General features: G+C 41.2%; 46 protein-coding genes (2 of these 46 running past the window's edge). 29 read left to right on the forward strand and 17 right to left on the reverse strand.

Annotated elements, in window-relative coordinates; genetic code table 11:
* Window positions 1–320: the 3' portion of a nicotinamide riboside transporter PnuC gene (gene pnuC / locus BMW86_RS20735; protein WP_089783860.1), read on the forward strand. The gene continues 310 nt to the left of window position 1, outside the view; only the last 320 of its 630 coding nucleotides appear in the window; the start codon falls outside the window, past its left edge; its stop codon occupies window positions 318–320.
* A complete protein-coding gene (locus BMW86_RS20740) occupies window positions 313–1,293 on the forward strand; it encodes an AAA family ATPase (protein ID WP_089783861.1) in 981 nt (326 codons plus the stop codon). The genes pnuC and BMW86_RS20740 overlap by 8 nt, the downstream gene beginning before the upstream one ends.
* A 211-nt stretch (window positions 1,294–1,504) precedes the next feature.
* On the opposite strand, the gene BMW86_RS20750 is transcribed toward BMW86_RS20740, so the two are convergent.
* Window positions 1,505–2,830 carry an alpha-L-fucosidase gene (locus BMW86_RS20750; RefSeq protein ID WP_089783863.1) on the reverse strand — a complete coding sequence of 442 codons (1,326 nt, stop codon included), beginning with the start codon at window positions 2,828–2,830 and terminating at the stop codon, window positions 1,505–1,507.
* A 276-nt stretch (window positions 2,831–3,106) separates the two neighbouring features.
* On the opposite strand from BMW86_RS20750, the gene BMW86_RS20755 reads away from it, so the two are divergent.
* The 6 genes from BMW86_RS20755 to BMW86_RS20780 are packed head-to-tail and all read left to right on the forward strand — an operon-like array spanning window position 3,107 to window position 12,477.
* Window positions 3,107–6,187, forward strand: coding sequence for a SusC/RagA family TonB-linked outer membrane protein (locus BMW86_RS20755; protein WP_089783864.1), 3,081 nt, complete (start codon window positions 3,107–3,109; stop codon window positions 6,185–6,187).
* 12 nt (window positions 6,188–6,199) lie between these two features.
* The gene (locus BMW86_RS20760; protein WP_089783865.1) at window positions 6,200–8,020 is read left to right on the forward strand and encodes a RagB/SusD family nutrient uptake outer membrane protein; all 1,821 of its coding nucleotides are present in this window, start codon (window positions 6,200–6,202) and stop codon (window positions 8,018–8,020) included.
* 12 nt (window positions 8,021–8,032) lie between these two features.
* The gene (locus BMW86_RS20765) at window positions 8,033–8,422 is read left to right on the forward strand and encodes a hypothetical protein (RefSeq protein WP_089783866.1); all 390 of its coding nucleotides are present in this window, start codon (window positions 8,033–8,035) and stop codon (window positions 8,420–8,422) included.
* A 1-nt stretch (window position 8,423) separates the two neighbouring features.
* Window positions 8,424–9,386: a DUF4466 family protein gene (locus BMW86_RS20770; RefSeq protein ID WP_089783867.1), complete on the forward strand. Its 963-nt coding sequence runs from the start codon at window positions 8,424–8,426 to the stop codon at window positions 9,384–9,386.
* Window positions 9,387–9,397: 11 nt separating this feature from the next.
* On the forward strand, window positions 9,398–10,555 hold the full coding sequence (locus tag BMW86_RS20775) for an alginate lyase family protein (RefSeq protein ID WP_089783868.1): 1,158 nt from the start codon (window positions 9,398–9,400) through the stop codon (window positions 10,553–10,555).
* Between the two features lie 2 nt (window positions 10,556–10,557).
* Window positions 10,558–12,477 (forward strand): heparinase II/III domain-containing protein, encoded by a 1,920-nt coding sequence (locus BMW86_RS20780; protein ID WP_089783869.1) that lies wholly within the window; start codon window positions 10,558–10,560, stop codon window positions 12,475–12,477.
* A gap of 19 nt (window positions 12,478–12,496) precedes the next feature.
* Here BMW86_RS20780 and BMW86_RS20785 read toward each other — a convergent pair whose 3' ends face one another.
* From BMW86_RS20785 to BMW86_RS20790, 3 genes are all read right to left on the reverse strand, one after another.
* Window positions 12,497–13,690: a flavin monoamine oxidase family protein gene (locus tag BMW86_RS20785; RefSeq protein WP_089783870.1), complete on the reverse strand. Its 1,194-nt coding sequence runs from the start codon at window positions 13,688–13,690 to the stop codon at window positions 12,497–12,499.
* Between the two features lie 66 nt (window positions 13,691–13,756).
* A complete protein-coding gene (locus BMW86_RS32880) occupies window positions 13,757–13,912 on the reverse strand; it encodes a hypothetical protein (protein WP_157300058.1) in 156 nt (51 codons plus the stop codon).
* Between the two features lie 160 nt (window positions 13,913–14,072).
* Window positions 14,073–14,582 carry a DinB family protein gene (locus BMW86_RS20790; RefSeq protein ID WP_089783871.1) on the reverse strand — a complete coding sequence of 170 codons (510 nt, stop codon included), beginning with the start codon at window positions 14,580–14,582 and terminating at the stop codon, window positions 14,073–14,075.
* Window positions 14,583–14,725: 143 nt separating this feature from the next.
* Here BMW86_RS20790 and BMW86_RS20795 point away from each other — a divergent pair, with 143 nt between their 5' ends.
* Window positions 14,726–16,852 carry a rhamnogalacturonan lyase family protein gene (locus BMW86_RS20795; RefSeq protein WP_177189338.1) on the forward strand — a complete coding sequence of 709 codons (2,127 nt, stop codon included), beginning with the start codon at window positions 14,726–14,728 and terminating at the stop codon, window positions 16,850–16,852.
* 34 nt (window positions 16,853–16,886) lie between these two features.
* Here the strand turns inward: BMW86_RS20795 and glk are convergent, their stop codons facing one another.
* Complete coding sequence (gene glk, locus BMW86_RS20800) at window positions 16,887–17,900, reverse strand: glucokinase (RefSeq protein ID WP_089783873.1); 1,014 nt, start codon at window positions 17,898–17,900, stop codon at window positions 16,887–16,889.
* 127 nt (window positions 17,901–18,027) lie between these two features.
* On the opposite strand from glk, the gene BMW86_RS20805 reads away from it, so the two are divergent.
* From BMW86_RS20805 to BMW86_RS20830, 6 genes are all read left to right on the forward strand, one after another.
* Complete coding sequence (locus BMW86_RS20805; protein ID WP_089783874.1) at window positions 18,028–18,474, forward strand: VOC family protein; 447 nt, start codon at window positions 18,028–18,030, stop codon at window positions 18,472–18,474.
* Window positions 18,471–18,830, forward strand: coding sequence for an iron chaperone (locus tag BMW86_RS20810; protein ID WP_089783875.1), 360 nt, complete (start codon window positions 18,471–18,473; stop codon window positions 18,828–18,830). The genes BMW86_RS20805 and BMW86_RS20810 overlap by 4 nt, the downstream gene beginning before the upstream one ends.
* Before the next feature lie 176 nt (window positions 18,831–19,006).
* Window positions 19,007–19,573 (forward strand): YceI family protein, encoded by a 567-nt coding sequence (locus tag BMW86_RS20815; protein ID WP_177189339.1) that lies wholly within the window; start codon window positions 19,007–19,009, stop codon window positions 19,571–19,573.
* Between the two features lie 10 nt (window positions 19,574–19,583).
* Window positions 19,584–20,969 carry a hypothetical protein gene (locus tag BMW86_RS20820; protein WP_089783877.1) on the forward strand — a complete coding sequence of 462 codons (1,386 nt, stop codon included), beginning with the start codon at window positions 19,584–19,586 and terminating at the stop codon, window positions 20,967–20,969.
* A gap of 8 nt (window positions 20,970–20,977) precedes the next feature.
* A complete protein-coding gene (locus tag BMW86_RS20825) occupies window positions 20,978–21,553 on the forward strand; it encodes a YceI family protein (protein ID WP_089783878.1) in 576 nt (191 codons plus the stop codon).
* A gap of 115 nt (window positions 21,554–21,668) precedes the next feature.
* Entirely contained in the window at window positions 21,669–23,558 is a 1,890-nt protein-coding gene (locus BMW86_RS20830; protein ID WP_089783879.1) for an amylo-alpha-1,6-glucosidase, read from the forward strand.
* 33 nt (window positions 23,559–23,591) lie between these two features.
* Here the strand turns inward: BMW86_RS20830 and BMW86_RS20835 are convergent, their stop codons facing one another.
* Entirely contained in the window at window positions 23,592–24,452 is an 861-nt protein-coding gene (locus BMW86_RS20835; protein ID WP_143056644.1) for a hypothetical protein, read from the reverse strand.
* A gap of 155 nt (window positions 24,453–24,607) precedes the next feature.
* Between BMW86_RS20835 and BMW86_RS20840 the strand changes: the two genes are divergently transcribed.
* Both BMW86_RS20840 and BMW86_RS20845 read left to right on the forward strand, forming a co-directional pair.
* Window positions 24,608–26,233, forward strand: coding sequence for a cellulase family glycosylhydrolase (locus BMW86_RS20840; RefSeq protein ID WP_089783881.1), 1,626 nt, complete (start codon window positions 24,608–24,610; stop codon window positions 26,231–26,233).
* A gap of 452 nt (window positions 26,234–26,685) precedes the next feature.
* Window positions 26,686–26,961, forward strand: a complete 276-nt coding sequence (locus BMW86_RS20845; protein WP_089783882.1) for a hypothetical protein — start codon at window positions 26,686–26,688, stop codon at window positions 26,959–26,961.
* A gap of 56 nt (window positions 26,962–27,017) precedes the next feature.
* On the opposite strand, the gene BMW86_RS20850 is transcribed toward BMW86_RS20845, so the two are convergent.
* The 4 genes from BMW86_RS20850 to BMW86_RS20865 form a co-directional block, all read right to left on the reverse strand.
* Window positions 27,018–29,456: an alpha/beta hydrolase family protein gene (locus BMW86_RS20850; protein ID WP_177189340.1), complete on the reverse strand. Its 2,439-nt coding sequence runs from the start codon at window positions 29,454–29,456 to the stop codon at window positions 27,018–27,020.
* A gap of 201 nt (window positions 29,457–29,657) precedes the next feature.
* Window positions 29,658–30,365: a hypothetical protein gene (locus BMW86_RS20855; RefSeq protein ID WP_143056645.1), complete on the reverse strand. Its 708-nt coding sequence runs from the start codon at window positions 30,363–30,365 to the stop codon at window positions 29,658–29,660.
* Between the two features lie 20 nt (window positions 30,366–30,385).
* Window positions 30,386–31,744: a RagB/SusD family nutrient uptake outer membrane protein gene (locus tag BMW86_RS20860; protein WP_177189341.1), complete on the reverse strand. Its 1,359-nt coding sequence runs from the start codon at window positions 31,742–31,744 to the stop codon at window positions 30,386–30,388.
* A 67-nt stretch (window positions 31,745–31,811) separates the two neighbouring features.
* Entirely contained in the window at window positions 31,812–35,081 is a 3,270-nt protein-coding gene (locus tag BMW86_RS20865) for a SusC/RagA family TonB-linked outer membrane protein (protein WP_177189342.1), read from the reverse strand.
* A gap of 224 nt (window positions 35,082–35,305) precedes the next feature.
* Here BMW86_RS20865 and BMW86_RS20870 point away from each other — a divergent pair, with 224 nt between their 5' ends.
* Together BMW86_RS20870 and BMW86_RS20875 are read left to right on the forward strand one after the other, a co-directional pair.
* A complete protein-coding gene (locus BMW86_RS20870; RefSeq protein ID WP_177189343.1) occupies window positions 35,306–35,827 on the forward strand; it encodes an RNA polymerase sigma factor in 522 nt (173 codons plus the stop codon).
* Between the two features lie 56 nt (window positions 35,828–35,883).
* Entirely contained in the window at window positions 35,884–36,975 is a 1,092-nt protein-coding gene (locus BMW86_RS20875) for a FecR family protein (RefSeq protein WP_089783888.1), read from the forward strand.
* Window positions 36,976–36,984: 9 nt separating this feature from the next.
* On the opposite strand, the gene BMW86_RS20880 is transcribed toward BMW86_RS20875, so the two are convergent.
* Complete coding sequence (locus BMW86_RS20880; protein ID WP_089783889.1) at window positions 36,985–37,461, reverse strand: Lrp/AsnC family transcriptional regulator; 477 nt, start codon at window positions 37,459–37,461, stop codon at window positions 36,985–36,987.
* A 103-nt stretch (window positions 37,462–37,564) separates the two neighbouring features.
* On the opposite strand from BMW86_RS20880, the gene BMW86_RS20885 reads away from it, so the two are divergent.
* The 7 genes from BMW86_RS20885 to preA are packed head-to-tail and all read left to right on the forward strand — an operon-like array spanning window position 37,565 to window position 46,721.
* Window positions 37,565–39,022: a CoA-acylating methylmalonate-semialdehyde dehydrogenase gene (locus BMW86_RS20885; RefSeq protein ID WP_089783890.1), complete on the forward strand. Its 1,458-nt coding sequence runs from the start codon at window positions 37,565–37,567 to the stop codon at window positions 39,020–39,022.
* 30 nt (window positions 39,023–39,052) lie between these two features.
* Window positions 39,053–40,405 carry an aminotransferase class III-fold pyridoxal phosphate-dependent enzyme gene (locus BMW86_RS20890; protein ID WP_089783891.1) on the forward strand — a complete coding sequence of 451 codons (1,353 nt, stop codon included), beginning with the start codon at window positions 39,053–39,055 and terminating at the stop codon, window positions 40,403–40,405.
* Window positions 40,406–40,414: 9 nt separating this feature from the next.
* Complete coding sequence (locus BMW86_RS20895; RefSeq protein WP_089783892.1) at window positions 40,415–41,884, forward strand: NCS1 family nucleobase:cation symporter-1; 1,470 nt, start codon at window positions 40,415–40,417, stop codon at window positions 41,882–41,884.
* Window positions 41,868–43,238, forward strand: coding sequence for a dihydropyrimidinase (gene hydA / locus BMW86_RS20900; RefSeq protein ID WP_089783893.1), 1,371 nt, complete (start codon window positions 41,868–41,870; stop codon window positions 43,236–43,238). Before BMW86_RS20895 ends, hydA begins: the two co-directional genes overlap by 17 nt.
* 6 nt (window positions 43,239–43,244) lie before the next feature.
* Window positions 43,245–44,111 carry a nitrilase-related carbon-nitrogen hydrolase gene (locus tag BMW86_RS20905; protein ID WP_177189344.1) on the forward strand — a complete coding sequence of 289 codons (867 nt, stop codon included), beginning with the start codon at window positions 43,245–43,247 and terminating at the stop codon, window positions 44,109–44,111.
* A gap of 9 nt (window positions 44,112–44,120) precedes the next feature.
* Window positions 44,121–45,443 carry an NAD(P)-dependent oxidoreductase gene (locus tag BMW86_RS20910; RefSeq protein WP_089783895.1) on the forward strand — a complete coding sequence of 441 codons (1,323 nt, stop codon included), beginning with the start codon at window positions 44,121–44,123 and terminating at the stop codon, window positions 45,441–45,443.
* A 9-nt stretch (window positions 45,444–45,452) separates the two neighbouring features.
* Window positions 45,453–46,721, forward strand: a complete 1,269-nt coding sequence (gene preA / locus BMW86_RS20915) for an NAD-dependent dihydropyrimidine dehydrogenase subunit PreA (protein WP_089783896.1) — start codon at window positions 45,453–45,455, stop codon at window positions 46,719–46,721.
* Here the strand turns inward: preA and BMW86_RS20920 are convergent, their stop codons facing one another.
* The 3 genes from BMW86_RS20920 to BMW86_RS20930 form a co-directional block, all read right to left on the reverse strand.
* Entirely contained in the window at window positions 46,722–47,291 is a 570-nt protein-coding gene (locus BMW86_RS20920; protein WP_089783897.1) for a hypothetical protein, read from the reverse strand. It lies immediately after the preceding gene.
* 163 nt (window positions 47,292–47,454) lie between these two features.
* A complete protein-coding gene (locus BMW86_RS20925; RefSeq protein ID WP_089783898.1) occupies window positions 47,455–48,558 on the reverse strand; it encodes a FecR family protein in 1,104 nt (367 codons plus the stop codon).
* A 53-nt stretch (window positions 48,559–48,611) separates the two neighbouring features.
* Complete coding sequence (locus BMW86_RS20930) at window positions 48,612–49,160, reverse strand: RNA polymerase sigma factor (RefSeq protein WP_089783899.1); 549 nt, start codon at window positions 49,158–49,160, stop codon at window positions 48,612–48,614.
* Window positions 49,161–49,497: 337 nt separating this feature from the next.
* Between BMW86_RS20930 and BMW86_RS20935 the strand changes: the two genes are divergently transcribed.
* On the forward strand, window positions 49,498–52,830 hold the full coding sequence (locus tag BMW86_RS20935; protein WP_089783900.1) for a SusC/RagA family TonB-linked outer membrane protein: 3,333 nt from the start codon (window positions 49,498–49,500) through the stop codon (window positions 52,828–52,830).
* A gap of 37 nt (window positions 52,831–52,867) precedes the next feature.
* Window positions 52,868–54,253 carry a RagB/SusD family nutrient uptake outer membrane protein gene (locus BMW86_RS20940; protein ID WP_089783901.1) on the forward strand — a complete coding sequence of 462 codons (1,386 nt, stop codon included), beginning with the start codon at window positions 52,868–52,870 and terminating at the stop codon, window positions 54,251–54,253.
* Between the two features lie 49 nt (window positions 54,254–54,302).
* Here the strand turns inward: BMW86_RS20940 and BMW86_RS20945 are convergent, their stop codons facing one another.
* From BMW86_RS20945 to BMW86_RS20955, 3 genes are all read right to left on the reverse strand, one after another.
* Window positions 54,303–54,536 (reverse strand): hypothetical protein, encoded by a 234-nt coding sequence (locus BMW86_RS20945; RefSeq protein ID WP_089783902.1) that lies wholly within the window; start codon window positions 54,534–54,536, stop codon window positions 54,303–54,305.
* Between the two features lie 65 nt (window positions 54,537–54,601).
* On the reverse strand, window positions 54,602–55,030 hold the full coding sequence (locus BMW86_RS20950; protein ID WP_089783903.1) for a MauE/DoxX family redox-associated membrane protein: 429 nt from the start codon (window positions 55,028–55,030) through the stop codon (window positions 54,602–54,604).
* 12 nt (window positions 55,031–55,042) lie between these two features.
* On the reverse strand, window positions 55,043–56,335 hold the full coding sequence (locus BMW86_RS20955; protein WP_089783904.1) for a protein kinase domain-containing protein: 1,293 nt from the start codon (window positions 56,333–56,335) through the stop codon (window positions 55,043–55,045).
* Between the two features lie 369 nt (window positions 56,336–56,704).
* On the opposite strand from BMW86_RS20955, the gene BMW86_RS20960 reads away from it, so the two are divergent.
* Window positions 56,705–57,671, forward strand: the 5' portion of a protein-coding gene (locus tag BMW86_RS20960) for an RICIN domain-containing protein (RefSeq protein ID WP_089783905.1). 725 nt of this gene lie beyond the right edge of the window; 967 of the gene's 1,692 nt are visible here — the first part of the coding sequence; its start codon is at window positions 56,705–56,707; its stop codon lies beyond the right edge, outside the window.

Below are 57,671 nucleotides of genomic sequence, written 5' to 3' on the forward strand. Positions count from 1 at the left end.
TAGCACTGATCATGGTGCTGGGTACCGTGTTTGTTGGTTATATCATGATGCATCTGCATGAATGGTTACCGTTTTATTTCAAGTTGCCTGCCGCTTACCCCTTTGCAGATTCATTTGTAATGATGGGCAGTATTCTGGCAACGGTATTACTGGCCAGGAAGCAGGTAGAGAACTGGTATCTGTGGATCATTATAGATGTGGTATGTGTGGTATTATATGCAATAAAAGGTGTTTATTTTTTATCCCTGGAGTATTTGATCTTTTTAGTAATATCCACTTTTGGATTACTCAGGTGGCAAAAGCAGTTACGACATGTCTAAAGCATTTGTATTCGGAAAATTTATGCCTTTTCATAGCGGGCATGAGGCAATGATCAACTTTGCCTTAACAAAGTGTGATTTCCTGTCGGTATTGATCTGTTGCAGTGATAAAGAGCTGTTACCTGCTTCTGTAAGACAGAAATGGATGGCAACAACCTTTGAACATGTACCGAATATTGAGATTATTACTTTTGATTATAATGAGGATGAATTGCCCAACACTTCTGTAACTTCTCATGAAGTATCCGCAGTATGGTCTGAGACGTTTAAACAGTTATTTCCTGATCATTCCCTGCTGATTACTTCAGAGCCTTACGGAGATTTAGTAGCAGGATTTATGGGAATAAAACATATTCCTTTTGATCCGGATAAAAAACTATATCCTGTTTCTGCCACTAAGATCAGGGCAGATGCTTATGGCAACTGGGATTACCTGCCGGAAAGTGTAAAGGAGGATTTCATTACGAAAGTAGTAATACTGGGAACGGAATCAACGGGAAAGACTACACTAACGGATAAGTTATCAAAGCATTTTCAGAGTGCGTATGTATTAGAAGCAGGAAGAGATGTGGTGGCAGATTCCAATGATTTCAGTATGGAAGATCTGGAACTGATAGCCAGTATGCATGCAGAACGCATTGCCGATGCCTCTGTAGGTAAAAGCCCCTTATTGATCATCGATACTGATATCCATATTACATTGTCATATGCGCAGTTTGCTTTTGATAAACTTCCCGAAGTAGATGAAGTAATTTATAAGCGCAACAAAGCAGATCTCTATCTTTATCTGAATAATGATGTGGAGTATGTACAGGATGGAACGAGGATGAGTGAAGAAGACCGCAACCTGCTGGATGATTCACACCGGGAAACATTAGCACGCTATAAAGTAAAGTATGAGGAAATAACCGGCAACTGGGAAGAACGCTTTAGTAAATCCGTCGCATTAATTGAAAAACTGATCAGCAAGTGATACAGGTTTTCGTTTTGAATGTGATGATGGTATATACTAAAGCGATCCCCAGCAGAATAAATCCGGCAATCTTTATATTCTTTCTTTTTCTTTTATAACTACCGATGTTAGGATGAATAAATATCCCTCCTTTAAAAATCAGTAATAAGCCTAATGCCAGAGGAACTATAACGTCTCGGTATCCCATGGCGGCAAAAGTAGTTATATTAATTTATCTTTTTATCTGTACTTTAATTACAGCAGCAATGCCATCAGGCGTTTTTGCGGGTAAATTGATAGTCATGTCATTTGTTATCAATTTCTTACCGTCAGCCAATAATTGAGCAGAGATTATTTTTGTTCCCGGAATCTCCAGTTTCCCATTCTGTGGCCAGTCGAACACAGAGAGATAGAGGTAATTACCTTTGGCTGTAATACGTCCCCAGGTTGGCGGTGCTAATTCGCTTTCATGGGTACCATAGATGGCTTCTCCGTTTACTTTCATCCAGTTGCCAATAGCTTTAAGGCTGTGGACACTTTGTTCCGGGAAAGTACCATCAGGTTTAGGGCCTACGTTTAACAGATAATTACCACCTTTAGAAACAATGTCTATAAGATTACGGATAAGCGTGGTATCGCTTTTCCATTTATTATCATTGCGTTTAAAACCCCAGGTACCGTTCATGGTCATACAGGTCTCCCAGTCGGCCCCTTCCATTTCTCCTTTTTTAGGGATCCTTTGTTCGGGTGTTTTAGTATCTCCCGGGAAGTTGGGACGTTTGAGACGATCATTGGTAATGATGTTGGGCTGGAGTTTTAACAACGCCTGTAATTTCTGTGCAGCGTCGTCTGTCATGTTGGTAGGAGTATCCCACCAGAGAACGGCTACATCACCATAATTGGAGAGTATTTCTCTCACCTGTGGTACTGCTACCTTATCAATGTACTGGGCGAAGGTGGCTGTTTCCTGTGCCGGGTCCCAATGGCCGTCATGCTCTTTGGTATAGGCATCGATTTTGGCGCTGTCCGGGTTAGGCCACCCTTCTGAAGTTACTTTCCGGCTGACTGCCCCGCCAGGGTTATTCCAGTCCTGTGCCTGTGAATAATAGAAGCCCAGTTTGATATTGTATTTCTTACAGGCCGCAGCGAGCGGCAGTAACAAATCCTTACCATAAGGAGTAGCATCTACAATATTCCACTTGCTGGCATTGGAATGAAACAGTGCAAATCCATCGTGATGTTTAGCAGTGATCACAATGTATTTCATGCCTGCATCTTTGGCCATACGCACCCATTCGTCCGGATTGTATTTTACAGGGTTGAAATGTGCAGCTGCCTGTTCTCTATAGGCAGCTACAGGGATCTTGCCTCTGTTCATAATCCATTCGCCGGCCTTGTTGATTTCGTGTCCGTCATAAACACCGGCCAGTTGTGCATAAACACCCCAGTGGATAAACATACCGAAGCGGGCTTCACGCCACCATTGCATACGGTTGTTGTCCTGTGCAGAAAGAGTGTGGCAATAACATAGTAACAGAATAAATGCTAGTTTTTTCATAACAGTGGGTTAATTCACGGCAATTTAATAATTTAATTGCAATCGATTGTTTTTATCTATATTTTTGTTTAAAGGACAACAGCCCGAAGTTTTAAGCGTAACAACTGATAATTCCACGAACCTTAATCAACTAAAATCCATTCCACGTATGGCAACAACAATTTACCTAATATCTAATTACATGACTTAGTACGCAAACGTTTGCATAACTGTACTATAGTTTGCCGGTTTACCACCGGCACAGACCCCTTATTGTCCACACTTAAATGAAACGTTATGATTAATTTTCTACCTCGCAGGTGGGGAATACTCCTCGTATTCCTACCCCTGTTCTCTACCGCTGTAGCAAGCGAATTACCCGATACACTGATAACCGGCCGCGTTACCGATGCCAGCCAGCAGCCTTTGCCGGGTGTAAGTGTATCATTAAAAGGTAGCCAGACCGGCACCGTTACCAATACCAGCGGCCACTATTCCCTGCGCGTGCATACCTCAAAAGGAACACTGGTGTTTTCATTCATAGGCTCCACTAAAAAGGAAGTTGCTTTTAACGGGCCGGCGACTATCAACGTACAAATGGAATCCGATCAGAAAGCATTGGGAGAAGTAATAGTAGTAGGATATGGCACTCAGAAAAAAATAAACCTGGTAGGTGCTGTATCTGCTATTAAAGTAGATGAGAAAATTACCGGCAGGGCATTGCCAAATGCCTCTTCGGCTTTATCTGGTCTGGTGCCGGGATTATCCGCAACACAATCTACCGGTATGGCGGGTAACAACGGCGCCAGCCTGATGATCCGCGGATTAGGCACGGTGAATAACAGCAGTCCGCTCGTAGTCGTAGACGGTATGCCCGATGTGGACATCAACCGTGTGAACATGAATGATGTGGAGAGTATTTCTGTATTAAAAGATGCTACCTCTGCTTCTGTATATGGTTCCAGGGCAGCTAACGGCGTTATTCTTATTACAACGAAATCAGGGAAAGGACAGAAGAAAACAGTCATCAATTTCAGCGGCTCTCTGGCTACAGAAGTACCTACACGCTCCTATGAATTTATGTCTGACTATGCACGTGCATTAACCATTCATCAGCGTGCGGCAGCAGTAAATACACTACGTTCGAATTATAATTTTAAAGATGGGACAATAGATCAGTGGATGGCCATGAGCATGGTAGATCCCTTACGTTATCCTGATACCGACTGGTGGGATGTAATTATGCGCAAAGGACAGATGCAGAACTATAATCTGTCTGCTTCCGGCGGTACAGAAAATTCCAATTTCTTTATCTCGCTGGGTGTGATGAATGAAAAAGGATTACAGATCAATAATGACTACAAACGTTACAATGCCCGCTTTAATTATGATAATAAGTTGCGGAAAAATATGAATGTGGGACTGAAGTTTAACGGTAACTGGTCCAAGTATGTATATGCCCTGGCAGATGGTTATACAGATGATGATGCAACAAACACCGCGGGTTTTGATATGCAGTATGCTATTTCAGGTATTACTCCTTATGATCCTGCTATCGGATATTATGGCGGGGTAATGGCCTATAACGAAGACCCGCAGGCATACAATCCTTACACCGTATATATGAATACGCTGAACCGTCAGAACCGGCAGGAAGCAACAGCAGCGGTATACTGGGACTGGCAGCCTATAAAAGGATTAACAGGTCGTGTAGACTATACACTGAATTATTATAACCAGTTTCGATGGAATGCCAATACACCCAACCGGTCTTTTAATTTCCAGACGAATGATTTTGGTAGTCGTGTGTACGTGGGCGATAATGCCGGTGTAGGTAACTATACTAATACTGGGTATAAAACCATGTTAAACGGGCGACTGAATTATCATACCTCTATCGGTGAAAATCATGATATAAATGTAGTAGGCGTATACAGTGAGGAATACTGGTACGACCGCTACCAGGGTACTTTTCGAAATGATCGTCTGTATCCTACATTACATGAAGTAGATGCAGCATTGACAGATATACAAAGCACCGGTGGTAACTCCGGTACAGAAGGATTACGATCCTATATTGGCCGTGTAAACTACACTGCTTTCGACCGCTATCTTTTTGAAGCAAATTTCCGTTATGATGGTTCTTCTAAATTCCTGCCGGGGAGCCAGTATGGTTTCTTTCCTTCTGTAGCTGTAGGATGGCGTTTCACGGAAGAAGGATTCATACATGCATTCACAAAACACATACTAAGCAATGGTAAGTTCCGCATTTCTTATGGCGGTTTAGGGAACAACAGCGGTGTGGGCAGATATGAACAACAGGAAACATTAGCAGCCAGCAACTACATGATAAATGGTGGTATCGTAAAAGGTTTTGTGAACGAGAAGATGGTGAACAAGGATTTATCCTGGGAGTCTACTAAAATAATGAATCTGGGGCTTGATCTTGGTTTCTTTAATAACAGGCTGACAACAGAACTGGATTATTACAACCGGTTAACGTCTGGTATGAATCGTCCATCTGAAATGTCTAACCTGCTTACCGGTGCTTATGATGCTCCAAGAAAGAATATCGGTAATCTGCGCAATAAAGGAGTAGAAGCAAATATTACCTGGTCTGATAAAATAAATAAATTCAATTATGGTATCAACCTCAATGCTTCGTATAATAGAACCACTTTAGAAAAATGGAATGAGTTTTTAGGAAGAGGATGGACCTTCCTGAATATGCCTTACCATTTCCTGTATACTTATGAGGATATAGGTATTGCGCAAACATGGCAGGACGTATACAATGCTACTCCACAGGGAGCTTCTCCCGGAGATATCTTACGGAAAGACTTAAATGGGGACGGACGTATAGATGGCAATGATATGAAAGCAGATCCTTCTGTACAACGCGACCGGCCTACTACCAACTTTGCACTGAGCGCCAATTTCGGATGGAAAGGAATTGATGTGGCTTTTCTCATACAGGGTGCCACCGGCCGCAAGGATTACTGGTTGAATAATTACAACAAAACCAACCTTCCTTTACAACGTTATGCTTCTACCTGGGACCACTGGAATAACACCTGGTCTGTAGAGAACCGCGATGGTCCATGGCCTCGTTTGAATGGCAGTAATAATGCTGTAGAGACTACCTTCTGGCTGGATGATATGAGTTATATCCGTTTCAAGAATATCCAGATTGGTTATACATTGCCTGTTACATTATTGAAAAGGGCAGGAGTGAACAGCTTCCGGATTTATTGCTCCACAGAGAATATTGCCACTATTACTTCTTTCCGCGGCCTTGATCCTGAAATGACAGGCAACAAGAGCAATGCTTATCCATTGAATAGATCTTATTCAGTAGGGATTAATATAAGCCTATAAAAACTGATCATCATGAAAATAGCTATATATCTTACCTGTATACTTCTTTTCGCAGGCGCTTGCACAAAAGACCTGCTGAAACAACAGCCTACCACTGAGCTAAGCACTAATTCCTTCTGGAAAACAAACGCCGACGCTACTTATGCCCTGATGGGTGCCTATGCCGATATCAGGCCCCTGTTTGACCGTGACTATTACTTCGATGGCCAGGGAGAATATTTCCGCACCCGTGGTACCAGTACCACCAGCGGCAATCTGCAAAAAGGAGATGCCTATAACGGTGGAGACTATAACCCTTCCGGTTACGGTGACAACTTCGATAAAATGTACCAGTATCTGTACGGTGGTGTAAACCGTGCCAACTACGTTATTGAGAACGTCACTAAAATGTTACCCTACGCCAGTGCTACCTCTTTACCAGAACTGGAAAGGATCATTGGTGAAGCAAAGTTACTTCGTGGCATGGTCTATTTCCGGTTGATATCTATGTGGGGTGATGTGCCCTACATAGGACATGTCATTTACAACAATTCAGAAGTCGCCGGTCTTACCCGTACACCCATAGGGCAGGTGAAAGACTCCGCACTGGCCGATTTCACCTATGCCTTTGAGAAGCTGCCTGTAAAAGCTGCTGAAGTGGGTCGTGCTTCGAAAGCCGCTGCACTGTCTTTCCGTGGCAAATTGCAATTATACTGGGCCTGCTGGAACCAGTTCGGCTGGCCGGAGCTGGACAAATTCGTACCGGACGGTAGTGCTGCTACTCTTGCTTACAGGGCTGCTGCCGAAGACTTCGGGCATGTCATCAATGACTATGGGCTGGTACTCTTCCGGAATGGTGAACCGGGCGATTGTGATGCGCTGGGTAAAGCAGATATACTGCCCAACTACTACTACCTCTTCACCCCCGTGGCCAATGGAGACCCCGAAATGATCATGGCATTTACCCATGGTGGAACGGGTACCAACCAGGGAGAAGAACTGATGCGTGATGTGGCAGGACGTTCTCATGAAGGTTCTCAATGCTGGGTGTCTCCACGATATGAGATAGCAGACCGCTACCAATCGATTACAACGGGCGATTTTGCGCCTAAACTCATTCCAATGAGTCCTACTACTGCCGGAGCAAGAACAGCGCTTAATTCGGCTATAAATCCCCAGAGTTATGCAAATCGTGACTACCGGATGAAATCTTCCATTATGTGGGACTATGAAATGAGTGTAGGCATGATCTCATTGAAATCCACCGGCTGGGTGCCTTTCATTTATAAAACCTGGAACCAGGCGGTTACCCTGGAAGGAGTTAATTATACGACTTACAACACAGATGGCTGTAACTCCGGTTATGTATTGCGTAAGTTCCTGCGCAACTATGCAGGGCAGGGACGTAGTGATGGTAACTACAACTACCCGGTCATGCGCCTGGCAGATGTATACCTGATGTATGCAGAAGCTACCAATGCGGTGAATGGCCCGCAGGCGGATGCTATCCTGTTGTTAAACAAGATAAGGCACAGGGGAAATCTGCCTCCGCTGAATGCAGATAAAACTGCCAGCAGGGAGGCATTCTTCAGCGCAATAGAACAGGAGCGTATCGTAGAACTGTTCGGGGAAGGGCAACGCTCCTTTGATCTTCGCCGCTGGAGGGCGATAGAGCGTGTATGGAATCCGCCTTATGGAAATGGGGTATGGCGTATAGATACTTATGGTGCGCAGATGTCCCGCTATTTCCAGAATTCTTCTGAAAGGGAATACCAGCAGTGTTACATCTTTAGAATTCCCCCCGGAGAACGTGACCGCAATCCAAACCTTACTCAAAATACTCCCTGGTTATAAAAATATTCACCCATGAAAAAGATACTTTTTTTATTGTTTATCGCCTTTACCAGTTGCTCCAAAGATCATCCTGTTGATGAAGACGGATTACTGATTACTTCCCGCGCAGAATGTTATGTCAGCAATTTTGAATTACTTGGAGTAGATTTTCAGACTGTAAGAACAAAGAACGCTGTAATAGATACTACTGCCTGCACTATAGACGTAACCGTGTTTTATGGTACTGATTTAAAGAACCTATATCCTCAGTTCACTTTAGTTACCGATGCTAAACTGGATCCTAAAATCACCGGAAAAGTTGATTTCTCTGATCTCGCCAATCCTAAATCCTATACAGTGATATCAGGTAACAGGAAAGTAAGGAAAACATATAAGGTACTCATCACCGTACAATCTAAATAAAATGAGAAATATAGTAATCATATTATTATTGCTGGTAACAGCCTGTAAAGATAAAGACTACACCGTTCCTGTTCCTAAAGATGCACTACAGAACGATTGTATCAAAAGAACGTTAGGGCCTAATGTAGCCGGACTGAACATAGAATTCGCCTATGCCATGGCTTTACCTTTAAACAAAGGAAAAATAGTCTCCGCTCAGGTAGAAGCATCTATCGCAGGCGCAACCGGTACTTACCTGGAGAATAAATCCTATTATACGAACGGTAGTGGGGTAGATGTAGGTATACAGATCGGAGACCCTTCTGTAAATGAAAACAACTTCACAAAAGTTAATTTCACAAAAGATACAAACGCTGTCACACTCCGTTACTATTACATCATTCCAAAAGAAGCACAGGGGAAATCTGTCACCTTTACTTTTTCCGCTAAGAGCAGCGATGGAGAAGCGGTCTCTTACAAAATGGGCCCCTATGTAATCTCTAAAATGGATATGGTACTTGATTTACCAGTAAAAGATGGGGATTTTATTTCTATTGCAAATATGGCCGTATACAACTTAGCCGATGCTGCTACCAAAACTGATAAGCTGGACCTTGTCTATCTTTTTAGGTCCATCCCCAATATCTCCTTTGGTCATGCGTTAGTATCACCAGGAGGGGAGCCGGATTATTTACCCAATGTAACACTGCCAACAGGTGCTAACAAGATAACTAAAGTCAGTAAGGTCTGGAATCTCCGCGATTTTCACCTGGCCCGTTTGCAATATGGCATCTATATTGATGATCTGGATTTCGAACAGTTAAAGATGTCAGATGCACCGGACTATGCCATCAATCTTAAAGCTGAAGCGGGTACCTGGATAGAAACTGCGGATGGTAAATACAGGGCTTATATTTACATTAACAAAGCAAGTGATGCAAATAAAAATGCGGTAATCAGTATGAAACGTTATACGCTTAAATAAAATCTATCGTTATGAAACTATTGCTCTTATTATGGATGTACGCAGCGCCTTTGCCACCTCATACTTTCCTTGTTAAACCAGCTGCATTACTCAATGCAAAACAACAGATAGCAAAGAAAGACCCTGTTATGCAACAGGCTTTATCCGAGCTGATAAAGAATGCGGATGAGTCTTTACAAAACGGGCCTTACTCTGTAGTATACAAGGAGAAAACACCGCCCAGTGGTAACAAACACGATTACATGAGCGTAGGCCCCTACTGGTGGCCGGATTCAAGTAAAGCTAACGGCCTGCCCTATATCCGCAAAGATGGGCAGGTGAACCCGGAACGATATGCCATTAAGGATGATGAATATCAGAATGCATTGTCCAAAGATGTATACCTGTTAGGACTGGCCTGGTATTATACCGGTGATACAAAGTATGCTACCCATGCCGCCAAACTGTTAAAGACCTGGTTCCTGGACTCAACTACGCGGATGAACCCGCACTTGAATTACGGACAGGCTATCCCCGGTATTACAGAAGGCAGAGGTATTGGATTGATAGACCTGCACAATATCACCATGCTGATAGATGGCATACAATTATTGAAGAATTCACCCGCTTTACCTGCTGTAGATTATAAAGCCATACAAGCATGGTATACTGATTACCTCACCTGGATGCGCACCAGCCCCGTAGGACTGGATGAAGCTGATGAGTTAAATAACCACGGCACCTGGTATGATGTACAACAGGTAACCATTGCATTATTTACAGAGCAGCCGGCACTGGCAAAAAAAATCCTGGAAGAGCAAACAAAAAAGAGAATTGATAGTCAGCTGGAAGCAGATGGACAACAACCCAAAGAACTGGCACGTACCTTATCCTGGAATTACTCTTTATTTAACCTGAGAGCATTCTTCGAACTGGCACTCCTGGCGGAAAATGTAAATGTTGATCTGTGGCATTATGGTAAATTGCAAAAGGCATTTACCTGGTTATTACCTTATGCAGAAGGCACAAAGAAATGGGAACATCAGCAGATTAAACCCAGGGATGATAAGGAGTTCCTGGAATTAGCAAAAGTAGCAACAGGGAAATATTCACTGGATTTAACACCTCTCTGGGAAAAACATACCGACTTCAAAAGTAATATGCTTCTACTCACCAACTGGGATTATTAAACATGAAAAAGATATTACTTTTTATCTGCCTGTTACTAACCTGCCGCGTATTATCCGCGCAGGACTTATTAAGCGGCAAATACTCCGAAAGCCAGTTGTCACAGCATCTGATACCTCAGGCGAAATGGGAACCATTTCCACATACCAGCAACAGACCGGCATGGGCGAAAGCCGATGCAGAAACCGGCAATGCACTCATAAAAAGAGCAGAAGGTTTTCTTAACTATGAATGGCCGGGTATCCCTGCTGTAAAATCACTACTGATAGTGCGTAATGGCAACAGGAGTGAATACCAGGATATCGCTTCTAAAAAGCGACAGGTACTAAGCACTTTATTATTGGCTGAAGTGTATGAGAACAAAGGCCGGTTCACAGATCAGATAGTAAACGGTGTATGGTCTATCTGTGAAGAATCTTTCTGGGGAGCGTCTGCGCATTTGCCAAAAAGTAAAGACTACGCCGGACTGATGGACGTTACCCAACCCTTTGTAGAACTGTTCTCCGCGGAAACAGGTATGTTACTGAGCTGGGTAGATTACTTCATGGCAGAAAAGCTGGACAGCATTTCTCCACAGGTAAGAAAGCGGATTTACTACGAAACTAACAAAAGGATCTTTGAGCCATTAATGACCAGATACCATGGATTTATGGGTGCAACTGCCAATGGCAGACGTCCTAACAACTGGAATCCCTGGATATGTTCCAACTGGCTCAATGCTGTACTGTTATTGGAGAAAGATGATCAGAAACGTACTGCTGCAGTACATAAAATACTGAGCGTCCTGGATGCTTTTCTAAATCCTTATCCGGCAGATGGAGGCTGTGATGAAGGTCCGGGTTACTGGGGAGCCGCGGCCGCTTCGCTGTATGATAATATCTCCATGTTAAATCTGGCCACTAACAATGCATTTGCCTATGCCTATGAAGATAAGAAGGTAGGAGAGATGGGTAAGTTCATTTACCGTGCGCAGATCAGCGAGCGTTATTTCCTGGATTTTGCGGATGCAGATCCTCAGCCTGGTATGCCTGCCCGTATGATTTACCGTTTTGGTAAGGATATTAAAGACCCGGACATGATGAAATTCGGGGCGTATTATTTCGCCCGTGAAGATAAGACCAGTACCGGAGGTGCCCACTTCTTCAGACATCTTTATACCTTGTTTATGGAAGATGAGCTGGATCATGCCGGGAAAGGATTATTACTCCCTGCCGATTTCTGGTGGCCTGATTTACAGGTAATGATAGCCCGCGATACACAGGGCAGTACTGACGGTTTCTTTGTGGCAGCCAAAGGTGGTAATAATGATGAAAGTCATAACCATAATGATATCGGTAACTATGTGGTATATTATAACGGATTACCGGTATTGATAGATGTTGGCCGGGGTACGTACACGGCAAAAACATTTAGTAGTAAACGCTACGATATCTGGTATAACAGATCTGATTACCACAATGTACCTACCGTAAATGGATATACTCAGCAGGATGGCCCGCAGTTCAAAGCCACACAGGTGAGTTACCACAATAGTTCAATGACAATGGATATTGGGGCATCTTATCCCGCTGCTGCAGGTATTGAAAAATGGCAGCGTAGTGTTAAGTTAAATCGTGGGAAGAATGTAACAATAGAAGATGTAGTACAATTAAAAACAGGAGAACCGGTGATCCAGCATTTAATGACCTGTTATGCAGTGGAAGTGGATAAACCGGGAGTACTGGTTATTCATCAACCATCAAAAGATTTCTATCTGCATTATCCTTCAGCGAAATTTACTGCTACTATAGAAAGGGTGCCTATGGAAGCCATGGAAGATCAGGGGATAAAACAGAAATGGGGAGAGAATATTTACCGGATCAACTTAAAAGCAGTTAATCCGGTAACGAAAGAACATTATGTATTTTCTGTTACTACTAAATAAATAACCGGGTATAGTAGGATCAGTCTTTTATCATTTGTGCAACATTTTTGCCACTGATCAATGCTGCTTCTACTGTACCCGGATGTTTTCCTTCATACAATGCTTCTCCGGCAAAATAAATAGTATCCGCTACCGGCGTATTTAAGAGTTTCCTGGCATTATCTGACATAGGTGTATCATAACTGTAAGCCCCTAACGTTTGCGGGTTATCTGCCCAGTTATAAATATGACTGCTTACAAGCGCTGGTAACTCCTTCTGTGTAAGATTGGATAATGACTGCAATGCTATTTTCAGGATCTCCTCTTTGGAAACCTGTTTGAAATGTTCTGCCGGCGGCCCTCCCAGCCATCCGGTAAGTACAGGTGTTTTATTGGGGAACTGTGTCCACCAGACAGGCACTTTTTCCTTACTGAAGATAAACCCGGTATCCTCTTGCCAGAAAGGTGCTGCAAACTCCAGCAGTATTTTGATAACACTGCCGTAACCGATATGACTGGCAGCATTCATATAATCGTCTATAGCCGGTGAGAATTGAATAATGTTATGCTGCAATATCCCCAGTGAAGCAGTAATGATCACTTTCTGCGCGGTGTAAGTTTTATCCGGGGTAGATACTTTTACATTTCCCTGCTCCCAGGTTATTTTCTGAACAGGGTTGTTCGTGATAATAGTACATCCTTTTGCGAGGAAGTTTATCATCTCACAATAACCTTTATCTACTCTGAAGTTAACATCATTTTCAGCTGACCATTCATTGTACAAAGAGAACATACTCACTTTGGATGGATCAGCCAGATCATATCCCTGTACATATCTTATCATCTCGTTCCTGAGATCCGCATACTTATGTTCTGCATAATATGTTTCGAGAAATTCCATCAGGGTCATGTCTTTAGTCAGGGTACCCATCTTATCCAGTAGCTCATCCCATCCTTCTATAGATCTTTCTTCCTGTTTCCATTCCCCATCTTCTGCGGTATACATTTCCCCATCAACAGCGGTATAGGAGAGACCGGCTTCTTTGAGTAAATCAATCGTAACAGGTAACCTGCCATGTATAAATTCGGCCCCGGCTTCTATAGATGGGCGGATAGTATGAATCCTGCCACCTATAACACCCTGAGCTTCAAGGATAGTGACGTTAAAGAAAGGGGATAATTCCCTGGCTGCCATTAAACCCGCTGCGCCGGCACCTATAATAATGATATCCATAGTGTTAAAGATAAAAAAAGCCGCACTTTTCAGTGCAGCTTTCTATTTTAAATGTTTTTATATGCATCAGCTACCACGGGTACCGCCGGTCTTGATAGGTTTCTTTGTAAAAGCAGCGTTTTTATTAGACTGGATAAACGCATTCGGGTTAGCACCTGGTACATTAGGTTTAGCCTGATTGCCCTTTTTACCAACTTTCTTATTGTTGTTTAGTAATGACATAATCCGTATATTTTGTTAGGTAAATATACTTATTTATCATTAATGTATCTTAAAAGAGCTTATCAACGGCAATAGAAAGGCAATATCCTACGCTTGTCCTTCGCTTTTTAGCGAAGGACAAGCGTAGGATATTGCCTTTCTATTGCTTTTCAGTTGCTGTTTAATCCCTGTTCCAGAAAGCAGGAGGTTCAATACCCAGTGTACGGAGATATACATATCCCTGGGCCCTGTGATGTATCTCATTATCAATGAAATAGAGTAACAGATCAGAGATAATGCCTTCATACATCCCAAAAGCCTTGTCAACTTCCTGGAAACGTTCTGCAGGAATCTGTGGCCAGAGTGTATTGATATCCGCAGTAATCTCATCCCAATACTCCAGTATCGCTGCTTTTGTTGTTGGCGCTGCTGTTGGGGTATAATGGTCCAGCTCTTCTACACGTTTCCATTTCCCGGTTACTATACCAAGAATGCCATTGGCGGCTATATCTGTGATTTCAGTGATTAATTCTGAGAATGTGCGCATGCCACCAACGGAATAGCTGAAAAGCTTATCTTCCGGAAAGGCTTCAATAGTCCTGCGGGTAAGGCGGCGATGTCCCTGCCAGTGTGCCAGCATTGCCTGTGGAGTGATTACGGTCTCTGTAGCGGAAAGTGTGTTGTTTGTCATGGTTTAAATATTTATAACACAAAGAACATATGACGGAGTGACAACCCTATGTCAGTAGTGCTGAATTATATTTTCAGGGGGTTAGTGTATCTTTCATAAGATGCTTTCTTTATAAATATAAACCACTTTTAAATGTTAATCCGATGAAAATCAATTCTACACTTATTTTCTTACTATTCCTTTATTGTACGGTACATGCTCAATCCCGGCAAATGGAATTCCTCAGCCGTGCGCCTGTGGCCGTCAGGCAAAGCAGCAGTGCTGTATATATAGGCTGGCGTATGCTGGGAACAGATCCCACTTCCATTAGTTTTAATGTATACAGGAACGGTGTAAAACTGAATACCACACCTGTTACCGGCTCTACCAATTATGTGGATAATATCACCACCAATGGCACTTATACCATACGCCCGGTGATTAACAACGTGGAACAGGCTGCCACGGCTCCTGTAAGTGTATGGACCAGCATTTATAAAACAATCCCCCTGCAGATCCCGGCAGGTGGTACTACTCCTTCCGGTGAGGCATATACCTACACCGCCAACGATTGCAGTGTAGGTGACCTGGATGGAGATGGTGAATATGAGATCATCTTAAAATGGGACCCCAGCAATTCAAAAGACAACTCCCAGAGTGGTTACACCGGCAACGTATTCATAGATGCCTATAAAATGGATGGTACGCGCATGTGGCGGATAGACCTGGGACGGAATATCCGTGCCGGGGCACATTATACGCAGTTCATGGTTTACGACCTGGATGGGGACGGAAAAGCAGAAATAGCCATGAAAACTGCCGATGCTACCATTGACGGTGTTGGCACTGTCATCGGCAGCAGCAGTGCTGATTACAGGAATACCAGCGGTTACATTTTATCCGGCCCTGAATACCTCACTATCTTCAACGGACAAACAGGGGCCGCTATGGCTACCACCAACTATATCCCTGCCCGTGGTACGGTTTCTTCCTGGGGAGATAGCTACGGCAACCGTGTAGACCGCTTCGTGAATTGCATTGCTTACCTGGATGGCGCCCGCCCCAGTTTAATCATGGGCCGTGGTTATTACACGCGCCTGGTAAGAGCTGCCTGGGACTGGCGTAACGGACAACTGACCAGTCGCTGGGTGTTTGATAGTAATACCAGCGGTAACAGCGCTTATGCCGGACAGGGAAACCATCAGTTAACCGTAGGAGATGTGGATGGAGACGGGAAAGATGAGATCATTAACGGGTCCAGTGCCATTGATGATAACGGCACCGGTTTATATGCCAATGGCTTAGGACATGGGGATGCTATGCATATGACAGACCTTGACCCCTCAAGACCAGGACAGGAACTATGGCAATGCCACGAAAGCCAGACTGCGTATGGTAATTTTGGGATTGAGTTCAGGGATGCCCGCACAGGACAACCGATATGGGGCCGTGGACCTGCGGACGGGGTTACAGGAGATATAGGAAGGGCGATGGCCGGTGATGTAGACCCTGCCTATCCCGGATATGAAGTGTGGGCTTCTTCCGGAGATCTCTATACCTGTCAGGGCGTATCGATCTCTACTTCCAAACCCAGTAATAACTTCGGTATCTGGTGGGATGGAGATCTATGCAGGGAATTACTGGACGGTACCAAACTGGATAAATGGAACCCTGCTACGCAGTCTTCCAACAGGCTGCTGACTATCTACAATTACGGCAGTGCTGCTTCCAATAACAGTACAAAAGCAAACCCCTGTTTAACAGCAGATCTGCTGGGCGACTGGCGGGAAGAAATAATTTTACGGTCTTCTGATAATGCCAACCTGTTGCTTTTTACCACTACTATTCCTACTTCTTACCGGTTATATACATTGATGCATAATCCCCAGTATCGTCTGGCGGTAGCCTGGCAGAATACGGCTTATAACCAGCCACCTTATCCTGATTATTATCTGGGTACGGGCATGTCTACACCACCACAACCTAACATCTACCTGACGGGTGTTTCTGCGGCTTTATCCACAGATAAAATACCTGTTACAGAAAACAGGTTTAAGATCTCTCCTAATCCCGCAAGTGATATGGTAAGGTTTGAATTAAAGCCTGCCGGAGATAATCTGCATATGAAAGTAACGACTACTGACGGGAAAGTTGTTTTACGTGTTAAAGGTGGATTGAGTCAGTTGAATAACACGCTCAATAGCAAACTGGGGTCGTTTACTCCCGGTGTCTATATCGTACAGATAAAGGATGGAAATGAGGTGTATGTCAGCAAATTGCTGAAGCAATAATTGCGGATAGAAACAGGCCAGTACTGGCCTGTTTCTATTCATTAGGATTTACGGCATACCATGCAGCTCCTAATAAGGCTGTTTTATCGTTTAAAATGATCTTTACAGGGATATCTTCCAGCACATGTTTCATCCTTCCAAAATCATGGAACCATCTGATAAAAGTATGTGCATCGAGATATTTTAAGTTCTTGGGCATAATGCCTCCACCTATAAAAATCCCTGCCGTTGCTTTTACTTTCAGGGCAAGATTGGCGGCTTCTATCGCCAGGTATCTCATGAAAAGGTTCATGGTTTCTGTACATATAGGTACAGAAACTGCATTCTCACTGATGAGGGCAGAGGCATCAGCATGCGCCAGCATTTTATCTGTCAGCCAGGCGGGAACGTCCATTTCTTTCACATCCCTCAGAAACTCATAAATGGTAAGGATACCAGGGCCGCTGAGTAACCTTTCCCAGCTTACATGCCCGAATTTCTTTTTCAGGTAGATAAACATGTCAATATCCAGGGTGGTACGTGGTGAAAAGTCGCAGTGTCCGCCTTCTGTAGGGAAGGGGTGTGCTGTTGTGCCGTCCCAGTATAAGCCTGCTTCACCCAGTCCGGTACCAGGGGCAATGATACCCCAGTTACCCGGCGTATGCTTCCCTTTATGTACGATATGAATGTCTTTGTCTTCCAGCACGGCAAGGCCATAAGCGGTTGTTTCCAGGTCATTGATCAGATGAACGGGGATGTTGTTGTATAAACCGGAAATCTGTTTGCTGTCAATTCCCCAGGGCACATTCGTGATTTGTACTTTTCCGTTTAAAACGGGACCGGCTACTCCGAAACACATCCTGTCAGGCGTTTTATCTCCTGCTAAGAAATCCGAGATCATCTTGCCCAGATCATCGTAACTTTTTGTCCGGTATTTATTTTCTTTTAAGAGAGAGAAGGTTTTACCATCATATTTGTATGATGCGAGGTTTGTCTTTGTTCCGCCTATATCTCCCGCTAAGAGGATACAGGGTTGTTGAGCCGTACTAGTCCTTATTGGAATAAGCATGTGATACCTATTTTAAATGAATCTACGATTTATTACGTTAAACTGTCGCAATATACCCTTGAATTTGTCGCTTCCGCACCTCTTGTCTCCCGAATAGTAAAGGTAAGTTTGCTTTAAAATAAACTGTATGCAAAAGATCACCCCGTTCTTATGGTATGATGATAACGCTGAAGAAGCTATAAACTTTTATACGACTGTTTTTAAAGATGCAAAGATCGACTCTGTGCATCGTAATGGCGAAAAGTTATTCACCGCTACTTTCCATCTGCATGGGCAGGAGTTTATGGTCATAAATGGTGGCCCAATGTTCAAATTCACAGAGGCGATTTCGTTGTTCGTCAAATGCAAAGATCAGGAAGAAGTAGATTATTTCTGGGAAAAACTTTCCGAAGATGGTGTTAAGAGCCGTTGTGGCTGGCTAAAAGATAAATTTGGCTTATCATGGCAGGTCGTGCCGGATAACCTGGAAAAACTGTTATATAACGCAGATCCTGCCAAAGCACAGAAGGTAATGGAAGCATTGATGAAGATGGATAAGCTCGTTATTAAGGACCTGCAAGACGCAGCAAAATGATGACGGTCCTGGAATATATAGCCAAACAGCCGGAGCCATTCAGAAGTAAACTGGAAGAACTACGTGCTTTAATTCTGTCTGTGGCTCCGGATGCTACTGAATCCGTCAGTTATAAGGTACCCTGTTTCAGATACCTGTACTGGCTGGTAGGCATGGGTGTAACAAAGAAGTATTGCAGCCTGTATATTATGGGTACTGCTGTAACTAAAAAATTAAAAGAGGAAGGAGTGGAAGTAGAAGGTTCTACTATTCATTTCCCACCGGATAAACCATTACCTGTGGCTTTGATAAAGAGAATTGTAAAGGATAGAATGAAAGAGAATGAGGCCAGAGCCCTGGCTAAAATGAAGAAATAGTTTTCAGGGATGATATACCTGTAAAATTATTAAGATGAGTTTAATAAGGCTCCCGCATTATGCGGGGGCTTTTTTTATGTCCGACAGCAATCATCATTATTGATGATGCACGTCATCTTCTACGTTTTACCCACGCACTACCTTGCATCAGAATTAAGGATTTAATATTTACTATTATGAAAACATCAATAGCACTCCTGTTTTTTATTCTGCTTAACGGATACGTATCAAAGGCACAAGTACAATACCAGCAAAGAAATGATTTTAACCTTACAGTAAGTGGCACATCTACCCTGCACGACTGGGAAATGAAAACCTCTAAAATAGCCTGTAATGCGACATTTACATTTTATGAAGACGGTAATCTGGGTGGTTTAACACTGCTCAACTTCACGATGCCCGCAGAAAGTCTGAAAAGCGATCATAAAGGTATGGATGATAACGCTTACCGGGCAATGAAAACATCAAAGAATCCTACCATCACTTTTAATCTTACCAATGCTACCATATCAACTGATAGTAAAAACATACAGTGTACGGGTAAACTAACTATAGCCGGTGTTACAAAAGATGTAGAGCTGGCTGCTACTGCAAAAGTAAATGCAGACAAAAGCATCAATATAAAAGGAAGTAAGAAGATCAATATGAGAGATTACAATATTGATCCGCCATCTTTTATGATGGGCGCCGTTAAAACCGGTGAAAATGTAACAATTGATTTTAACCTCACATTCAGACAATAAATATATTGATATGAAACCTAAATACTTATTACTGGCCGTTCTTCTTTCTCCTGTAACGCTGATGGCACAACAACAGCCCAGGATTGCTAACCTGAGATCTTATGATCAGAGAGGGATCAATGTTTTTGAAGATCCCAAAGATACAGCGGCCACATTCGACGGCTTAAAAGTAAAGTTTGGCGCAGGCTTCACCCAACAGTTTCAAAATCTGAAGCATAAAAACCCGGATGCATTGAATAATAATGTGGGTGCTTACTCCGGTGGAGTATCTACTCCGGGTAATAAGCTGAAAGTGATTACAGCAGGCTTCCAGACAGCACAGGCTAATCTTTACTTTGATGTGCAACTGGCAGATGGTATCCGCTTAAATGTAACTTCTTATCTGTCTTCCAAACACCATAATGAAACCTGGGTAAAAGGAGGGTATATACAGTTTGATAAACTACCTTTTAAAGGGCAGATATGGACTGATATCATGAAAGTAACCACTATCAAAGTGGGGCATTATGAAGTGAACTATGGGGATGCACATTTTCGCAGAAGTGATGGTGGACAGGCTTTATACAATCCTTTCATGGAAGGGAATATTATGGATGCTTACTCTACAGAAATTGGTGGTGAAATTTATGTGAGAAAGAACGGCTGGTTTGGAATGGTAGGCGTTACAAACGGGATGATCAAAGGAAATGTAGATTCTTTATATGCTGCAAAGAACGCAGACGGTGATCTTCATAAATCTCCCAGTATTTTACTGAAAGCAGGAGTTGATAAAAAGGTAGCAGAAGATGTACGTGTAAGGGTCAGCGCTTCTTATTATGGTAATCAGAGCAGTGGCGGGAATGTGTTGTATGGTGGTGACCGTTCCGGTTCCAACTACCAGTTTGTGATGGAGGAAAACTCTGCAAACCCCAGCAGTACAACAGGTGCGGGTACTCCGCTGGCTTTCTCCGGCCGTTTTAATCCCGGATTTAGTAAGAAAGTAAATGCCGTTATGCTGAACGGATTCTTAAAAGCAAAGGGCCTGGAACTGTTTGGTACATATGAAACAGCCTCCGGTCGTACCGCAAGCGAAACTTCCACCAGAAGTGCCAGCCAGTATGCCGTAGATGCGGTATATCGTTTCCTGAAAGATGAGAAACTGTTTATAGGGGCGCGTTATAATGCAGTAAGTGCAAGGCTGGCAGATAATGCAACCGGCACGGGGGCAGGTACCATCACTTACACAGGAGATGTGAAAGTGAACCGTTTTGCCGCCGCCGCAGGCTGGTTCCTAACCCGGAATATTTTACTGAAAGGCGAATATGTTATCCAGCAATATAAAGACTTCCCAGTGGCAGACTATCGTGCCGGTGGCCAGTTCAATGGTTATGTGATCGAAGCGGTTGTCGGTTTTTAACAGGTACTATGAATATCAGGACCTTATTGTTTCTTTTGACATTTGTTCCTTCACAGGAAAAGGTGAGATGGGTAGCTAAAGGGGGGACATTAAAAGTGGATGGTACTACCAATGTGAATAAGTTCAGCTGTCAGGCAAAAGACTATCATCATCCTGATACCCTTACATTTTATCCTGCTCCCCAGTCTGTATTGATGTCCGGATGTGTAAAGCTGCCTGTAATGAGTTTTGATTGTATGAACGGCGCTATGACCGACGGATTACGGAAGGCGTTACATGCAAAGGAGTTCCCCCGCCTGAGTATTACCTTTTTATCACTGGAAAAGTATCCTGTGCTTAAATCCGCAGAAGAGAACATCAGAGGGATGGTGAACATTGAAATGGCAGGTGTTTCAAAAAAGGTGACCGTGAACTACCGTGTTTTTATGGATGATCAGCAGGTAATACATCTGATAGGTAATCAGACAATTCTATTTACGTCTTTTGGATTGACCCCTCCGCGGAAGCTGGGAGGGATGATCAGGGCAGATGATCAGCTGCAGGTGGAGTTTCATATCAGTTTTGTCATTGTTTCCGATCCTTAGTAAAGATCACGATAGCTAAGTTGGATAAAATTTAGTTAATGTACAGGCCGCTGTTTGCGCATTATTAAATCTTTAAGTGCTGTGTAAACTTCTCTTAAATGGCTAACTTTAATATATGGGTATAGATAAAATGTTGATGCAGGATTTAGCTTATGCAACTTCGAGGGAGTACCTGGTGGTATCTTATGCCGGAGGTTATGCAGCAGCGACTATCTCAGGATGTAATACGAGGAAATATCATGGGCTGCTGGTAGCACCACAGCCTCAGCTGGACGGAGATGATCATGTATTATTGTCTGCACTGAATGAAAAGATCTCATACAACAATAACGTGTATTCTCTGTCGGTACACCGTTATCCCGGAGAATACAATCCGGATGGACATGCACTCATTGCCATGTTTTCAGCAGATCCTGTACCATGCTGGACATTTAAAACAGGAGATACTGTTATTACAAAAGAGTTGTTGATGGATGAATCAGAAAACCGTGTCTCTATACGATATACATTAAAGGAAGGCCCTTCATCTGTTTCATTACAGCTACAGCCTTTTGTAGCATTCAGGAATATGCATACAATAGGGAAAGCCAATTCATTTGCCAATCTTTCTGTAGATACAATTGATAATGGTGTGCAGATGAGATTGTATGAAGGTTATGATCCTCTTTTTATGCAGGTAACAGGAGATGCTGCCTTTACAAATAATGGTTACTGGTATTACAATGCAGAATATGCGGTAGAACAGGAGCGGGGATATGAATCTCATGAAGACCTGTATTCCCCCGGGCATTTTGAAGTAACACTGACCAAAGAGCAGGCTGTTATATTTACAGCAGGATTATCTCTCAATAATAAGTTTAGTTTTAAACTGCCTGCGTCTGCAAATACGATGAAAGAACGTTTGCTGAAAGCAGCAAAACAGTTTATCATCAACACAGACCATGGTGTTGCTATCAGGGCCGGTTATTACTGGTTTGGCAGTTGGGGAAGGGATACCTGTATCGCGCTACCCGGATTAACATTACTCACGGGTAATGTACCGGTGTTTGCTCAGGTGGTAGAAACCTTAGAAGCTGGTTTGAACAATGGTTTATTGTCTAATGCAGGAATAGGTAAACATGCTTTATATAATACGGTAGATGCTTCTTTATGGTTTGTATGGAGCTTACAGCAGTATAATGTAAAGATCTGGGCTACCTATAAAGAAGCGCTTTCCAATATCCTGTATAGTTACCGGCAGGGTACTATGTTTGGTATAAGGATGCTGGACAACGGCTTGATTACTGCCGGAGAAGAAGGTGTAGCGCTTACCTGGATGGATGCTGTTATTGGCGGGGTACCTGTAACTCCACGCAGGGGTGTAGTGGTAGAAATAAATGCACTGTGGTATAATGCCGTTTGCTTCTGCCTGGAAGCTGCCCGTAGTGAAGGTGATGAGGCATTTGTGAAGGAGTGGGAAGTTTTACCTACAAAAATAGCTGCTTCATTTATAGATGTTTTCTGGAATGAGGAGAAACAATACCTGGCAGATGTGGAGAATGACTGGTCGGTGCGTCCCAACCAGATCTTTGCGGTATCGTTACCTTTTACGCCATTGAAACCTCATATGCAGAAGGCAGTGGTGGATAAGGTACGGAATGAGTTGCTGACACCACGTGGTTTGCGTACTTTATCTCCTTTGGATGAACGTTACACGGGGCATTATGCCGGAGATCAGATGAGCCGCGATCATTCCTATCATCAGGGAACGGTATGGCCCTGGTTACTGGCACATTTTGCAGAAGCATATTTACGTACAGACGAAGAAGCTGCATTGCCCTTATTAAAAGAGTTGTATGACGGAATGTCTGCTACGCTGGAAGAATGTTGTTTATATTCTGTACCGGAAGTGTTTGATGGCAACTTCCCTTATAAGGCGGGAGGGGCTGTGGCACAGGCATGGAGTGTCGCGGAGTTAATCAGGATGGAACATATTATCAATACATACAAAAGGCCTGTCAGTTGACAGACCTTTTTTTTTATATAATGGATGAAAGGCTTAGCGATGATGAATCTTACTTAATTTATAACTGGCGCCCAATTGAACACTCTCTGCATGCTCAGTTGCATTTATTTGTGTGAACACAGTGAACTTAGGACGTGAATACTGGAATGTGGTAGAGAAATATAAAGGCACCACATAAGTTGTTCTTAAATCAGATTTTCCTAATTCAATTGTTCTATACAAAGATGTTCCTAAAGCCCATTTTATACCAAAAGCATTTTGTCGTTTCTTGAAAACCAGTTCACTTGTTAATCCTATATATCCATAGTGATCATTCTTTGAGATCGCAGTAGCTGAAGAATCCGGCATGCTTTTTCTGAAATCCAGATAATCACCCCACTCTTTTCCTATAGATGTTTCTATTCCAAGAACTCTCCATTCATGTCCTCTGCGAAATGGCATTACAAGATTTATTCCCCCTACCAGTCCTGCTCCTGCAAAGTATTTATGCCCTCCCAGTATTTTACTCAAATCTGCATTTGCGTAATTGCCGTAATAGTGAAGGGAGTCGAAGCGGGTTACTTCATAAGTCCCAGTCGTAAAAGAGGCCCCATAATAAGCCTGAAAATACTTAGATGTATGGCTCCTGTGAAATGAGAACTGAAAAGCTTTCAGATTATCTGTCAGCTGCTTCTCATAGCCATCACCGTCATATGTATAATATTGATTGTTTGGTCTGCCGGCTGTAAATGTAGCGCTGAAATAAGTAGCAGATTTTGCAGAATCGGCTAGCAATGGTTTTGCATAATAAGTAGTAGCATTTCCATTGAACGGACTTAAATAATAAGATCTTCTTGCACAACTACTAAAGACAACCGGTACCAGTAAAAAAATTAGGGTAGAGTTTCTATTCATGGAGAGTTATTAGGTTATCAGCAAATTAATACATTCCGCAAGACGAAGTATGTATTACATGGAATTTAACATATTTTAAAGGTGATGTTAATATTTTATAAAAATTGCTTTTGGGTTGTAACATTTAGCAGTATCTTTTAGTTCAATTAACCGTTATGAAGAAAATTCTGTTGCTGTTCTTATTGCTGATCCCTTGTACTGGCCGTAGTCAGGGATTTTTACATACTTCAGGTACAAATATTGTCAATGCGCAGGGGAAGAATGTGTTGCTGCGTGGAATGGGTCTTGGTGGCTGGCTGCTGCAGGAAGGGTATATGCTGCATGTTCCGGGAGAAGGGCAGCAGCATAAGATCCGTGCAAGGATTGAAGCGCTGATAGGGGTAGACAAAACCAACGCTTTTTATGATGCCTGGATCTCCAACAATACTACTCATACAGACATCGATTCCCTGAAAGCATGGGGGTTTAATTCTGTACGCCTGCCTATGCATTATAACATGTATAAAGGGTTTGTACTTATAGATACGCTGCTTTCCTGGTGTAAGGCAAGAGGGATGTACCTGATCTTAGACCTGCATGCCGCTCCGGGTGGACAGGGAAATGACCTCAATATCTCCGATCGTGATGGCACTAAACCTGCTTTATGGGACAATGAAGCTGATAAGCAGAAAACGATTGCCCTGTGGAAGAAGATTGCGGCCCATTATAAAGACGAACCTAACATCGCCGCATATGATATCCTCAACGAACCTAACTTCGGATTTGATGACCCTGTAAACGATAAAAACGGTATCAAAGAGCAGCATAATATCCCCCTTAAAAAACTCATGCAGGATATTACGGCAGCGATCCGCGAAGTCGATAAGAAACATATCATCATCATTGAAGGCAATGGCTGGGGAAACAACTACAATGGCATTCTCCCTCCCTGGGATAATAATATGGTGCTGAGTTTTCATAAGTACTGGAATGCGAATGACCTGCATGCTATCCAGCATATCCTGGACTTCCGTAAAAAGTATAATGTACCTGTATGGCTGGGAGAAACCGGTGAAAATTCTAATGTATGGTTTACTGAGGCGATCCGTCTCTTTGAACAGAATAACATTGGCTGGTCCTGGTGGCCATTGAAGAAGATGGGGAACAGCAATCCTTTAGAGATCCTTTCGAACGATGGTTATCAGCAGATCCTGAACTACTGGAATGGCAAAGGGGACAAACCTTCAGAGGCCACTGCTTTTACCGCTTTAATGGAGCTGGCCTCTGCCAGTAACATCAGTAATAACATCCTGCACAGAGACGTCATAGATGCGATGATGCGCCAGCCTTATTCATCTCAGACCAGGCCATTTGCTGCCAATATCATCACCGACCACACCACCATACAAGCCGTTGACTATGACCTGGGCATTAACGGTGCTGCCTACTACGACCTGGATACGGCCAATTACCGGCTTTCCAACCCCAAAATGACCATTGGTAACCGTGGCCGGGCATATCGCAATGATGGGGTGGATATTGCTGCTGTAAAGGATAGCGCAGACCGTTATTATGTAACGAACATCGAAAGAGGGGAGTGGTTACAGTATACTGTTTCCGTAAAGAAAAAGGGCAATTACACAATACAGCTGGTCACTACCGGCAAACTAAGTATTGCTGTTGCCGGTAGAACTGGTGCAATTATCAAAAACGTACCTTTAAATGCCGGGAGCCTGAAATTGAAAGTACGTGCAGAAGAAGGAGGAGGAGATTTCAAAGCAATTAAGTTCGATCGTAATTAGAATACACATGAAATCGGTATCTCCAAAGTTAATTACGCTATCTACTAAATAACATTGGTGCCTGCTGCTGTATTTTTGAATTCGAAAGCGACTTTTTTTATTTACTGCATTGTATCTGTAAACTAAAGAAAACTGTAAGACAATATGCCATTGCCAATACCATTACAGATAACCCGAGTTTACATTCGTTTTAATCAATCTCTTTGATGGCTTAAGGTCGAAGCCTATCAGAAAACTTATGTTTAAATCTGTTTAAAAACTCCTTAAACAGATATAGATACTACTATGTATTTAAGCTAAAAATATTATAAGATTTTAAGTTGTTAACAACGGGCTGCCTATGCTTGCAAGAATGGGTAGTAATTAATGGGGTAGCTGAAAACCATTGAAAGAGTAAGCGTGTTACTTAACTTAAAAAGTTTAGCCTTTTGGTTTATAAAGGCCAGTATTTTATGAAAAAAGCAAAATTCGCATTAGCGTTAATCACAGTATTTGCAATAGCAGGTGGAACCCTGGCATTGAAAGCAAACAAACGTGGATTAGGTCGTGTATACTGTCCAACTACTACGAACCCGGCTGCATTAGCTATTTCAACTGTTAATTATGTCCCATTTATAGTTTCAGGCGCTGCAACAACCACTAAACCTTGTGCATTGACTACTAATTATGCAACAACCACTACTACAACTGCTGGCCTATTTGGTACAGTATATTCTACCATACAATAAATTTAGAATCTCAATAATTCTAAACTTTTGCGGGATTCAGCTTGAATCCCGCATTTTTATTTACTTTTTTCAAATCCAGGATCAATACCTTTAAGTCTTGCATTAATTCCATCTGTCATCCATTTAGGTGCGATAGAATCTTTAAGATAGTGGTCGAAGAATTGTCCAAGCCTGATTGTATAATCAATTCCCCCTCCCTGATGTCCTCCATTCTCATATTCAAGTAACCAGGCTTTCTTTTTCAAACGGCGTAAAGCCAGAAAATACTCAATACCCTGTTGTGGAGGAACTGAATTATCATTTTTTCCAACCATTAGTAACAGGGGCGTTGTTACTTTATTCGCCTGGAAAAAAGGGGAGTTTTTAAGGTATAAGTTGAGTTTGTTCCACGGAGTTCCGCCTATTCGACATTGATAACTTTCTGTCATATACCGGTTATAGCTACTCAGGCTGTATATACTACAAAAATCTACAGGGCCGGATGCCGATGCTGCTGCTGTAAAAGCATGGGCCGCTGTTACCAGATAATTTACTTCATACCCTCCAAAACTGTGGCCTTGTAAGCCCGCATGGTGAACATCTATCCAGGGGTTATTACTTAAATATTTCAAGGCACTCATCACAGAATTATATGCGCTCGCCCCTGGCTCTCCAATTTTGTAATAAATATCCGGACGAAATACTATATAACCATTACTAACAAAATAAGGAATATTCATATCTCCACTGGATTGTTCAAAGTCATACCAGTAATTTAATTCATTGGCCACTCTTTCATATAGAAAGAATATAATGGGATATTTTTTATTGGGATCAAAATTTTCAGGTTTATATAATATTCCTTCTGCAGGTTTACCATCGGGCAGCTTCCATTTAACCAATTCTGAAGTCATCCAGTTATAATCTTTTTGAGGTTCATTATGACTGATCTGAACATAATCTTTAAAATCCTTTGTATAGAAAAAGTTAGGAGCATCGGTTACACTGGATCGCCGGATAATATATGCGTTTGTATCAAGGGCCTTTACAGGAGGATAATCGTACAGTAATTGTGAGTTTGGTGAGATAAGACCTACATAATCTAAATGTTTACCCATAGATAGTTGTATAGGGTTCTTCTTTTTATCAGCATCTATACTATAGAAGCCATTTTCTTTATTGTTAAGATTAAAAGCACTTAAGATTAAAGAACCGTCCTTTAGGTATTTATCTATATTCCATTTTGTTTCAATAATTCGAAAAACAATATGATTTTTCTTACCATAACCATTGGTGATGTTTATGGGGGACCTGATCCCTAATGGATCTATTTGCCATATATCATATCGATCATAAATAAGTACGGCACTATCATTTTGTGACCATATAAAACTCCTGGATGCATAGTAGGACGGTACACGAGGATGATCTCCTTCTACATCATATAAAGGCTCTTTAATAGATTGGGATACATTTACAGTATTACCTGTTTTAATATTATAAGTGAAATATTGTCTTTTTTCAGCATCATAATATAATACATATGACCTGGATAAACTGCCATTGTCAAGAATCATATCTTTTTTGACAATTTTACGCGTACTGTTTTTTATATTAAATAAGTAAAGGGAAGATCGCATATCCCTTAGCCAATCGCTATCATAATTAAAATTTGTTTTAATGAGAATGTTTTCATCGATATTATTATTGTCGAAGCTGGATGCTACACTTTCATTTTCACTGGTGAATCTTACAACATGACCATTCTTTTTTTGAATTACAGCCTGGTAATAGTTTGTAAGATCTTTTAACTGATCTTGCTGTATTATCTTATCATTATAATGCCAGACATTAACGGTGTTATCAGTAGTTGGGGGTGGAGAGATTAATTCAAAAAATATATAATTACCGTCCTTACTAAATTTAGGCGCACTATTATTTAGTAACATACCCTTTTCCATGCCGGTTGTTTGACCATTTACAAGCACTGTTGCCTTTTCGTCTCCTTGTTTATACAGCCATAGTGTATGTATAGATTCATCTCCTTTATCCTCTTTTTCTATAAATGAACACTCTTCTGAAGTTGTATTAAATATACAATTAGAAATCTTCTTACCTTGCCATATGGTATTAATTGCATTGGTTTCTACATTTAACCATTCAAGTTCATGAGTAGTATCTGCTTTTTTCTGTAACAAAATCACCGTTCCATCATTATTACAAAAGTAATCATCAATATCTGTGTATTTTTGTTGAATGCCTGTTTGCAGATTTCTCACTATTAATTTTTGATCCTGAGAATTCAACAGATAAACCAGCGATTGGTGGTTTAGTGTAAAGGATTTTACCTGTGGAATATGCTCAATATCACCCGTTTTTAAATTCATTATACAAAGAGTATCCTGATTTTGAGTGAATATAACAAACCGGCTATCTTCTGTAAAAGTTGCTTTCCATGTATCCACATTTGGGATCTCCTTTTCCCAGTTCGGTCTTTTAATATCCTGTACAATCATCGAAGCATGATTGTCGGAGCCGAAATAATAAAGAGCATAATTCCCGTTATTACTGATTTTTATATCATTTATTCTTGTCCATTTGGAGTATAATGTATGATCAAGAGGTTTCTTTTGAGCCCATAGGTATATACTGAAAGAAAGAAGCAATATGGTTATTAAAGTCCTTTTCATATTAAGAATAGCAAACGATAGCTTAAATTATTGCCAGGTGGAAACGCCGTTTTTCATCTTTTCTAAGTTAATTTTAAATTCCTGATTTTCCGGTTCTAATTTCACCGCTTTTTCCTCAAGCGATATAGCTTCTTTATTTTTCCCTAATTTATATAATATATTGGCATTGGTATCTATCCAATTGGCTGAAGCAGGTTCCAGTTTTAAAGAATAATTACTCCATTTTAGAGCTGTATTCAGTTCATCCGTTTTATTACTATGTTCAAAAATTGACCAGGCTTTGTTATTAAGATTGAATGCACTTTTATCTGTATCATACTTTTCAACAAAGATTATTAAGTTTTTAGTGTGCTCTGCCCAGTCTTGTTTCCAGGAAGCCCATCTTACCTTTGCTCCTGTTACTGTACGATTTGCATAGTCGATATTATATTTCCTGCTAATAGTAGTGGTTATTTTATCCCAATTTGGTTTGTACTTTTCCGGATTTGTTTTTGAAAAGATGATAGGATCTATTTCTTCTTTAGCAATGATGAAATCTATCATCCCCTGTAGATAGTTGGGTATGCCCATAACAGAATCAACCTTTAATCTGTTTTTATATAGAACTTTAAAGCTGTTATCATTTGAACTTAGTACAGCGCTCATTAAGGAATCGATATTATCCTTAGTTATTATTGCTTGTGCATATATGCTACAAGGAATTAGTATGGCTATTAAGAAAGATAGAATCTTCATTATATAATATTTTATGATAACTAGTATCCATCATTCTGCTTAAGACGTGGGTTAAGTTTTATGTCAGCATATGGAACAGGGTATAATTGCCAGTTAGTACTCCACGAACCACCCTTAAGAGGAGTTACTATATTCATTATATCATTTACAGTACCATTCCTTTTCATGTCAAGCCATCTATGTCCCCATTCAGTGAATAATTCAACGCGTCTTTCTTTCATGATAGCTGAAATTAACACTGTCATCGAACTTGTACTATATTCAACTAATCCGGCCCTGGTCCTGATTTTATTCAGGTCTTCCAATCCTCCGGTTATATTCTCCTGTTGGGCACGGGCTTCAGCACGTATCAGATATTGTTCAGCCAAACGGAAAATCATGGTATATTCTGTAAGCGCTGTATCTGCCTTTGCACTTTTATATTTATAGGGATAATAATAAGTAGATGCCTCTACTTTATTTTCTCCTATCCAGTTTTCACGGCGTAGGTCATTCGACTCAAAAGAGGTTAATAAGAAGGAACTCAGATAAACAGGATGATCGTCATTATCGGGCCCATTAGTGAGTATAAATGATCTGGCATCATAAGTATTCCATGTGGGATCTACTGGCATCAATTGCCAGATTGCTTCGGTACTGGTGTTCAGGAATACTTTATTAAGATCAGTTTCTAAATTGTAAATGCCTGCGTTAATTATATTGGTTGATTGTGTTTCTGCTCCTGCCCAGTCTTTGGTATATAAATAAACCCTTGCAAGCAAGGCTGTTGCCGTCCATTTATTAGGACGAACACGTTCAGGTGTGTTACTTACGCCATCAGAAGCTATGTAATTATCAGTAAGTAGGTTTTGAGCGTCTATTAAATCACTAACAATTTGTTTGTAGACATCCGCCTTATCAGTACGGGCATTTGTTGCATTGGTTCTATAATCACTGGTAGTTGATAATGGAACATCCCCATAAAGGTTTACCAGGTAAAAATAAAAGAAAGCGCGTAAGAATTTAACTTCGCCCTGTAGTTGTTTTTTAACGGCTGATGTAAGGCTTGTGCTTTTTGCCAGACCTTCAATGGCAGCATTAACTGTTTGTAAGTATGTATATGAATTCTCCCAGATTCCATAATAATCCTGAGCGGAAAGCGCGTTTAAATAAGTTTTCTGAAGTAATATATTTGAAACACCGGGGAAAAGGGTCAGTTCATCTGAAGATAGTCCTGTACGTATTGAAATACCATTTAGCCCGCCTGCCAGTGTGTTGTCGGAAAATCTTACGTATACCCCGGTTACAGCTCCTATTGCAGTTGCATCATCTGTATAAACGGTTTCTCCTGTAATAGCCGTTTCCGGTGGATTTACTTCTGTCAGTTTGTTACATGACATGAGTATAACAATGAGCAAAAAACTGTAAAGTGAAAATTTGATATATTGAGTGCGCATGATTCAATTTTTACAAAGAAAGCTGGATACCGGCGGTTAAAACTTTTAAAGGAGGCAGTGATGTTAAACTTCTTGTTTCCGGATCTCCTCCCTGGTATTTAGTGATAGTAAATAGATTTTGTCCCTGAAGATAGACCCTCAGTTTTTGAAGGTGAAGCTTTTGAATTGTAGATATAGGGAGAGAATAGGAAAGAGAAATGTTCCTGAACCGGATGAAAGATGCATCAGAATAAGCTGCATCACTTCCGTTTGCCTTGCTATAACCATCGTAAAGTGAAAAGTCCTGGTTATAACGTTGAACAGGTGCAACATCTCCTGTTTTTTTCCAGCGATTTAATATTGTTACAGGCTGATTTCCAAAATAGAATCCGCCTGGATAATTTCCGAATTTATTATTAAGACCAATTTGTTTTATGAATTGCAATGAAATACTTAATTGAAAGTTCTTATACTCAAAATTGTTTTGAAAACCACCATAGAATTTCGGTGTCAGATTAATCGGAACTGTTAAATCTGTATAATCAGGATTAGTTGTAGTAGCGCCCTTACTATCTATAAATTGGTATTGTCCGGTTGCCGGATTGACATTTGATAAGTGATAAGTGAAAAAGGTCCCCAGTGGGTGACCTACATATTGACTATCTATACCAAGTACAGTTGGGCCAATCGAAACGAGTTTATTTTTTGTAACAGACAAATTAAATGAACTGGTCCAGCGAAAGCTGCTGGACTGAATGTTAATTGTATTGACTAAAAATTCCCATCCGCGGTTTTCTATATTTGCATCCTGGTTTGCGTCTATGGAACCAAACCCGGTAACACTTGGTAGAATATAACTTGTTAATTGATTTGATGAGTGGTTCTTATAGTAACTGATACTTGTAAATATCCGGTCTTTTAAAAAGCCTAATTCAAGACCGCCTTCCAGTTTTTTAGTTTTTTCCCATGCTAAGAGAGGATTAGATAAGTTCTGATTATACAATCCTACTATTCCCTGGTAGCTCAGATTAGTGGCATAATAAAGATCCATATAACGATAATTACCAATCTGGTCATTACCCGTTACACCATAACTTCCTCTGATCTTTGCAAAACTTAAAGATGGAATGGATTTCTGAAAGAAATGCTCATTGGAAAGTATCCATCCAATACCTAAAGCTCCAAAATTGTGAAAACGATTTTCCGGACCAAACCGGCTGCTTCCGTCCCTACGTATAGTTAAATTGATCAGGTATTTGTTTTCCCAGTTGTAATTTAACCGTCCAAATACTGCACTGTATTTGTATTGAGCAATTGTTGTTGAACTGATTGTAACAATAGGAGCGGACTTTATATCTTCCATTACTTTATCACTGATGAATTTTTCTCCATGCAAAATTTGTCCGTTATCATCACTCTGTTGGATAGTTGCCCCTGCAAGGGTCTGTAATTCACCTTTGGCAATAGTATGCTTATAAGTAATCTGTGGCTCGATAATCCATGTTTTGCTTGTGTTATTGGTAAAGTTTGACTGTCTTACATCTGAAGACCAGAATGCGGGATCAACTGAAGAATGAGGTCTTACATTGACCTCATTAAGCTGCATATTATTATAACCAAAACTTGTTTTAACCTCCAGACTTTTCGATATTTTGTAACCAAGTATTGCATTACTTATGAGATTGCTTGTCTGACTTCTGAATCTCTGTTGTAAATAGGAAAGAGGGTTTGTCCAGGTAGAATTTGCCCAGTTTAAACTGCCATCTTTGTTATATATCTCAGGAGCATTCGGGGCAAGATTAATATTATTAGTTAAATCAAATTGTAGCAATTTATTAACATCATATAAGTAATTTCCGGAAAATGTAGCAGTGAATCTTTCATCAGCAGAACTACTTGTAATATTAAAATGTACTGATGTTTTCTGATCGTTAAAGTCGCCGGGAAATACAGTAGTTTCCTTATGATATGTTCCGCCAATTAAATATTGTGTAGTTGAATTTCCACCAGATATAGAAGCTCTTGCTTCATTGTAATGGGCTGTACCTCCTATAAGTACTTTCTGCCAGTCAGTATAACGGGTTGTATCCCATTTTGTTAAATCAATATCACCACCAATCCCATTACCTATAGTTACATTATCATTTTTCAATGCTTCATAACGCATGTCGAGATATTGTCTGGTATTTAACAGATCAATTTTCCTTGTTACTTTCCCAATACCTCTTTGGATATTAACATCAACTTTTGTTTGCCCCGGTTTTCCTTTTTTTGTAGTAATCAGCACTGCACCATTAGCGGCACGGGAACCATAAATAGCTGTAGCATCTGCATCCTTCAAAATGTCAATTGACTCAATATCGTTTGGATTAATATAACTGAGCGGGCTGCCGTAAATTCCTGTGCTTTCATTTCCTGAGCCTCCTAATATACTGCCAAGATTTTTTAATAATTGTGGTGTATAGGGTACTCCATCTATAATGTATAATGGATCATTACCGTTGAAATAACTGTTTTGTCCGCGTATTCTTATTTTTACACCACTTCCTGCTAAACCAGTACTTTGTGTTATCTCCATTCCGGGAACTCTTCCTTCTAAAGCTAATAAAGGGTTATTTACGGGTTGCTTTTCTATTTCCTCTGCTTTTACTGTAACCACATCACCGGTATTAAATCTTTTGGTAGTCGTTCCATAAGCAATTATCACCATCTCATCTAGTTTTCCGACATACTCTTTCAATTGAATATTCCCTAAAGAGCCTTTTTTTTTGTAAGATATTTCCTGACTTGAATAACCAATACTCGATATAATTAAAGAACTATTGGAGCGTACATTATGTGCAACAAAGCTGCCATCAGTACCCGTGGTAACAGCATTCCTCGTCCCCTGTGCCACCACTGTCGCTCCGATAACCGGCTCCCCCTTCTCATTAGTTACCCTCCCGGTAACTGTAATGGTCGTATCTGCTTCAGTAAACGTAGATTTTAGAATTGGTTGGTTTTTGATTGCTACGATAGTAATGAACTTAGGCTCGATAGACCATTCCAGTTTTTTACCGGCGAGGATTTGTGATAACACCTCTGGAATTGTATTATTAACTGCTTTGATATTTACTTTTTGCTGGTCATCCAGTATGCTGTTCGCATAAAAGATACGTTTTCCCGTCTGCTGCTCAATTTTTTGAAAGATCTTTTGTAATGTATAGGTACCTGATATAGAAACCTTAGGTTCAATCTGTAAGCTGTAGACAGGCAGTTGTAGGTAGAGTAAGCTAATAAATAACCATATTGACAATCTCATGGTGCGACGTTGAATTGGCTGATAAATCATATTTGTCCCGTATGAAGAGCAAAAAATAAAATGGTTTGGTGACAACGGTGGAAATGAATTTCGTTAATAATTGGTTAATGGCAAATTAGTCGCTACGTTTTATATGTTACGCTATTCGGAGATAAGCAACATAAATTATACTGAGGAGTAAATAAAACAGACTCAAAATACCACTTATTATATATATGTCATGTGTGTCAGAAAATATCTTATTACAGGGACTGATAAAAGGAGATGCAAAAGCCTTTGAACAACTGTATAAAAAGGAGTATAACATCCTGTTTTCCAAAGCAATGAAAATACTGGGAGATGAGTTTAAAGCAAAAGATGCTATTAACGAAGTCTTTTTACAGCTATGGGAACGGAATACTTTCTGTAATGTGAAGGTGTCTCCCGAAGCATACCTGATGGTAATACTACACCACAAATGTATTAATATGGCCACCGCAGAAACGAAAGTAAGGGCCAGATTAAAGGATTTCGGGATAGATCTCAACAATCAGTGGGAAGAACAGCCTGAAGTGGCCCAGGAGCAGTTAAACAGGCTGCAACTGGCAACAGCGGCACTATCTGAGAGACAAAAGGATGCTATCGATAAGATCTACTGGCAACAGCTCTCCTATAAAGAAGCATCTGAACAAATGGGGGTATCAGTTAACAGCTTTAATGAACACATGAAAAGAGCCATGCAGAAATACAGAAGAGTTTTTACCTGATGTTGTCACTAAAAATTATTACATATACCTCTCTATAGAGGAACAATAAAGAATGTATGTTATATAATGAGGATAGTTCGAGTGTAGAGCGATTGTTAATTAAAAAACAACAGAACAGGATCAGTCCTGAAGAACTGGCTCATTTGGAACAACTCCTTAAAGAAAATCCGGCGGCAAAAGCCTTTGCTGAATTTTATCAGAATGAGCAGGCTGCACTGCAAAGCGATGAAGCAGTACATGCCGTATGGCAGCAACTGGAACAAAAAATGCTGCAACCTAAAACGAGCATTGTTACAATGCGTAAAATCTGGTTTGCAGCTGCATCTATATTGATAATAGTGGCTGCTTATTTAACATTCAGACAAACGCCGGAAAAAGCACAATTGATAAACCCTGTAGCTTCCAATGCTGTTATTCTTCACGTAACAGGAGGTAAGGCGATTGATTTAACCAGCAATGATGCCATCTCCACTCATTCTACTATTAAACAGTTAATGGAAGTAAGCGGCGCGGCTCAGGGCTGGAATACGATAGAAGTTCCTCCGCGACTGGATTATAAGTTGAAATTGTCTGATGGTACGGAAGTCACACTAAACTCAGTTACCAGGCTGAAATTCCCTTTTTCTTTTTCAGGAGATAAAAGAGAAGTATATATAGAAGGAGAAGCATATTTTAATATCGCTGAAAATGCAGATCATCCTTTTATAGTACATACTGATAAAGGTGATATCACCGTACTTGGAACTGAATTTAATGTAAATACGTATGTAACAGATGTGCTGAAAACTGCACTCGTGAAAGGATCTGTGAGTGTGAGCAGTAATAACAAGGTGATTCATCTTAAACCAGGAGAAGAACTGACCTGGAATAAAAATCAACATTCCATCTCCGAACTGGATGAACGCATAACACTTTCATGGATGCAGGGTGTATTATATTTCCATGATACACCATTGTCGGAAATAGCAAAGATGATAGAAAGATGGTATGCCGTTCCCGTAAAAATTGATGATGAAAAACTGGGGAGAGAAACATTTACAGGTAACCTGGAGAAGAGTCAGCCATTGGAAGATTTTCTTAAACCGATGAAAGGAATTGTGAAAATGCGCTGTTATTATCATGGTAATGTATTACACATGACCCGTTAAGCGAAATAGTTACTGTTTTAATAACATTAAATCCGGCTGGGCATATTTATACACCTTTAAATACATCGTTGTATTTGTCTGAGATACACCTTCAAATGCAGAGATCTCATTGATAAAAGCTACCAGGTGATCATTATCCCTGCACATTACATTTACCTCAAGATCGTAAGCGCCGGATGTCATGGCCAGGAAACTTACTTCAGGCATCTGGGCAATTCTTTTGGCTACCTGCTCTTTTAAGGTCGCTGGCCTTATATATATGGCAATATGGGCATAGGACCTGAACCCTACTTTGTCCGGATCAACCCTGCCCACTATGTTGATAGTCCCTTCTTCTATCAACCTGTTGAACCGCGTTCTGATGGTCCCTATAGATACTTTTAGCTTGTCTGCAATAACCGTAAATGAAACCCTGCCATCCTTTTGGAGGTGGGTTAGGATGGAGAAATCCAGGTCGTCCGGAGCGGTGAGTTTATTTTTTCCCATTGCCTGTACAGAATTTTCAGAAAATATATATTAAATGTACATTTTTTTCAGTAAATTAAAGGTATAGTATAGAATATGTACTTCTCCTCAAAACCCCCGTTATATGAAATACGAACGGATAAGAAATTTTATCAACGGTAACTTTAAACCAGTATCGTCCGCCAGGACGCTCATTATTACCTCTCCAACAGATGGAACGCCATTGGCAGAAATGCCCTGTTCATCTGCTGCAGACCTGGACGAGGCTGTGAATGCGGCAAAAGCTGCATTTCCCGCCTGGAGTAAAATGCCTATTAAAGAAAGAGTGCAGGTATTCTTTCGCTATAAATATCTGCTGGAGAAAAACCTGCAGGAATTGGCAGAACTGGTCAGTGAGGAGAACGGGAAGACAATAGGGGAAGCGATCGCAGAAGTAGAGAAGTGTATTGAACTGACTGAATTCGCCACCTCATTGCCCCAGCTGATTACGGGAGAAGTACTGGAAGTAAGTAAAGGAGTGGAATGCCGTACATCACATGTGCCATTAGGCATTGTAGCGGCGATAGTCCCTTTTAACTTCCCGGCTATGGTACCTAACTGGACCATCCCCAATGCTATTGCCCTCGGCAATTGTATGATCATAAAACCTTCTGAAAAGGTACCATTAAGTCTTACCATCATTGCCCGATTATTAAAGGAAGCTGGTCTGCCGAACGGGGTTTTTAATATTGTAAACGGAGACAGTGAAATAGTGAACGCAATCTGTGATCATCCTGATATAGAAGCCGTATCTTTTGTAGGTTCTACCAAGGTGGCTAAAATCGTTTACAGGCGTGCTACGCAAAATCTAAAACGTTGCCTTGCCCTGGGTGGCGCTAAGAATCATCTGCTGGTATTACCTGATGCCCGACCTGATATGACCGCAGCCAATGTTGCGGCATCTATGAGTGGTTGTGCTGGTCAGCGTTGTATGGCTGCATCTGCGATGATAGGAGTAGGAGCTGTCGATCATATCGTAGAAAAGATCTGTGCAGAAGCAAAAAAGATTATACCGGGGCAAAATTTAGGTGCCGTTATCAGCAGAGAATCTAAAGAAAGAATAGAAAGATATATTACAGAAGCAGAAAATGCAGGTGCCAAAATATTAGTAGATGGCAGAGGTATTACTGTAATAGGAAAAGAGAACGGCACTTATGTCGGTCCTACCGTAATTGATTATGTAACACCAGACATGGCAATTGCCAGAGAAGAAGTTTTCGGACCAGTTATCAGTATACTACGCACTGATACATTAGATGAAGCGTTGATAATTGAGAATGCCAGTCCGTATGGAAACGCCGCCTCTGTATTTACTGAAAATGGTGGTCTTGCGCGTTATGTAGCAGATAATGCCAGTGCAGGCATGATAGGGGTAAATGTAGGAGTACCCGTTCCCCGTGAGCCTTTTTCTTTTGGAGGCTGGAATGAAAGTAAATTCGGGGTAGGGGATATAACAGGCAAAAGTTCGATAGAGTTCTGGACGAAACTAAAGAAGAGTACGACTAAGTGGAACCCTGAAGCAGGGGTGAACTGGATGAGTTAGCCTAATAATATACAACCAAAATTCAATGACATGGCAGAATTAGTTGCTGTATCAAATGCACAGGAAATCATACAGGATAACCTGGACTACACCCTGTTTTCATGGAGTAAACAAAAGGGGCTTGCACCGATTGCCGTAAAACACGCAGAAGGTGTTTATCTATATGATTATGATGATAAGCGTTATATAGATTTTTCTTCCGGATTGATCAATGTAAACATAGGACATGGTAATCAACGTGTCACTGCTGCCGTCGTAAAACAAATGCAGGAAGTGAGTTATGTAACACCCGGATGTGTTACACAGGCCCGTGGAGAACTGGGGAAGAAACTGGCTGAAATTACACCCGGTAACCTGCAGAAAACACTGTTTACCGTATGTGGTGCCAGTGCTATTGAAAACGCTATCAAGCTGGCAAGATTATATACCGGCCGCCATAAAATAATTACCCGTTACCGCGCATTTCATGGGGCTTCCTATGGCGCCATGACAGCCGGCGGAGATCCAAGGAAACTGGCACTGGATTCCCAGCAGGTACCTAATATTGTTCACGTAGAAGATCCTTATTGTTACCGTTGTCCTTTTGGGAAAGAAATTACTACCTGTAACCGGGAATGCGTAAGTCATGTAGAAAGAGTCATTGAATTTGAAGGGCCGGAAAATGTGGCTGCTATTCTCATGGAAGGAGAAAGCGGTTCTTCCGGATGTATTAAATATCCACCGGATTATCTGCAAAAGATTAGGGCTATCTGTGATAAACACGGCATCCTTTTAATTGCTGATGAGGTGATGAGTGGATTTGGCAGAACAGGTAAATGGTTTGCCTGTGATCTGCATGGTGTTGTCCCCGATATGATTGCTACTGCGAAAGGTATTACAGCAGGTTATTTACCACTCGGTGCTTTGATTGTAAGTGATACAATTGCTGCTCATTTTAATGAAAATGTATTGTGGCTGGGGCTCACATATTCCGCTCACCCGGTAGCCTGTGCCGCCGGTGTGGAAGTATTGAAAATTTACGAAGATGAACACCTGATAGAAAACGCTGCTGCAATGGGTGTATATATAGAAGCAAGGATAGAAGAAATGAAAGAGCAGCATCCTTGTATCGGTGATTTCAGGAATACAGGTTTATTAGGTTGTATAGAGCTGGTGAAAAACCGCACGACTAAAGAGCCTATGGCTCCATTCAATGCCAAACCGGAAGAGATGGCTATCATGAATAAGGTGGCAGGCAAATTGAAGCAATTAGGCATGTATGCTTTCGTGCGCTGGAACTATGTGTTCATTGCACCTCCTTTAAGTATTACCAAAGAACAGGTAGAAGAAGGATTGGCGATGATTGATGAAGCTCTGTCCATTGCTGATGAATACGTAATCTAACCATAGACTATGGATACTAATACAACATTGTACAGTGAAGATCTTGCACCTGTACCTGCTTCCAAAAGGACCTGGAGCACCTGGAACTATGCGGCCCTGTGGATCAGTATGAGCTTATGTATCCCTACCTACATGCTGGCCAGTTCACTGATAGAAGGCGGTATGAACTGGTGGCAGGCTATTCTCACCATCTTCGCCGGTAATACTGTAGTGTTGATTCCAATGTTATTGAACGGACATGCCGGTGCTAAATACGGCATTCCATTCCCTGTATTTGCCAGAGCCAGCTTCGGCACAAAGGGCGCCAATATCCCGGCTATGCTGCGGGCAATTGTGGCCTGCGGATGGTTCGGCATTCAAACATGGATAGGTGGCTTTGCACTCTTCCAGATGCTGCACTTATGGATACCTGCACTGGCTACATTGCCTCCGGTATTCCCTGCGTCTTTTGGCTTGCCTACAGGGCCTGCCATTTGTTTCCTCCTGTTCTGGTTACTAAATATGTATATCATATACCTTGGTATAGACAGCATCAAAAAACTGCTGGTGTTTAAAGCGATATTTCTGCCGCTGGCAGCACTGGCATTGTTATACTGGGCTATTACGGCTGTTAGTGGTGGGCTGGGACCTATACTGACACAACCATCTAAATTTACTACGAATGCAGCCTTCTGGGCTTTCTTCATACCCGGACTAACAGCCATGGTCGGCTTCTGGGCAACACTCTCCCTGAATATACCGGACTTTACAAGATATGCTGTTAACCAGCGCGCACAGATAAAAGGACAGGCATTAGGTTTGCCCTCATCCATGACATTATTCTCATTCATAGGGGTAGTGGTTACTTCCGCTACTACCATTGTATATGGTGCTACCATCTGGGACCCTGTAGTGCTGGCCGGTAAGTTCGAAAACAAAATACTGGTGAGCTTTGCCATGATTGCGGTAGCCATATCTACACTGGCTACCAACATCGCCGCAAATATTGTAAGTCCTGCGAATGACTTTGCCAATCTATCCCCTGCCAGGATCAATTTCCGCACAGGTGGATACATGACTGGTATTATCGGTATCCTTATTTTCCCATGGAAGCTGGTAGCCGATCCTTCCGGATATATTTTTACCTGGCTGGTGGGATATTCCAGTTTATTAGGACCAGTAGGCGGCATTATGATCGCTGATTATTACCTGGTACGCAAACAGGAATTAGAAGTAGATGAACTGTATAAACCAGGAGGCATCTATAGTTTCACTAATGGTTTTAACCGGTATGCACTGATCACATTATTGTTAGGCATACTTCCCAATATTCCCGGTTTTCTGAAAACGATAGGACTGATATCACCGGATGCTGTACCACAATGGTTATCCGGCATATACAGTTATGCCTGGTTTGTAGGATTCTTTGTATCGGGGATCAGTTATTATATCATTACTACTATCACTAAAGAGAAAGTTAATTATGTCACTGCTGATTAAAAACGGAAGGATCATTACAGCTACGGACGACTATATCGCAGACATCTTCATAGAAGGAGAGGTCGTTACTGCGATTGGTAAAAACCTGTCTGTAAAAGCAGACCAGGAAATAGATGCATCCGGTATGCTGGTAATGCCTGGTGGTATAGATCCACACGTACATCTCGATATGCCTTTTATGGGCACCTTTTCCAGTGATACACATGAAACGGGTACCAGGGCTGCATTACATGGCGGCACAACTACCGTGATTGATTTCGTATTGCAGAAACAGGGGCATTCATTAAGAGAGGCATTGAATGAATGGAATGGCAGGGCAGATGGAACAGCCGTAGGTGATTACAGTTTTCATATGGCAGTCACTGATTTTAATGAACATACCAAAAAGGAAATAAAAGAAATGGTGGATGAGGGGATCACCTCTTTCAAAACATTTATGGCGTATAAAGGCGCACTGATGATTGATGATAGTCAGATGACAGCATTAATGCAGGAAGTGAAACAGCAGGGCGGAATGGTGACTGTACATGCCACAAATGGGGATATGATTGATTACCTGATAGCTAAACATAAAAGCGAAGGGAAATTATCTCCCCGTTATCATTATCTCTCTCAGCCGGAAGTGACAGAAGCGGAAGCTTCCGGACGTTTTGCTGATATTGCAAACTACACAGGATGCACTGCTTACATTGTACATCTCACCTGTGAAGGTGCATTGAATGCAGTACGCAATGCTACCAAAAGGAATCAGCATGTATTTGTAGAAACCTGTATCCAGTATTTGCTGCTGGATGATTCTTATTATGAAAGGGATTTTGAAAGCGCCAAATGGGTAATGAGCCCGCCTTTGCGTAAGAAAAAAGACCAGGATACTTTATGGGCGGGCATTAACCAGGGACTGGTAAATATAGTAGCAACAGACCATTGCCCGTTTATGTGGAAACAAAAACTGATGGGTGCGGAAGACTTTTCCAAAATACCGAATGGTCATCCTGCCATAGAAAACAGGATGGAATTACTGTATAGTGAAGGAGTACATAAAAAGAAGATTTCACTCAATAAATATGTAGAGATCACTTCTGCAAATCCTGCAAAAATATTCGGCATGTTCCCGCGTAAAGGCACCATTGCACCAGGCAGTGATGCGGATATCCTCATTTTTGACCCGGAGAAAAAACATGTGTTATCTGCATCTACGCATCATATGAACGTGGATTATTCCGCTTATGAAGGATGGGAAATAAACGGAAAAGTAAAGACAGTTTTATTGAGAGGGAAAATAGCAATAGATAATGGTGAATGCCTGGTGCCAAAGGGCTATGGTAAATTCATTAAACGTAAAAAAGTAAATTAAATCACTATGTCGCGTATTATCAAATCAGGATTAATTCAAATGAGTTTGCCTAAGACAGAAGGCGAAGGAACTATTGAGGAGATCAAGGAGGCTATGATTCAAAAACATATTCCGCTGATTGAAGAAGCGGGAGAAAAAGGTGTGCAGATCCTGTGTTTGCAGGAGATCTTCAGTACCCCTTATTTTTGCCCGGGACAGGATAGTAAGTGGTATCAGTCGGCCGAAAGTGTACCCGGACCAACAACCGACCGTATGGCTGTTTATGCTGCTAAATACAACATGGTGATCATCGTACCGGTATATGAAAAAGAACAGGCCGGCATATTATATAATACAGCTGCCGTCATTGATGCAGATGGCACTTACCTGGGAAAATACCGTAAGAACCATATTCCGCATACTTCCGGTTTCTGGGAGAAATTCTTCTTTAAACCCGGCAACTTAGGTTACCCTGTATTTCAAACGAGGTATGCTAAAGTGGGTGTCTACATTTGTTATGATCGTCATTTTCCTGATGGTGCAAGATGTCTTGGATTAAATGGAGCGGAGATCGTCTACAATCCATCAGCAACAGTAGCCGGTTTGTCTCAGTATTTATGGAAACTGGAACAACCTGCACATGCTGCTGCCAACGGTTATTTCATGGGATGTATTAACCGTGTGGGAGAGGAGAAGCCCTGGAACCTGGGTAAATTTTATGGCTCTTCTTATTTTGTAGATCCACGCGGACAGGTATTCGCCACTGCTTCCGAAGATAAGGATGAGTTGCTGATCGCATCATTCGACCTTGATATGATAGAAGAAGTAAGAAGCGTATGGCAGTTCTTCCGCGACAGAAGACCGGAAACCTATGGTAAACTGACAGAACTTTAAATCATTGCTATGACAATCCGTAATAACAGGTTAACAGCTGATGAATACAAGGAGCAATTCAGCGATATACGTCCGCCGTTTGAAACGTATGATGCTGCGTTAGTAGAAGCCAATCGTTGCCTGTATTGTTACGATGCTCCCTGTACAAAAAGTTGCCCTACAGGCATTGACGTCCCTAAGTTTATTAAACAAATCACCACAGAGAATCTCAGAGGCTCTGCCTACACTATATTAGTGTCTAACATCATGGGTGGAGGTTGTGCAAAGGTATGCCCGGTAGAGAAATTATGCGAAGGGGCCTGTGTATACAATCTGATGGAAGAAGAGGCAATCCCTATCGCCCGCCTGCAGCGATTTGCTACAGAAAGAGCTATACAGGAACAATGGCCGCTGTTTACAAGAAAACCATCTACAGGTAAGAAAGTAGCGGTTATAGGTGCCGGTCCATCCGGACTTAGTTGCGCGCATGCATTATCCAGAGAAGGTGTAGATGTAACGATCTATGAAAAGGAAAGTAAAGGTGGTGGATTGATGACCTACGGTATTGCCGCCTATAAGGTGACGCCGCAGTTTTGCCAGGAAGAAGTAGACTACATTACTTCCATTGGCGGTATCGAAATCGTATACAACCAGGAACTGGGGAAGCATATCAGTCTGGATACCCTGCAAAAAAACTATGACGCAGTGTATCTCGCATTTGGGGTAGGATTGGCCCGCCAGCTGGAAATACCCGGCGAACAGTTACATGGGGTTGTAGATGCCATCAGCTTCATCTATGATATCAGGACCAAAGGATATCCTGCCATCCCTGTAGGAGACCAGGTAGCGGTAATAGGGATGGGTATGACAGCCATTGATGCTGCTACACAGGCAAAACGCCTGGGCGCTAAAGAAGTGACCCTTGTTTACAGGAGAACGCAACAGGAGATGTCCTGTACAGAAGCAGAACTGAATATCGCTAAACTGGATGGCTGTAAGATCGTATGGCTGGCAGCTCCCAAAGAGATAGTGGGGGAAGATGGTAAAGCTACTCAACTCGTTTGTAATATAGTGAAACTGGATGTAACAGGAGCAATGGTAGCTACCGGGGAGATCATCACCTTAGCTGTTGACATGGTGATTAAGGCTGCTGGTCAGATGCCATTTGAAGAACTGGTATACAGTAATCAGCTGGATAATAATAAGGGGAAGGTTATCATTGATGGTAATAGTACTACCAGTATACAAGGTGTATTTGCAGGCGGAGATTGTGTGAATGGTGGTAAAGAGGTAGTAGATGCAGTACAGGCAGGGAAGGATAGCGCAAAAGCAATATTGCAATATTTGTTTTAAACTTTTCATATGGCAGATATATCAGCCAATTTTCTTGGTATCAAATCACCCAATCCTTTCTGGCTGGCAAGTGCGCCACCAACAGATAAGCAGATAAATGTATTGCGCGCTTTTGAAGCAGGTTGGGGGGGAGTAGTCTGGAAAACCCTGGGTAGCCAGGTGAAGAATGTCTCTTCCCGTTATTCAGCGGTAGATTATAACGGGCGTCGTGTGATGGGGTTTAACAATATTGAACTGATCAGCGATCGTCCCCTGGACATTAATCTGAAAGAGATCAAAGAGTGTGTGCGGTTGTTTCCCGACCGGGCCATGATTGTTTCGCTGATGGCCGACAATGATCGTAACAGCTGGCATGAACTGATTAAGAAAGTGGAGGATACCGGTGCACATGGGCTGGAGCTGAATTTTGGCTGTCCGCATGGTATGACGGAAAGGGGGATGGGTGCAGCCGTTGGGCAGGACCCTGACATTGCCAGGAAGGTGGTGGAATGGGTGATGGAAGCTGCTACTATTCCGGTTATTACCAAATTAACGCCCAACGTGCATTCCGTAGTACCTACCGGCAGGGCTGCGGTGGAAGCAGGTACGCATGCGTTATCGCTTATCAATACGATTCAATCAGTTACAGGTGTAGACCTGGATACATTTGTGCCTAATCCTAATGTTGGGGGTAAATCTACTTTTGGGGGATATTGCGGGCCTGCTGTAAAACCTATCGCATTAAAGATGCTCACTACTATTGGTCAGGACAGGGTGACCTCTGCCGTACCCGTTTCAGGTATCGGTGGAATCGAAACCTGGAAGGATGCGGTAGAGTTCATGTTGCTGGGGGCGACGACCCTGCAGGTCTGTACGGCTGCCATGAAATATGGCTTCCGTATTATCGAGGATATGTGTGATGGGTTAAACAACTGGATGAACGAAAAAGGGTTTCAAACAATAGATGAGTTTATTGGGAGATCACTTTCTACTTTAACAAACTGGGAAGAGCTGGATATGAACTTTCATATCGTTGCTCACATTAATCAGGATAAATGTATCCATTGTGGGTTATGTTACATTGGATGCGAAGACGGCTCACACCAGGCTATTAACCTGTCTTACGGTAATCCCTACAACACTTACTCTATTAAAGAGGATGAGTGCGTAGGGTGTAATCTCTGCCAGCTTGTTTGTCCTGTTGATAACTGTATTACAATGACAGAACAAAGAAAAGGCGATGAATACCTGAACTGGAAAGAGTTTCAGCGCAGAGGGCTACCTTTAAACGACCATTAATTAAAGATCTACATTGGCAAGCATAAATTCTTCTCTGATGTTATTAACTTCATAGGAATCTACGCAACCGCTTCTGGCTTCTCTTTTCAGATTTTTCCATTCAAGTAATAATACTTGCTGACCGTAATTCACCAGTTGCTGAATAGCAGCTTCTATTTCCCATCCGTTACCACGTTTGGTGATGGCTGCCAGTCTTATTTCCTGGATATAATCAGTCAGTTTCCTGTCTACAGGATTTTTATTATCTAAAAACAATGTGATGAGGGTGTGTTTTCTTTCCAGTTCTTTTATCAACCGGTGTCTTTCAATACCCGTTTTGTAATTTTCAACAAAGATGGCCTTATTACATTCCATAGCCATAGATAGATACTCAGCTATATGCTGACGCAAATCTTCAATATACTTTGCTTTTAACGAAGTAATCTGATTAATATAATTCCTGCGTCTGAGGCTTCTTACACTTACAGCCAGAACAATAATTGAAATCAATATTGTTAACAAGATTCCAAAATTTTTAATAAATTCTCCTGCATCTGATTGCAAAAAGCGGGCAATTGGTGACTGTAACATTAATCTATCTTTTAGTTGGATGTATAAATAAAAAAAAGGTTAACAAACAACTGAAAGCGTTTAGTTCTGCTAGTCTACTGCTAAACTAAATATAAGGTTATAATGAGGAGGACTTATCCTGGTTAAATGAGGGTTTTCATAGAAAAGTTGACAAAAGAAAGAACTATTTCAGATGAATTACTTCACCTTGTTTATAAGATATAATTTCCTTGGTGGCATTTAGTTGCTCCATAAAGTATTCTATTGGCTTATTTCGGTTATAAGTAATACCTAAGAATTTCTTACCGGCTGCAGATTGATCAACAATCAGCTTTACGCCGGAATACCTTGGTATAGCCTGGGCAATTTCATCAATTGTAACACCATCAGGGAATCTGAAGATTCCATTTTGCCTGTCCAGCATTTCTTCCTGGTCAAATGAATTCACTACAATATCTTTTCCTGCAAAGGTGGCAGCGTTACCTGGTTTTAATAAGACACTGCTACCGCCGGCATTCATTTTTACACTTCCTTCTACAAGAGCCACTTTTACGATACCACTATCGTAAGTGTTCACGTTAAATTCAGTACCAAGCACCTGTACATCACTGTTGGGTGTATGGACGATAAACGGTTTTGTATTTTTAGCTATTTTGAAGAAGGCTTCTCCTGTAATCCTGATCTCACGTGTATCGCCATGAAACGTCATCGGAAATTCCAGTATAGATGCAGAGTTAAGGATGACTGTACTTCCATCACTAAGTATTACCTTATAATCTTTTCCGGAAGGAACGGTAAGTGTACTGGTGTTGTAGGTATCGCTGGCTCCCGTATATGTTAATGTCTTATTATTACTATGTAAAAGGAAACCGTTGGCATTCATCTCTAAAGCATCGCTTTCAAGATTTATTTTCTTGTCCCCAACAGTCAGCCTTATCATATTGTCACCCATAAATGCAGGTGAATCAGCTTTCAAGGAAGAATTGATATAATATAATGATCCTCCTCCAAGAATAAGTATCGTACAGGCAGCAGCAACCACCCGCTGTATTATTTTGTTGAGCTTCCGTTTACCGGCAATTGCTATCAACTGATCAGCAGTTGCATAACCCTTTCCGGCAACCTGAGTGCCTTCTGATGCCAGTTCCTTTTGGATATATTCATATTGGATTCTTACATCTTCATCCTCTGCCATCAACTTATTCAGTTGAACCTTTTCTTCAGGCGTAATTGATCCTAATATGTCGGCAATAATAAGTGTTTGTATGTCAATAGCGTCTAAACCCATAGTATTACATTAAAGACAATACTAAAGATCGAAAAGTATGAGTAGATCGAAATTTATTTTAAGTGGAGTTTGGAGCGCATCAACTTTAAGGATGAGTATACCTGTGTTTTCACGGTATTAACAGACAGGCCAATAAGGTCAGCTACTTCTTTGTGGGACTTTTCTTCGAAGTAAACCAATTCGAGGGAACGGCGACTCTTTTCGGGTAACGTTTTCATCGCATTATTAAGGGTATCCCTTTGTTCATTATTATTTACATACACATGAGGATGCTCGACATTAACGTTCATCTTAGTATAACGCAGGTTGCGTTTAGCGTGGTTGGAATTATGTTCTATTTTATTAAGGCTCATATTATGAGCGATCCGGGAGAGGTAAAATTTAACAGTTGATTTGATCTCGATCTTGCTTCTTTGTGCCCAGAGAGCCAGGAATACCTCCTGCATTACATCTTCGGCATCAGTCTTATCACGGAGTACCAGATATGCGGTAGTATAGACAACTTCACGATACTTCTCATATATCACTGAAAACGCTCCCCTGTCTCCGGCTTTAATTTGACGGAACAACTCAAAATCTTCCTGTATCTGCCTTTCTTGCACGAGCGTATAAAATTTTAGTTACATGACTTCTAAAAGATCTGACTGTCTGGTGTGTCCTAACTTTTTTGTCCGGGGCATATCCGAACGTGGAAATTATTACCGAAATTACCTATTTTTTCAATGTCAAAATGAACAGCCGGGAACTAATTTTTTAGGGAAGAAAATGGAAAAGTGCTAGAAGTCCGTCCATCAAGGATTACAGGGTAATACCCCCTCTGTAACTAAAAAATGGACAAAAAAAATGTAGAATCACTCATACTTTTTTAAAATCAGAATTGTCTTATATGGTTGGGGAATTTCAAAAGACACACCCAAAGAAACGGTTCCACGCTTCTCTATGCTAAAAATACCAAAATTTAGTGCTGCATTTTATAAAGCACTATGCCTGCTATTTCTCCTGATTGTCAGCGTAATGACTGCTATGGGGCAAGATAATGTGCCACCAGGTTTGAACAGGCGTATGAGTATATCTGTGAGTAATAAACCTTTATTACCTGTACTACGCAAGGTTTGCAAGAAGGCCGATCTTAATGTGGTAGCTGCAATGACTGTGATTAATGACAAAATGTTATGTAGTATTACCGCACAAAATGGAACAGTGCTGGATATCTTAACTCAGCTTGCAAAGGATAAAGGCCTTACCTGGATTATTAAAGATGATATGATCATTTTTGCTAAATCATCTGATACTTCTTCCGTTAAAATAGCTATTCAGGATAAAACTATTACCATTAAAGGACTTGTAACAGATGAGGCCAATATGCCTCTTCCAGGTGCGTCTGTCCAGATAAATAACACCAGCATAGGTACCGCCTCTGATGAACATGGTAACTTTATACTGCATTACGATAAGCAGGCGGCCATCTTAAACATCACCTATACGGGATATAAGAAGCAACAAGTAGTTGTTCCAACAGATAATTATCTGCATGTTAAACTATCCAGGTCGGATAATATGCTGGATGAGGTTGTTGCGATTGCTTATGGAACTACCTCCAGAAGATTAAGTACTGGCAATGTAACCAGGATTACAGGAAAGGAGATAATTCGGGTAGGAGGAGCCAATCCAATTGCTGCATTGCAGGGCCAGGTGGCGGGATTGCCTGTTACCGCATCCAGTGGTGTTGCCGGAACAAGTTACACCATGCAGATTCAGGGAAGGAGTTCTATAGATAATGGTTCTGAGCCTTTATTTATTGTTGATGGCATTCCTATTATTACTCCGGGTAAAAAGTTGAATATACTTTCTTCTGTCGCTTCTCAGAATATAGGGGATGGGGGTATTAGCTTTTTTAATAATCTGAATCCTGCCGATATTGAAAGTATCGATATTCTGAAAGGCGCTGATGCTACGGCTATTTATGGTAGTCGTGGTGCAAATGGAGTAATATTAATTACTACCAAACGGGGGAAGCCAGGAAAAACGATATATAATATAGATGTCTCCAAAGGTATTAAAACAGTGGCCCATATGCTTCCATTGCTTTCTACCCCGCAATATCTGGGAATGAGAAATGAGGCATTCTTCAATGATGGAATGAGTCCAGACTCTGTTCCGGGTGATGTAAACTATGCACCAGACCTCAAACTTTGGGATCAGCACAGGGATGTTAACTGGCAGAAATATTTAATAGGTGGAACTGCTCAGACTACAGATGCTAATGCCTCTGTTTCTGGTGGAGATAACAGTACCCAGTTTCTTGCAAGTGCAGGGTATCACCACGAAACATCTGTATTTCCTTCAGACATGGGTTATAACAGGGGAACATTCAATTTTAATTTGAATCATAAATCTCCTGATTCCAGATTCTCCCTGGATTTTAATACTAAATATTCCAGGGATGATAACAATTTGTACAATGCAGAATTCAGCAATTTCCTTTTGCCTCCTAATGCTCCTGTTTTATATGATCAGGCAGGCAAGTTGAACTGGCAGGAAAATGGAGGTACTTTTAATAATCCTGCTGCTGATCTGCTGAAAACATATGAGATCAAAACGGATAGCTGGTTAGTTAGTCTTAATCCTGGTTATAAAATAATGAATGGACTCTTCTTCCATACCAATTTTGGTTATAACGGATTAAGAACACATGAGCATTCCCAGATACCTATAGCATCACAAAACCCTTTCACAAACTCTCTGATAACAGGTACTGCTAACTTTGCAGCCAGTACATTTAATAACTACATTATAGAGCCTCAGCTGGACTATTCGGGTGTAGCATTAAAAGGGAAAATATCGGTCTTATTAGGTGGTTCCTGGCAATCTAATAGTCTCTCCCGCACAAATGTATCCGGACAAGGGTATACCAGCGATCTGGCATTAAATTCATTAGCTGGTGCCTATGATACCGTATATCAGCCCAATGAACGTTATTATTACAGGTATGCTGCCATATTTGGACGCTTCAATTATAATTACAACGACAGGTACATTGCAAATATATCTGTAAGAAGAGATGGATCAAGCCGTTTTGGGCCAAAGAAACCGTATGCGACTTTCGGATCTCTTGGCGTTGCATGGATTTTTACAAATGAAGATTTTGCAAAAGACTTACTCCCTTTCCTGAGTTTTGGTAAACTGCGTGGCAGTTATGGGGTAACGGGTAATGACCAGATAGGGGATTATAAATATCTTGATCTGTGGTCTTCTGTAGGCCCTCCTTATCAGGGCGTAACTACTTCTCAACCCACATCGCTTTTAAATCCAACTTTTTCCTGGGAAAGGAATAAAAAGCTGGAAGCGGCTTTTGAATTAAGAACGTTGCATGACCGGTTATTTTTTTCCATCTCTTATTACAGGAACCGGAGTGATAATCAATTACTGGAATTTAAATTACCTTCTCAGACCGGTTTCATGACTATTACCAGAAATCTGCCGGCAGTTATACGAAATACAGGACTGGAGTTGACCGCAATCATGGATGTGATTAAACGTGCTGATTTTAACTGGACAATAAACGCGAATTTAACCGTGCCATCCAATAAACTGGTGAGCTATCCGGGGATAGAGAATTCATCTTATAATTCAAACTATGCGGTAGGGTATTCTGTAAATGTTATTAAAGGATATCAGTCAACAGGCGTAGAGAAGAATACAGGGTTATATACATTTAAAGATGTAGATAAGGATGATCAATTAACAGCCGGGGATTACCAGATTTTAGGAAACCTGGACCCTAAATATTATGGAGGAGTAAACAGTTCAATCGGTTTTCATCAATTTCAACTGGATATTTTGTTCGAATTTAAAAAACAAACGGTACTAAGTTATTACTACTCTGCCTTTATCACTCCTCAGGTGCCAGGTTTTGCTTTCAATCAGCCTACATTAGTGCTTGACCGCTGGCAAAAATCCGGGGATATTACCAATGTCCAGAAATTTACGACCATCACCTCCAGTCAGGCATATGCGTTAAAAGAGAATATAGCTTTTTCTGACGTTGCATATACCAGTGGGGCATATCTGAAAATCAGAAGTGTTTCTTTTTCTTATACGATAAAAGAGGATTTAGCAAAAAAATTAAAGCTGAAAAATCTGCATGTTTATTTACAGGGGCAAAACCTGTTTACCTTTACCGGTTATAAAGGATTTGATCCCGAAACGCCTTATTACTTTTCGCTTCCTCCGCTTAGAACAATAAGGGCAGGCTTGCAGATAGGCTTGTAAAATATGATTACCTGGAGACAATAACAAAGTTAGAGTTATGAATTACCGGATTAACTATATTTTCTGTATTCTTTTGACTGTGGTTTCGGGGTGTAAGAAACTGATAGATGTACCGGGGCCGGGAACCCAGACAGAAAGCTCAGATGTTTTCAAAACTGATGCATCCTCTACGGCTGCGGTAACGGGTATTTACTCAAGAGCTATACCCTTCTCTGTTAGTTTTTTAAACGGGGGAGTTACCATTTATGCAGGTTTATCTGCTGATGAACTTATTCAGAATGAAACCAATATTACTATTCAGGAATTCTTTACCAATTCACTGCAACCCTCTAATCAGCTTTTAAGAAAAGATTTATGGGTAAGGGCTTATAGTCTCATTTATGATATTAATGCCTGTATAGAAGGTCTTAGCAGTAGTAAAACACTGACAGCGTCAATCAGGGACCAATTACTTGGAGAATCTTACTTTTTAAGAGCATTCGTATACTTTAATATGGTTAATCTTTTTGGAGATGTTCCATTAGTGGTTACGACTGATTATGCTACAAATACAACTTTGCCAAGAACGAATGCAACGATTGTAAAGGCGAAGATAAAAGCAGACCTTACCAATGCCGCAGATTTGCTTATTCCTGCTTATCCTACACCTAACAGAGCGAGAATAAATAAATGGGCAGCAATGGCTTTACTGGCAAGGGTTAATTTGTATGATAATAACTGGCAAGAGGCTGAATCTGCAGCAAGTATGGTCATTAATTCCGGTACATACTCACTGGAAAAAGATCTGAACAAGGTTTTTCTCTTCACCAGTAACGAGAGCATTTTTCAAATGATGCCTGTAGCAAAAGGTTATAATACTACAGAAGGAAGCCAGTTTGTTCCGGCGGGCACCTCTTCCATACCTGCTTATTCCTTTAGTACATTTCTGTTAAGTGAATTTGCATCTGGTGATAAACGCTTTACTAACTGGGTAGGAAGCAGGTCAATTGGTGGCACATTATATACTTTCCCTTATAAGTATAAAGCAAGGCCCGACTTTTCAGCTTCTTTTGTTCTCAAAGAGTATTATGTAGTACTCAGGCTTGCAGAGCAATATTTAATCAGGGCGGAGGCCAGGGCTAATCTGGGAGATCTGCCTGGCGCTATTCAGGATATAGATACTATACGTTCCAGGGCAGGACTGCCATTTATTGCCTCATCCATTAATAAGACAGATTTGCTGGTTGCTATTCAGAAGGAACGTCAGACGGAATTATTTACAGAATGGGGACATCGCTGGTTTGATCTGAAGAGGACCAAACAGGCTGATCTTATTTTAAAAAGCAGGAAGCTGGGATGGAATGCTACAGATACATTATATCCTATTCCGGCAGCCGAACGTTTATTGAATCCGGCCCTTACACAAAATAACGGGTATAATTAACAACAAAGAAGAGCATACAAAGTATGCCCTTCCCGTTAACCCCAATAAATTACTGAAGCATTTTAGCAATTAAAGACGGAGAGTCTGATGCTCTTAAGCAGAATACGTCATTACCTGGGCATCCGGCTTCAGCTTCTGCTGTTGAACCAATCAACTGAGTTACACCATTGATGTCTTTCCAGATGTGTACTGCTGCAGTTTTTGGGGTTGGTTTAGAGGCATATGCTCCACCAATACCAATAAGAGCAGCCATCGCTGCAAATGCGAATTTCATTTTTGTCATGACTTAAATTTTGAAGTTACTAATAATAGGTCCCCACCTTGTTGTAGTTCCAGGCTATTGGGTTTTTATTCAGTGCTATATCTGTTTTTCCTTATTAAGAAGATTGCGAGTACTCCTGCAAATACGAAGAATAGATTAAAGAAGAGGTGTTGTGTCCAGCTTAGGTCTGCTATGGCCCCTCCACATGCGCAAGGGATTTTTCCGAAAAGATTTAGTTCGATCAAAATGATATATCCCGTAAATAAAATCATCATAGCTGTAGCAATTTTTAGTGCCAGCACACGGGTTTTATCCAACATCATCATAAGAGATACAATAATTTCTGAAGAAGGGATACCCCAGACCAGTAAAGGGGTATATTTATCATTGAAGGGCTGCTTATTCATCTGAGAAACGAATACATTAAACATCATCCACTTACTGGCAGCAGCGTACGTAAACATTGCAATGAACAGAAAAGAAACTGTGTTAATAATTAATCCTCTTTTTTTCATGGTATTTATTTATTAGACCTTAATGAAATCATCTGCTTTCAATGCATTTATAATTGCAGGTAATGACAGTCTGTTCTCTGCTACCGGGTCTAAACACGAGACAATTGTCTCCAAAATATTTTTTTCCAGATTCAGATTGACCAACGCATTATAAATGTTACCAGAAAATTCAAGGCTATTTTGAGGATTCAAAATCATAAAAGCAAGTAATGCTCCTAATGAATAAATATCTTCAGCCGGAGAGGGAGTCAGGCTTATTTTTTGTTCAGGTGATACAAATCCTGCAGTGCCGAAACCAAAGGCAGGATTAGGTATGCCGGCTGGCATATAGTATGCCAGCTCGAAATCAATAATGTATACTTTTTGATCTTTGACAATGAAATTATTAATCTGAATATCTCTGTGTAAATAACCTATTTGATGAAGGTTTTTTATAATTTCTGTGATCTGTAAAAAATAATCCAGTAACTCATTCCTGTTTTTAGCAGGCAGATTTTTCCAGTTCAGATCTCCATGTATGGAGATGATTTTCTGTAAGAGATTTTCCCCTTCTATATATTCTATGATCAGATAATGATCTCTTCCTTTTCTGCAAAAATCCAGTACACGTGGTGTAGGTATTTTGTCCTGTAAGGCCTCCAGTACGGTCTTTTGCCATTGCAGTTTATGAAAGGACTGTCGTTTGAATTTGTCTGTAAATGATCCTGCGCGTGCCTGTTTGATAATGCAGGGTGTGAATGAGAAACCTTTCAGACTTACACCTAAGTTGATATCACCCTTAGGACTAAACTTTAATAACCGGATAGGAACATAATAACTCCCTATTATCCCCTTTCTTTTTTTAAGACGATAAATCTTAGGTATTTTAAACGGGACGTTTTCAGCAATGTATAATACTTTTCCTATTCTTGTGCAATTATCTATTATGATGCCTTCACATTCTGTAGTTACAAGTTCCAGTTCTTCTACGAGTAATGCCGCCTGTTTATCTGAAGAAGGATAAATCATAAAGACTTTTCCGGCATCACTTGTACCGAATGCAAGTCCATTACTTAAATCGATGAGATGACTATTTTGTAATAATCTGAATGGTACATTATATGCCTGCAACAGGGGTGCTACATTGTGAATTAATTTCTCTGCATCCTGCGATAGCACAGAGATATAGAGGATTCTGCTATTGGCAGAATCGAAATTGCCTATTTCCAGCCATGGATCATTTGTACGGTACGAGATACCGAATTTTAATAAAAATTTTCCATAGTTGGGTATTTCAGTGGTACAATGAGGATCCCCGTTGTTCATATTTAAAATGAATTTCGCAGACTATATCATAAGTATTAAATCGATTGTGTATTTCCCCTGTTTACGTTTGTTTAACCAATGCAGCTGTTTGCATAATAAATGATGTGTTTAATGAGACTATTTAAACACTTGCCCTCTCATAACATACAGTCTTGCTTCAACGAACATACGGATTTTATAACAAGACAAGTTCAAAAATGTTCATAATAATTTAATTCAAAATTTTACGACTGATCGTAACCGTGTCATAAATATACGAAATGAAGTAAAAATGGTTTCCTGTATATCACTGATTTGTAATTAATTGTTGGATGGCACAGGCTTTGACATCACCGGATGAAATTTTAATAACCATTATTCAATTATCTTATGAGAAAAATCCATTTACTGTATTCAGTACTAGTACTCGCATTGTTTAGTTGTACCAGAAACGACTCCTCTTTTGAAAAACCAGCTCAGTTAGCCGTTACTCCATCAATTTCTCCCGAAGGAGATGTAGTAGGAAAGGTGACAGTTGGTTACCAGGGTTGGTTTACAGCGCCGGGCGATGGATCGGCTGTTAATGACTGGACACATCAGAATCTCGACATGTGGCCTGATATGCGGGAATATACTACCACTTACCAGACCAGCGCTGGTAATCTGGGAAATGGGCAACCCGCTAAAATGTTCTCCTCTTATGATCAGTCAACAGTTAATCTGCACTTCCAATGGATGCAGCAGAATGGTATTGATGCGGCGGCATTACAACGTTTCAGCGGGGAACTGAGTGATCCCAGGTTTAAATCCATGAGGGATGGAATGGCCCTGAAAGTGATGAGTGCAGCAGAGGCTACCGGAAGAAAGTTTTATATCATGTATGATATATCCGGGCATCAGGCTATGCAGTCTGTTTTAAAAACTGACTGGGTTAATACTATTCAGGGTACACTCAAATTGTTATCATCCCCTGCTTATGCGAAGCAAAACGGAAAACCTGTGGTTTGCATATTCGGCATGGGATATAAAGGCGCTCCGGCTCAGGGGCCTGGTGATTCTGTTGCCTGCCTGGATGTAGTGAACTGGTTCAAGAGCCAGGGATGTTATGTGATTGGTAGTGTTCCTATGGACTGGCGTACACCTAACGCATTTTCCAGAGATAATTTTTCCACTGTTTACAGTTCGTTTAATATGTTAGCCCCATGGGCGGTTGCGGCTCAGGTTGTTGCTTCTTATCAGCCATGGATACAGGGCGATTATGATTATTGTACAGCGCATGGTATGGACTATCAGCCAATCGCTTACCCCGGATTTTCTTTCCATAATTCTCAGGCAGAAAGTGCTTTAAATCTGATCC

Origin of the sequence: Chitinophaga sp. YR573 (genome assembly GCF_900110995.1) — a bacterium.
GTDB lineage: Bacteria > Bacteroidota > Bacteroidia > Chitinophagales > Chitinophagaceae > Chitinophaga.

Bases quoted from the DNA above. Each gene is read 5' to 3' on its own strand.
- BMW86_RS20835 (WP_143056644.1), bottom strand. From the start codon at position 24,452: ATGAATAGAAACTCTACCCTAATTTTTTTACTGGTACCGGTTGTCTTT.
- BMW86_RS20890 (WP_089783891.1), top strand. From the start codon at position 39,053: ATGGCAGAATTAGTTGCTGTATCAAATGCACAGGAAATCATACAGGAT.
- BMW86_RS20860 (WP_177189341.1), bottom strand. From the start codon at position 31,744: ATGTCATGTAACAAACTGACAGAAGTAAATCCACCGGAAACGGCTATT.
- BMW86_RS20885 (WP_089783890.1), top strand. From the start codon at position 37,565: ATGAAATACGAACGGATAAGAAATTTTATCAACGGTAACTTTAAACCA.
- BMW86_RS20950 (WP_089783903.1), bottom strand. From the start codon at position 55,030: ATGAAAAAAAGAGGATTAATTATTAACACAGTTTCTTTTCTGTTCATT.
- BMW86_RS20910 (WP_089783895.1), top strand. From the start codon at position 44,121: ATGACAATCCGTAATAACAGGTTAACAGCTGATGAATACAAGGAGCAA.
- BMW86_RS20805 (WP_089783874.1), top strand. From the start codon at position 18,028: ATGCAAAAGATCACCCCGTTCTTATGGTATGATGATAACGCTGAAGAA.
- BMW86_RS20795 (WP_177189338.1), top strand. From the start codon at position 14,726: ATGAAAATCAATTCTACACTTATTTTCTTACTATTCCTTTATTGTACG.
- BMW86_RS20770 (WP_089783867.1), top strand. From the start codon at position 8,424: ATGAGAAATATAGTAATCATATTATTATTGCTGGTAACAGCCTGTAAA.
- BMW86_RS20840 (WP_089783881.1), top strand. From the start codon at position 24,608: ATGAAGAAAATTCTGTTGCTGTTCTTATTGCTGATCCCTTGTACTGGC.
- glk (WP_089783873.1), bottom strand. From the start codon at position 17,900: ATGCTTATTCCAATAAGGACTAGTACGGCTCAACAACCCTGTATCCTC.
- BMW86_RS20750 (WP_089783863.1), bottom strand. From the start codon at position 2,830: ATGAAAAAACTAGCATTTATTCTGTTACTATGTTATTGCCACACTCTT.
- BMW86_RS20850 (WP_177189340.1), bottom strand. From the start codon at position 29,456: ATGATTGTACAGGATATTAAAAGACCGAACTGGGAAAAGGAGATCCCA.
- BMW86_RS20855 (WP_143056645.1), bottom strand. From the start codon at position 30,365: ATGAAGATTCTATCTTTCTTAATAGCCATACTAATTCCTTGTAGCATA.
- BMW86_RS20895 (WP_089783892.1), top strand. From the start codon at position 40,415: ATGGATACTAATACAACATTGTACAGTGAAGATCTTGCACCTGTACCT.
- BMW86_RS20875 (WP_089783888.1), top strand. From the start codon at position 35,884: ATGTTATATAATGAGGATAGTTCGAGTGTAGAGCGATTGTTAATTAAA.
- BMW86_RS20775 (WP_089783868.1), top strand. From the start codon at position 9,398: ATGAAACTATTGCTCTTATTATGGATGTACGCAGCGCCTTTGCCACCT.
- preA (WP_089783896.1), top strand. From the start codon at position 45,453: ATGGCAGATATATCAGCCAATTTTCTTGGTATCAAATCACCCAATCCT.
- BMW86_RS20760 (WP_089783865.1), top strand. From the start codon at position 6,200: ATGAAAATAGCTATATATCTTACCTGTATACTTCTTTTCGCAGGCGCT.
- BMW86_RS20785 (WP_089783870.1), bottom strand. From the start codon at position 13,690: ATGGATATCATTATTATAGGTGCCGGCGCAGCGGGTTTAATGGCAGCC.
- BMW86_RS20865 (WP_177189342.1), bottom strand. From the start codon at position 35,081: ATGAGATTGTCAATATGGTTATTTATTAGCTTACTCTACCTACAACTG.
- BMW86_RS20755 (WP_089783864.1), top strand. From the start codon at position 3,107: ATGATTAATTTTCTACCTCGCAGGTGGGGAATACTCCTCGTATTCCTA.
- BMW86_RS20780 (WP_089783869.1), top strand. From the start codon at position 10,558: ATGAAAAAGATATTACTTTTTATCTGCCTGTTACTAACCTGCCGCGTA.
- BMW86_RS20810 (WP_089783875.1), top strand. From the start codon at position 18,471: ATGATGACGGTCCTGGAATATATAGCCAAACAGCCGGAGCCATTCAGA.
- BMW86_RS20940 (WP_089783901.1), top strand. From the start codon at position 52,868: ATGAATTACCGGATTAACTATATTTTCTGTATTCTTTTGACTGTGGTT.
- hydA (WP_089783893.1), top strand. From the start codon at position 41,868: ATGTCACTGCTGATTAAAAACGGAAGGATCATTACAGCTACGGACGAC.
- BMW86_RS20905 (WP_177189344.1), top strand. From the start codon at position 43,245: ATGTCGCGTATTATCAAATCAGGATTAATTCAAATGAGTTTGCCTAAG.
- BMW86_RS32880 (WP_157300058.1), bottom strand. From the start codon at position 13,912: ATGTCATTACTAAACAACAATAAGAAAGTTGGTAAAAAGGGCAATCAG.
- BMW86_RS20815 (WP_177189339.1), top strand. From the start codon at position 19,007: ATGAAAACATCAATAGCACTCCTGTTTTTTATTCTGCTTAACGGATAC.
- BMW86_RS20880 (WP_089783889.1), bottom strand. From the start codon at position 37,461: ATGGGAAAAAATAAACTCACCGCTCCGGACGACCTGGATTTCTCCATC.
- BMW86_RS20845 (WP_089783882.1), top strand. From the start codon at position 26,686: ATGAAAAAAGCAAAATTCGCATTAGCGTTAATCACAGTATTTGCAATA.
- BMW86_RS20740 (WP_089783861.1), top strand. From the start codon at position 313: ATGTCTAAAGCATTTGTATTCGGAAAATTTATGCCTTTTCATAGCGGG.
- BMW86_RS20790 (WP_089783871.1), bottom strand. From the start codon at position 14,582: ATGACAAACAACACACTTTCCGCTACAGAGACCGTAATCACTCCACAG.
- BMW86_RS20820 (WP_089783877.1), top strand. From the start codon at position 19,584: ATGAAACCTAAATACTTATTACTGGCCGTTCTTCTTTCTCCTGTAACG.
- BMW86_RS20955 (WP_089783904.1), bottom strand. From the start codon at position 56,335: ATGAACAACGGGGATCCTCATTGTACCACTGAAATACCCAACTATGGA.
- BMW86_RS20925 (WP_089783898.1), bottom strand. From the start codon at position 48,558: ATGGGTTTAGACGCTATTGACATACAAACACTTATTATTGCCGACATA.
- BMW86_RS20830 (WP_089783879.1), top strand. From the start codon at position 21,669: ATGGGTATAGATAAAATGTTGATGCAGGATTTAGCTTATGCAACTTCG.
- BMW86_RS20920 (WP_089783897.1), bottom strand. From the start codon at position 47,291: ATGTTACAGTCACCAATTGCCCGCTTTTTGCAATCAGATGCAGGAGAA.
- BMW86_RS20825 (WP_089783878.1), top strand. From the start codon at position 20,978: ATGAATATCAGGACCTTATTGTTTCTTTTGACATTTGTTCCTTCACAG.
- BMW86_RS20945 (WP_089783902.1), bottom strand. From the start codon at position 54,536: ATGACAAAAATGAAATTCGCATTTGCAGCGATGGCTGCTCTTATTGGT.
- BMW86_RS20765 (WP_089783866.1), top strand. From the start codon at position 8,033: ATGAAAAAGATACTTTTTTTATTGTTTATCGCCTTTACCAGTTGCTCC.
- BMW86_RS20935 (WP_089783900.1), top strand. From the start codon at position 49,498: ATGCTAAAAATACCAAAATTTAGTGCTGCATTTTATAAAGCACTATGC.